This window comes from Streptomyces sp. NPDC024687 (assembly GCF_055559055.1).
The window spans coordinates 1-56,102 of sequence record NZ_JBVHLJ010000011.1 but is presented as its reverse complement, the minus strand read 5'-3'; the positions used below and the strand labels follow the sequence as shown (position 1 = coordinate 56,102).

The window sequence follows — 56,102 nt, the reverse complement described above, 5'->3', positions numbered from 1 at the left end:
GGGCGAGGGCACGGACGAACAGGGCCGTGAGTTCACGCTCCTGGAGATCAGGAGCACCAAGTGACCCGACGGAACAGCCCCCTTCGCCGCCTCGTGCCGGCCGCGGCCCTGTGCGCGGGAGCCGTGGTGCTGGCCGGCGTGCCCGCCGCCGCCGTGACCGGCCCCGAGGTCGCCGCCGCCGACACCACCTACGCGTACACCGCCCAGATCACCGTGGGCGACCACGACCGCGGCTGCTCCGGGGTCCTCGTGGACGCCGAGTGGCTGCTGACCGCGGCCAGTTGCTTCGCTGCCGACCCGGCCACCAGCCTGAGTGTGCCCTCCGGCAAGCCGGCCACCAGGACCACCGCGGTCATCGGCCGCTCCGACCTGACCGGTACGGCCGGTGCCGCCCGCCAGATCGTTCAACTGGTCCCGCGCACCGACCGCGACGTCGTCCTGGCCCGCCTGAACCGCCCAGTCACGAACGTCGCCCCGCTGGCCCTGGCCACCGCCGCGCCCACCGCCGGCGAGACCCTCACCCTCGCCGGCTACGGCCGCACCGCGAGCGAATGGGCACCGCTGAAGCTCCACACCGGTGCCTTCTCGGTGAACTCGTCCGCCGCCACCACCGTCACCGTCACGGGCAAGGACGGCGTGGCAGCCTGCATGGGTGACACCGGCGGACCCGTCGTCCGCGTCAGCGGCGGCACCGCCCAACTGGCCGCGCTCGCCAGCCAGTCGTACCAGGGCGGCTGTTACGGCATCGACTCGACCGTGACCAGCACCGGCGGGATCGCCGCCCGCGTGGACGACCTCGCTTCCTGGGTGAGCTCCACCACCGGCGCCGTCCGCGCCACCGACTTCAACTGCGACGGCGTCGAGGACATCGCGATATCCGACCCCCAGGTCACTGTCGGCGGCGCCGCCAAGGCCGGCCTGGTGCGGATCGTCTACGGCGGCGGCAAGGGCACCGCCGAGATCAGCCAGGACCTCGACTGGGTCTCCGGCTCCGCCGAGTCCGGTGACGGATTCGGCCAGGCCATCGCCACCGTCGACTACGACGAGGACGGTTGCACCGACCTGGTCGTGGGCACCCCGGCCGAGGACATCGGCACCGTGGCCGACGCCGGCATGGTCGACATCCTGCACGGCGCGACCGGCGGCCTCGGCACCGGCGCCGCCAAGGACACCCACCTCGAACAGGGCGCGGGCACCGGCTCGTTGGCGGGCTCCGTCAGTGAGACCGGCGACCGCCTGGGCCATGCCCTGGCCGCCGGCACCACCGCGTCCGGAGAACCGTTCGTCCTGATGGGCGTGCCCGGCGAGGCCCTCGGCTCCATCGCCAAGGCCGGCAGCGCGATCTACCTGCACGGCACCACCAACATCGCGATCAACCAGGAGGCCACCGGGGTCTCCGGCGCGGCGGAGGCGAACGACGGCTTCGGTACGAGCGTCGCCGCCGACGCCAACTACATCGCGATCGGCGCACCCGGTGATGCCATCGGCTCGGACGCGAACGCCGGAAACCTGGCCGTCTTCTCCCACACCCTGAACTCCGAGAGCCGCCCCACCCCGAGGTTCGGCCTGGACCAGGACCTCGACACGGTCTCCGGTGGCGCCGAGGCCGGTGATCTCTTCGGGCAGTCCCTGGCCCTGGTCCCGTACCGCTCCTCGAGTGCCGCACCCGCCACGGAGTCGATCCTCGCGGTCGGCGCCCCCGGCGAGGGGCTCGACGTCGACGGCGTGGACAAGGCGGAGGCCGGCCTGGTGCTGACCTTCCGGATCACCGCGGCCGGCACCTACACCCAGCTCCAGGGCTACGACTCGGGCACCGGCGACGACGACGTCTCCGGCACCGCGGAGGCCGGCGACCACTTCGGCCAGACTCTCGCCGCGATCAACACGTCGCCGCGCGCGGTGAGCACCACGGCGACGATGAAGCTCGCCGTCGGCATCCCGGACGAGGCCATCGGCACCACCGCGAGCGCGGGCGCCGTGGAGACCTTCTCGCTGCTGGGCGCTCCCGGCGCCAACGACCGCTGGCTGGAGGCGGGCGACGGGGACGGCATCCCCACCGCCCCGGGCGCGAACCAGAAGCTCGGCAGCAGCCTCCACTACACCGGCACCCGCCTGTACGTCGGTCTGCCCTACGGGCCGTCCACGTACGGCACCCTGTACGCCCTGCCGCTGTCCAACGTGACCGCCGGCGGCGCCGTCGCCGCGGTGACCACGTACCAGCCCGGCGCCGGCGGCCTTCCCGCCGTCGGAACGGACTTCGGCTACGCCGCACGGTGACCCACGGCCCCCTGGTCCGGCGAAGGCCGTGCCCAGGGGGCTCACCCGGCGCTGAGCGCCGACGAACCCACCGCGGCTTCGCTGCCGACGGTGTCGTACGGCATCCGGGCAGGCAGGAGGAACCGCCCCTGCCCGGACTTCGGTGCCCGCAGCGGGCGGACCACCGACGACTTGGACGCCCCGTAGGCATCAATCGGCGCGGCCCGTCGGCGACTTGGACCGGCCCGAAAGCGGACGCCGCCCGGGCGCCCCGCCGTCCAAGCGGCTCGGGCACCCAGGTGCCGGCAGGGCGTTCGAGGCGCACCGGTGCGGTGCGGAGCGGAGCCGGTCCAGGCACCTCACATACCGATCCGCGCCGCGATGACCGGTGCCAACCGGTCTGCGATGACGCGGTGCCCCTGGTCGTTGGGGTGGACCGAGTCCGTCAGGTCGCCCGAACCCAGCCAGCCGGTGGTGTCGACGAAGGAGACCCGGGAGTCGCTGCCGTCGACGGCCGCCCTGATCGCCGCCTCGGTCTGCGGGACGTACCGGCCGCGGAAGGTCTCCAATGCGAAGATCCACGCCTGTGGGTATGCGGCGCGGACCTTGCGCAGCAGGCTGGTGTACGCCGTCTGGAACTGCGCGGAACTGACTGCGTGGCCCACGTCGTTGGTGCCGAGATTGATGACGACCGCGTTCGCCTGGTAGCGGGAGAAGTCCCAGTCGGGCGTGGCCGCGTTCGGGTTGAGCTTGGTGAACTGCCGCTCCAGACCGACGCATCCGTCCGCCGCGGCGACCAGACAGGCGCCGCCCTGGGCGATCTGGGTGTGCTCGGTGCCGAGCCGTTCCCCGATCAGCCAGCCGTACGCGGTGCGGGCGTTCTGCGACGACGTCGTCCCCACCGTGATCGAGTCGCCGACGAACTCGATCAGCTTGCCGGGCGCCGGCGGGGCGAACGTCGTGGCGCCGCCGTCGAGGACCAGCCCCTGGAAGACCGCGTCACCCCGGTAGGAACCAGCGACCACCTGGTAGTTGACCTGGAGGGTGTGGTTGCCGGCGGACAGCGGGGATGGCGTCAGGTTCACCGTCCCCTTGACGTCGTCGTAGAACTTCACGGGGCCGTTGTCGATCCTCGCCCAGAAGTCGATCGTCCCGCGCTGCTTGAGCTGGACGGTCCGGCCGGTGAAGCCGACCCGGTAGTAGGCGCCGGCCCAGTACGGGGTGTAGGCGGTGGAGGTCCTGGTGTCCCAGCGGCCCACGAACTTGATGTTCGGGTCGCCGGGTTGGCCGGGAGCGGCCGCCAGCGTGGACGCGGGGGCGCCGAGCCGGGCGGCGATGACGGGCGCGAGGCGGTTCGCGAACTTGGTGTGGCCCGCCTCGTTGGGGTGCCCGTTGCCGTCCTCGTAGTCGGTGCCGTCGGTCAGCCAGCCGGTGGTGTCGACGTAGTGCACCCTGCTGTCACCGGCGTCGGTGCGAGTGGTGACGGCCGCCCTGGTCTCGGTGACGTAGCGCTTCTTGAGCGTCTGCACGGCGAAGAGCTGCGCGTTCGGATAGGTGGCCCGTAGGTCGGCGAGGAACGTGGTGTACGCCGACCGGAAGGCGGCGCCGGTCACGCCGTGGCCGATGTCGTTGGTGCCCAGGTTGATGACGACGGCGTCCGCCCGGTAGCGGGAGAAGTCCCAGTTCTGGCCGCCCGTGCTCGCCGATTTGAAGAACTGCGTGCTCAGGCCCGTGCATCCGGACTGGGCGACGAGGCAGTAGCCGGACCGGGCGATCTGGGTGTGGCGCGCTCCCAGTCGCTCGCCGGTCTTCCAGGCGTACGAGTCCAGTGCGAGCCGGTCCGTGAGCGCGCCGGCGGTGATGGAGTCGCCGACGAACTCGACGAGCCGGGACGGGGCGTTCGGCGCGACCGTGCGCGCGCCGGGGTCCAGCATCAGGCCCAGGAAGACGGTGTCGCCGGAGCGGTACGAAATGCGCAGGGTGTGGGTGCCCGCGAGCAACGGTCGGGGAGTGAGGTTCACCGTGCCGCGCACGCCCGGGTGGAAGACGTCGGGGCCGCCGTCGATGCTGGCGTACAGGTTGACCGCGTCTCTCGCCTTGACCTTCACCGTGGTGCCGGTGAAGGCCGTCTGCAGGTAGGCGCCGGTCCAGGAGAGCACCGCCGCAGTGCCGGCGCTGGTGTCCCAGCGCCCGACGTAGACGATGTTGGGGTCGGAGACCGAGCCGTCACCCGGCGCGGCCTGGGCGGGGGAGCTCCCCGTCCAGGACAGCAGGCAGGCGACGAGAGCGGCCGTGACGAGCGCGGCGAGGGTTCGGGCGTGGTGGCGTAAGGAGGGGGTGTGGGGGGTGGTCTGCACAGGGGTCCCTTTCGGCTGGGGTGGGAGCGCTCCCAGAAGCAGCCTTTCGAGAGAAGCAATGAAACGGTTCAGCGTCAAGGGTTCGCGTGAGGTAGGCAATTCACCTACAGACAGCGGAAGTTGACCGCGCCGCTCTCGACAGCTCGGCGAGTACGGCCCGTACCCCGGACGGTTGTGGGAGCAGTTCGTGGGAGTGATCCGGCGGTTCCGTACCAGTAGTCAACGGGGGGAGACGCCGGGCGAGTTCGCTCTGGTCTACGGTCGTCGGCCGCTTCCGGGCCTGGCGGGACGGCGGCGACTGCACCGCAATACTGGAAGGCGTGATCGCGCAGGCCGCCCGCCAGAGGATCTCGCGAGCTTTGAGGTGAGCGGCACAGGGTGCAGAGGGTCGCATCCCGCACCCGGACGCTGGCCGAGGCGCCGGGCGTCAGGAAATCAGGCCAGTAACTTGCCGAAGCCGGGGCCAGAACGGAAAGCATCCTGGCCGGTGCCGCCAGCCCCTTCGCGGCCAGTCCGGCCCGCGCGGTGCGCCGCCACTGGGCGAAGACGGGCAGACCGCGCCTCGATGCGCTCAGCTGGTGCAGGCTCAGCAAGGTCTCCCACACCGGGTCGGGCTCACGAGCCAGATGAACGCGTGCCAGGTCCGCGGCTGTGAAGGGAATGCGCAGCATCGTTTCTCCCCCGATTGCCATTGCCACCCGAGACCGCGCCGGTGGTCATTCCGGACGGTGCGGCGGTTCTCCAGGGTGGCACGGAGAAGATCCGTCCAACGGTACGCGGACGATGAGACTATGGGCCCGATCGATGCAGGGGTCGCTATGGCCGCAGGCTTAGGACGTGCGCGGTGCCTGATCCGGAGGGAACGGCGGAGCCGAGCCTGCATCAGCTGCGGCTCTTCCTGGCGCTGACCGAGGAGTTGCACTTCGGCATGGCCGCCGCGCGGTTGCACATAGCCCAACCGACGCTCAGCCGACAGATCCGAGAGCTGGAGAAGCGGCTGGGTGTGTCGCTGTTCCTACGCGACAGCCGCAGTGTCACGCTCACCGACGCGGGCCGTTCCCTGGCCGAAGAGGCGCGGGCGACGGTGGCGGCCATGGGCCGCCTACGGGCCCGTGCCGGCCAGTGGGCCCGCACGCTCTCCGCGCATGTGGTGGTGGGGACGGTCGGGGCCGAGGCCGCCATGCCCTACACCCACGCGGTCCTCGACCACCTGCGCAGACTGCATCCGGCGCTCACGGTGGAGATCCGAACACTCAGCTTCGCCGAGCACCTGGTCAGGTTGCTCTCCGGCGACATCGACGTCGCCTTCCTCCGGCCCCCTGTGCCCGCCGGCGTCGAACTGTTGGAACTGGCCACCGAGCCGCGCATCGCCTGCCTGCCCGCCGGCGATCCCCTGACACGACTGTCCGAGCTCTCCCTCGGCGACCTCGGCGAGCGGGTCTTCGTGGACGTCCCTCCTGAAGTGCCGCGTGTGTGGTGGGACTTCTGGGCGGTGGACCCGCGCCCGGACGGCAGACGGGTGCGCTACGGCCCCGTCGTCTCCGACATGGAGGGACTGCTCCACACAGTCGCCACGGGACAAGGGATGTGTTTTCTGCCCGCGGCGGCCCGCGAACTCTTCCCCCGCCCGGGTGTGCGCTACGTCGATGTTGTCGATCTGTCCCCGACGGTGTCGGCCCTCGGCTGGTCGGCCGAGTATCGCGACCGACCGGCCGTACGGGCCGTACGAGAAGCCGCGACCGCCGCTTTGGCCGCGGCCCCCTGGGAGCACGCTCCCTGCCCGTGAGCCGCCTTCGCACAGGCCGCGCCAGTCGTGAACCACCACTTCCGCACCGGGGCACCGGCGATGCCCCGACTTCGACGCCGCACGGCTACCGTGGGGTGCCGACGGAATGCCAGATACTCTGCCCCCACCAGCCCGGCACCCCCAGCACCGAGAGCCCGTCGGCCTTGCCCTGGCGTGGCCAAGGCGACGACGACGGACAGCGGCGCGGCACCGTGCCGGTACCGCGCCGGGTCTTCAGCCCTGGGCTACGGATACAGCTGGATCACATCGGCTCGGTTGTCGGCTTCGCCCAACTGGTCCGCGTAATACGGACCCTGCCCGCCGAAGATCCACGCCAGTTGGCTGCTGCCGCCCGAGCTGACCCAGTCCTTGCCGACCATCCAGGCGCCTCCGGTCTGGTTGTTGAAGAAGGAGCTGACTCTGTCCCGCCAGTTGGAGCCGTCGGACACGGTGTAATTGCCGAGGTCGTAGGTTCCGTAGTAGTAGAAGTCCAGGCGGTAGCCGGTGTAGTTGCTGTACTGCCACACACAGGCGTAACCGCCCTGGCAGTCGCTCCTACCGGCGGCCGCGCGGGTGGACGGCAGGACGGTCATCTCCACGCCCGGCTCCAGCCGCACCCGGTCCTTGCCCACTCGCTCGGCGCCCTCGTTGTGCCGGAGCAGGCCCGCGATCTCCCGCTCCATCCTGGCGTCCGCCGTCTGCGCGGACGGGGTTGTCTGTGCGGGCGCGGCTGTCGACGGCGAGGCCAGCGCCGTCGTGAACACGGACGCGGCCACCAGTCCGAGTGCGAGCGAGGCACAGCGCATGCTCAACGACTTCCGCGAGTGCAGTGGCTTCATGGCGTTCTCTCCCTTGGGCACGACCGGAATCGTCGTTCCTGATGAGCCCTCATGGTCCGTGGCATCCCTCGACCGGCACCAGGCGTTTCGGGCACGGTCGAATGCCACTGGTCACTTGGTGCGTCGCCGTCGGAGCCTTGCCCGGCGGAGCGTTGAGGATCCCCGGCGGTGGCGCTGAGTCCCCGGCCAGTCCTGGGAACTCGCTTCGCGTGTGGGAGCAGCGGGCAGCGCGGCTGCGTAGGCCTCCTTGCGCCGCTCTTCGCCGCGGCTGTCGATGTGGGGGTGTCTCCTTGTGCTGGGCGCCCGTCGTTTACCAGGGCGGTGTCGCCACCACCACCGAGCGGCCTGTCCCCGGATGTCTCCGCTCCGGCGGACCGGCTGACAGATATCCGATCTACCTCCAGGAGGACAGTCTGTCCTCCAGCCCCATTCCCGGCATCGACGGCAGCAGCGGTGCGGCCCCGCCGCGATCGTCCAGGCCAACGCCCGGCACGGCCTGCCAGGTCAACGGTCGGGTCGGCTTCCTCAACAACTCCGTGTGCGCCACCGGCTACACGGCGGCGGTGCAGCCGCAGTTTGAGGCGTTCCCGTTGAGCATCAGTTGCCTTCACCGGGTGCGGTGACGCCGTCCAGGGGGCTGTGGCCTGGCTGGTCACCGCGAGCGAGCCGGACCCCGACCACCGACCGGAACTTCGTGTCGTAGGAGCCGATGACGGTCACGGTGAGGGTGGTGCCGTCGTCGGTCCACAGGCTTGAGACCGAGGCCGACGGGCGGTGTGCAGGGCCAGGCTGGCGCTTGCGCGGGTTTCTGTCCGCTTCATGACGTGTGGTGCAGCCAGCGCTGCAGGGTGGTGTTGATGCTGGCGGGCAGGGCGCTGAGCTGGTCGATGGCGTCGCGGTCCTCGGGCCGGGGCGGGATGCCGGCGACGGTCAGTGCGGCGTGCAGGGCCAGGCGGCGCTGGTCGCGGGGATCGATGAGGGTGCTCAGGCGCTCGGCGGGGTTGGGCGGCGGCAGCAGGCAGTCCCTGTCCTGCCCGGTGGCCGCCGCAGGCCAGACGGTCTGGGCAGGGTCGACGGCGTAGGGGTCGACGAAGGCCTGCGGCGTGCGGGGTTCAAGGGCGATGGTCATGTCGGTCTCCTTCGGTAGCGGGTGGATGTGCAGGGGGAGAGGCCCGCGCGACCTTATGCGGTTGCGGTTGCCGGGCGATGTCACGCCGACGGCGTCATCGGCGGCTCATCGTCTTTTCGACCAACACAGCAGCACGCCGCCCGCGACCAGCCGCTCGTAGGCACCGGCACCGGCGCAGAGTTCGAGGGGCTGTTACGCACTTTCGGGTGACGGCCTCGCAGCTGCTGGGGTGGCGCGTCCTGGCGATGGCGGCGGGGCGGCCAAGGCCCGTACGGGGTCTCTGCACGACAGGGCGTCAACTTCGCGCATACGCCGCATGAATGGACGTTACAAGCGAGAGTTGCGGAAATATGGGCGAATGGTAACGGACCGCTCGTAATCCGTTCACAACCTGCACGGCACGGCCATGGTGTGGATGTGCGGCCGACCGGCCGCCACCCGCACACCGCACCACCCCGTTCCCTCCACGCCGCTACCAGGGGCTGGGAACGAGGCGGGTGCACATACAGCCTGGGGGCCTTGTGTCTTCTTCCACGGTGACCGCCCGTCGTCTCTCCGCCGCCGCATTGGTGGCCGCTGCGGTCGTGGGGGCGGTGGCGCTGCCGGCGTCGGCGGCCGACCACGCCCGGCCCGACCGCACGAAGGTGGAGATCAGCGCGGTCCAGTACGACGCGCCCGGCCGGGACGACCGTTCGCGGCGCTCACTGAACAAGGAGTGGGTGGATGTCACCAACACCTCGCGTCGCACCGTCAATCTCGACGGCTGGACGCTGAAGAACGAGGACGGCGACACCTACACCTTCAACCACTACCGCCTCGAGGGCCGCGCCACGGTCCGCGTCCACACCGGCAGGGGCCACGACACCGACAGCGACCTCTACATGGACCGCCACAACGAGGTGTGGGACAACCGCTCCGACACCGCCACCCTGCGCAACGACCACGACCGCTTCATCGACGACACCTCCTGGGGCCACCACCGCCACGGCGGTGACCACCGCGGCGGTGACCGCCACCACTGACCCGTCTTCCCGCCCCTGCGGCACGAGGTAAAGCAGCGGCGTGACGCGGAATGGCCCCGGCCGGCTCGCCCGGCCGGGGCCCTCCGTCGTTCTGCCCCTGCCCGGGTGTGGGCTTGAGCCTGTGGAGGGGCTGTTTTCAGGTGGCTTGGTAGGCCGGCTCAGCCAGGTGGAGGGCGTTGGCCAGGCTTGTCTCGTCGGTGAGGTCGACGCTGCCGGCCCGCCGCTCACTCCCCCCGGGCACCCAGGGCAAGCGGATGTCAGGCGGGGGAGACGACGCCGCTTTCCTCTACGAGGATCGTCTTGGCTGTGGCGCCGGTGCGGCTGCCGAGTGCCTCGATCACCTTGACGACGTCCTCACCTTCAACGACCTCACCGAAGACGACGTGCTTGCCGTCGAGCCACGGGGTACTCACGGTGGTCACGAAGAACTGCGAACCGTTGGAGTTCGGGCCCGCGTTGGCCATGCTCAGCAGGAACGGCCGGTCGTGCTTGAGCTGGAAGTTCTCATCGGCGAACTTCTCACCGTAGATGCTCTTGCCGCCCGTGCCGTTGCCGCGGGTGAAGTCACCGCCCTGCAACATGAACTCGGGGATGACGCGGTGGAAGGGGGAACCCTTGTAGCCGAAGCCGTTCTGGCCGGTGGCCAGCTCGCGAAAGTTCCGGGCGGTCTTCGGCACGACCTCGTCGAACAGCCGGAAGACGATGCGGCCGAGGTTCTCGCCGTTGGCGGAGACCTGGAAATAGACGTTCTCACTCATGCGCCCCATCCTCCACCATGCCGGCTCCGACCGCATCGGGCCCCTCCAGGCCAGACCTTTGTGAAGACCCCGGCAGCGCCGGGGCATGAGCCGTGAATCGGCTGAGCACCTAGTCCGTGACCACGACGAGCAAGGCCGCTGACGTGGCGATCGGTGCCACCGAGCTGGCTCTGACCGACGTGGCTGGAAGGCACGGCCGGATCGTGTACTGGTGCGCCCGGCCCACACCACGATGGACTGCGCGCACTGCGGAGCGGGAGCCAAGCACCCAGCGCGGCGGTTCTCGGGTACCGGACCTGCGGACAGCAGCTGCGAGTCCGCCGGGTCGGGCGCATCGGTGAATGGGGCGGGCATCGGATGGCCTACGAGGCATTCAGCCCGTGAAGATCAGGTACCCGCCGGCGAAAACTGCGCCCAGACCGCCCAGGAGGAAGCTGACCCGGTTGTAGTTCACCCCGTGCAGATAGCGAAGGCCGCTCCATACATCCACCTTGTCGGCATCCCACGTGGCCAGCGGCTTGGCTATGAGCAGCATGCCAACTCCACACAGAGCGACCAGAATTCCCGCGAGAATCTGCATGGTGTCCAAGTTCCCCCAGCAGTGGGCGGCCGAACTCGATCGGATCGAATCTGCAGTAGTCGGCGCCGCGCGCGTTAGCCGTGGCCGGATCGCTGGGCACCCTGTGAACCAGGACCTGCCCAGCACCCTCCGGCCCCGCCCTCAGCGTTCGGGTTCCGCGCCGATGAGGACGAACGCCACCGTGACCGGTTGCGCGCTGCGGTTGCGCCAGGCGTGCCGGGTGCCGTTCTGGATCACGATGTCGCCTGCCGAGAGCGGGGTGCAGTTTCCGTCGTCGAGTTCGAGGACGATCTCGCCCGCGAGCACGATGCCGTAGTCCACGGTCGGCGTCGCGTGCATGCCGTCGGGCTCGATGAGTTCGGCGATACCGGGCGAGTCCGCCCGCTGCTCCCGGTCGTAGGCCACAGGGTCGAACGCCGGGTCGGTGAACGCGGCCTCCGGCGGGAAGGTCAGGATGACGAACCGGGTGCCGCCGGGTGCCGGAAGAAGGGTGGTGACCTTCGGCGTGGGGTCCTCTCCCGCCCTGCTGACCGGTTCGCCGGGGTCGGTGGCCCACGGCAGTCGGGACACCCAGCCCGGCAGGCTGGTGAACTCCCGGCTGCGCGGGACGGGCCCGTCGCTGACGACGACCGACTTGCCGTTCTCGTCGTGGCCGGTGACGACTCTGCGCATGGTCTGTTTCCTTCGGTCTGCCGGATCCACCGGACGCTCGGTCACGCGGGTCGGCCGCTGTCGGTCCGGGGCGGAGCGTCCGAGGCGGTCGCCCAGGCGTCCAGCACACCGACCACCGTGGCTGCGGGGGCTCGCAGCAGGGCCGACGCCACCGTCCGGACGAACAGCCGGTGCCGGTCGTCCGTGAGGTACTCCACCGGGGACTTGCCGTCCACACGGGCGAGCAGCAGTGCCGGCAGCAGGGAGGCGGTCCGCGCCTCCAGGGCGGATCGGGGTTCCCAGTCGACCTGCCGTAGGTATTGCCCGGCCAGCGCATGGGCGGACCGCAGGAGTTCGGCGCGACGGCCGGGCACGACGAGGCTCTTGAGGAGCAGATGGTTGACGCAGAAGGCCAGATCGAAGGCCGGGTCGCCGTACCAGGCGCACTCGGCGTCCAGCAGTACGGGCCCCGACGGGCCGACGAGGATGTTCTTGGGGCTGACGTCGCCGTGCACCAGGGCCAGGCGGGTACCGGCCGTGCGGTCGGCGAGGCCCTGGAGGATGTCGGCCAGGCCGGGGTGCGCCGCCGCGGTGGCCAGAAGGTACGGCTCGATGCGCAGGGCGTGGAAGTTGGCGTCCGTGGCGAACTCGGCGGCGAGGGCCGTGTCACCCGCGCTCGCCGCGTGCAGGGCACCGAGCACCTCTCCGACGGCCGCCGCTGTCGCCGGCTCCACCTCGCCGGCGAGGAGCTGGGACTTCCACATGGGGTAGCGCTCGGCGGGCAGGTACGCCATCGCGAACAGGCCGGCTTCGGGGTCGTGCGCCAGCAGTTCGGGCACGCTGTCCGGCCGGTGCAGGGACGCGAACCGCATCCACGCCCATTCGTAGGCGTTGCGCGACACCGGCGCCTGCCAGTCGGCCGCGACCCGCAGCCGGGCCAGGGCCCGCTTGACGCACAGAGAGCGCCCCGGCAGGTCCACCCGCCACAGGTCGGAGGAGACCCCTCCGGCCAGCGGCGTCCACCGCGCGGCTTCGCCGGGGCGCGCGAGCTCGTGTGCGGTCAGGAAATCGGACAGGGCGGGGTCCGGGGTCTCCGGCGCTGCGGTGGGGCTCATCGCCGTCCACCCGGTCCGGCGGGCAGGCCGCCGGGGTGGTTGCAGGGGTGTGCCGGGGCCTCGCCCGCGAGGATCCGAACGACCTCCTCGGCGGCACGGCGGCGCAGTTCTGTGACCGAGGCGTCGGAGGAGAAGGCGACGTGGGGGGTGAGCAGCGCACCGGGCTGGTCGAGCAACCCGGCGGGGACGTGGGGCTCGCTCTCCAGGACGTCGAAGGCGGCTCCGTCCAGCTGACCGCCGTCCAGCGCCTTGATGACCGCGTCGGTGTCCACCAGGCCGCCGCGGCTGACGTTGACCAGCAGCCCGCCCGGCTTCATCAGCGCCAGCTGATCGGCGCCGATGAGGTGGTGTGTGCCGGGTGTCAGCGGCACGTGGAGGATCACCGCGTCGCTTCGGCGCAGCAGCTCCTGCAGGTCGACCAGTTCGACTCCGGGGGCGTCCTTCGGAAGATGAGGGTCGTGGGCCAGGATCCGGCAGCCGAACGCGCCGAGCTTGCGGGCGGTGGCGCGTCCGATCCGGCCGAAGCCGACGATGCCGCAGGTCAGCGTGGACAACCGGCGCAACCGCGCCCCGGCCGGGTCCCAGCGACCCGTACGGACCTCACGGTCGAAGACGGCCAGGCCGCGCGTCCAGGCGAGCACCATGCCGACGGCGTGGTCGGAGACCTCGTCGACGCAGTAGTCCGGCACGTTGGTGACCCACACGCCCCGCTCGGTGGCGGTGTCCACGGCGATGTTGTCGAGGCCCACGCCGAGCCTGGCCACGATCCGAAGATCGGGGGAGGCCTCGACCGCGAGGGAGGAGACGGGCGCCCAACAGGTGAGGATGCCGGCGGGCCGGTGCTGGGCGACCAGCTCCGCGATGGTCTCGGCGGAGGCGGGTTCCGCGGGGCCGGACACCAGCGTGCGGCCCGCGCTCTCGATGACGGATCGCTCGACGGAGTCGTCGGGCCAGGCGTAGTCGGTGAGCAGCACGGTGTCTGGGCGGCTCGGTGGTGTCATGGCAGATCGTCCTCGCAGAAATCGTACGGCCGCCGTGGACGGCCGGGTTTGACGTCCGGTCGCGTCCGATCAGCAGGTCTGAGCATCACCCGGGACGGCGGCCGTCGGCTTGTCCGATGGTCCACGGCCGCCATGGGCGCGGGGGAAGAGTGTCGCTGGGCTCGGTCAGGTGTCGCCGGCGCTCTCCGACTCGTGGTCGGAAGACGCCGGCACAGGCCCCGGAACTGGGTCACGCGATGCCGGGGCACGTCGAATCACTTTGGCACAGCCACGTGGTGCTAACGATAGCACTGTGGGTCTGCGAATCGTCAAGAACGCGGCGTGCGGCGGCTCACCCGCGCACCGCACCCGAAGTCGGCGGGCCCGCTCGTCACGGAAAAGCTGTGGAATCCCAGGAAATCGGTGCGCACGTCTTGACGCGCCGCACACTTCCCTTCATGGTTTCAGCCAACCCCGGCCGTGCGGCCGACACGTATCCGCACAAGGTCCGGTTGTCGAAGACGCCATAGCCACGGACGTCCCCGACGGGCGCTATACGGCTGAATTCCGCATGCGGTGTCCGACCGCGCGGTGGCCGATCGCCCGCATTCCGTCAGACGGCGCCGATTTCGCCGTCACCGACTCGAGTCCGTGTTCAGCTCACCGCTTCTTTCCTCGCCGCACGCCTCCCGTGCGCCGATGGATCCGCCGCGGCCTGCCGTGGCCCATTCCTCATCAGGAGCCGCAATGCCTCACGCAGCGCAAGTCGACACCAGTGCAGCGCCCGTCAAGGACACACAGGAAAACAGCCGGCCCCCCGTCTCCCGGGCCATGATCGGCGTGGGCTTCCTGTTGGTGGTCCTCTCCTACATGGTCAACGCGATGGACCGTCAGGTCTTCCCGCCGCTGCTGCCCAACATCCGTGCGGAATACGGGTTCTCCCTGGACCAGGGCGGTCTGCTGGCGACGAACTTCACCCTCGGCATGGCCCTGGCCGGCCTGCCCGCGGGGTATCTGCTGGACCGCTTCCGACGCAAGACCGTCCTGCTGGTCAGCATCGTCATCTACTCCCTGGGCACGATGGCCACCCCGCTGGCGACCGGCTTTGCCGACATGACCCTGTACCGGGTGGTGTCGGGCTTCGGCGAGGGCATGCAGTCCGCGGCGATCTTCGCGGCGATGGGTGCCTTCTTCGTCCAGCGGCGCGGCCTCGCGTTCGGTGTCATCGGCATGGGCTACTCCGTCGGCGTGTTCGTCGCCCCGCTCATCGGGGTCGAACTCGCCGGCGCGCACGGCACCTGGCACTCGCCCTTCTACCTGTTCGGCACGGCCGGGCTGCTGATCGCCGCCGCCTCCCTGTTCCTCGTGAAGGCCGGTCTGACCGAGCACTCCGCCGAGAAGGCCGTCTCGACCAGCACCTACGGGTACATGCCGGCCTCCGCCTACAACCGCAACACCATCGCGCTGGCCGTCCACTCGGTCGTCAGCGGTGTGGCCATCTACGGATTCCTGGGCCTCTACCCGACGTACCTCATCACCTCCCTGCACTACTCCTCCGAGCAGGCCGCGCTGGCGATGAGCTTCCTCGGCTTCGGCGGCATGGCAGCCCTGTTCGGCGGCTGGCTCGGCGACCGCGTGAACCAGCGCAACCTGCTGATCCTGAGCCTGCTGGCCGTCTCCGCCATCAGCGTGTGCATCTACGAGACACAGGCGGGGGTCGGCGTGCAGTGTGTGTTCGCCTTCCTCATGGGCGCCTTCGGCCTGGGGTTCATCTATCCCAACAGCAACAGTGCGATGCAGCGGGCCGTCCGTCCGGCGCAGATCGGACGCGCCTCCGGCCTGTTCGTCACCAGCTACTACGGACCGGCGGCGTTCTCGGGTCTGCTCTTCGCCGCCCTGGTGGGCGCCTTCGGCTGGGACCGGGCCGGACTCCTGCAGGTCACGCTCCTGCCGCTGGTCGGCGTCCTCGCCCTGGCCTTCGTCCGTCCCGCGCAGTTCAACAGCGCGGTCCGCTGACACACCAAGGGGGCTGCCCACCGCCGAGCGGTGGGCAGCCCCCTTGTGCGGTCACTCCGCGGGCCTTTGCGGTCAACGGCTCTCGGCCACGACCGGGTTGCGCAGAACGCCGATGCCCTCGATCTCGATCTCGACCTCGTCTCCGGGACGGATCGGCCCGACACCGGCAGGCGTGCCGGTCATGATCGCGTCTCCGGGCAGCAGTGTCAGGTAGCGGCTGAGGTAGCTGACGAGGTCGGCGACGGGGAGCAGCAGGTCGGCCGTGCTGGCTGACTGCATGACACGGCCGTTCACACGGGTCGTCAACGACAGCGCGGACGGGTCGAGTTCCGTGGCGATGACCGGCCCGAGGGGAGCGAAGGTGTCCTGGCCCTTCCCGATCAGCAGCGTTCCGTATTTGCTTTCCTTGCGCTGCACGATGCGGTCGCTGACGTCATTTCCGCAGGTATAGCCGAGGATGTACTCATGAGCCTCGGAGGGCTTGACATGGCGGGCTTCCTTTCCGATGACCACGACCAACTCGCCCTCGAAATGGATGAGTTCGCCATCCGCCGGATAAACGATGGCGTCCCCCGGCCCCACCACCGCCGTGCTCGGCTTCATGAAGCACACGGGAACCTCCGGAATCTCACGGTCGGTTTCGTCGACGTGTGAGGCGTAGTTGTACGCGAACCCGTAGATCCGGGGTTTCTCGACCGGCGCGAGAATGACGACGTCGCTCACTTCGTCGACGTGTCCTGCAAGGGACAGTCCCGTAAAGGGATCGCCCTCGAATCGGGCGATGGTGACGTCACCGTGTTCGAGTTCTCCGTAGTGACGCACACCGCCGACGGCATACCTGACGATCCGCACGGACACCTCCGTACTTTGGGCAGCCATGGACGGCTGCACGGCCCATCCAGCAATGCTAACGTTAGCATAGTAGGGGATGTCCGAGCCCGCCGCTCCGCTCCCCGGCCACGCAGTGCAACACGAGTGCTATCGTTGGCATACGGAACGTGACGACCGCGGGACCAGTCAGCCGGAGGGGACGCTTACGTGATCACGACCAGGGACATCGCCGAGCGTCTCGGGATCTCCGTCTCGACGGTCGGCCGGGCGCTCGCCGACGACGCGCGGATCAGCGAGGAGACCAAGTTCCGGGTCCGCCAGACCGCTTCCGAGATGGGCTACGTCGGCAACCGGGCGGCGCGGATGATGCGCGGAGCGTCCAGCAACGTGGTCGCGCTGGTGATCCCGGACATCCGCAACAGCTTCTACTCGACCATCGCGCACGAGCTCTCCAAGAACATGGCGGCCGAGGGCTTCCAATTGATGCTCTCGGAGACCGACGACGACCGGATGGTGGAGCTGCGTCATCTGCGGGAGCTGTCCGCCAACCGCGTGGCCGGCGTCATCATCGTGCCCACCGCGCGTCCGCACAGCGAGTCCGTCAAACTCCTGCGCGCCGTACCGCACCTGCAGTTGCTGCGCCGCCACCCCTCGCTCGGCTCCCAGTGGTTCGGTGTGGACGACCGCGAGGCGCTGCGCCGGGCCACGGCCCACCTGGTGGCGCTGGGACACACCCGCATCGCTTATCTGGGCGGCCCCGAGGAACTGCCCACGGGTGCGGAGCGTCTGGGCGGCTTCCGCGCCGCCCTGGAGGAGGGTGGCCTCGCGGACGACGCCGGACGCGCCGAGCTGGGGCCGCCGTCGTCCGTGCACCACGGGCGCGAGGCGGTGCGTCGGCTGCTGCAGGGGCCGGCCGCTCCCACCGCACTCGTGCTGGGATCGATCCAGCTCACCCTGGGCGTTCTCGAGGAGCTGTCCGCGCAGGGCGTGAAGGTGCCGGGCGAGCTGTCCGTGGTGGGGTTCGGGGACGAGCCCGGCTTCTCCTGGTGGGGCCCCGGGCTCACCACGATCGGCCTGCCGATCCAGGAGATGGCGACCAGCTGCGCACTGTGGCTTCTGCGTCGCCTCAAGAACGAGCCGGACAACGACGGCCCGTACACGTCGGTCTCCCCCGGAACGCTGATTCTGCGCGGCAGCACGGCACCCCTCGACGGAAAGGTTCCGTCCAAGTCCGCCTGAGCGGGCCGCACGCGCCGCGTCAGTGGGCTCCGCTGCGCAACCGGCGCATGACGGTGGCGGTGCGGGCGAGTTCCTCGAGCACGTGCCCGGCAGCCGCCTCGTGAATCTTGCCGGGGCGGAAGGCGCCGTCGTCGACCTGTTCATTGATGAAGGGGATGCTCACCGTCGGCCCGATCGGCAGCATCCTTAGGTTGGCCACGACCTGCTTGGCCATCTGCACCGCCCGGGTGCCCGCCGAGACGCCGCCGTAGCTGACGAACGCCGCCGGCTTGTGCTGCCACTCCACCACGAGGTAGTCCCACGCGTTCTTCAGGGGAGCCGGAAACCCTCCGTTGTACTCGGGGGTGACGAACACGAACGCGTCCGACGCGTCGACGATCCGGCTCCAGGTGCGGGTGTGGCTCTTCGTGTACTGCCTCAGAGCGGGCGGATGCGGCTCGTCGTAGAACGGCAGGTCGAGTTCGCGCAGGTCGACCAGGTGTGATGCGAACTGTTCGAACTCGGCGGCCTGGGAGGTGAACCAGTCCGCGACGGATCTGCCCACGCGTCCGGGACGTGTGCTGGCCACGACCGTGGTCAGGGTCATGGGCGCCATCGAGGGCTCGGATGTCATGTCGGGCTCGCTTTCCTGTCGGCCGCGATCGGCCCGGCGAGCCCACGCCGCCTGTGCTGTCCGTTCATCAGGAGGAGGTGGGCCCGCCGGAGTTTTCGGCTACTGCCACGGGTTGTGCGAACGATAGCATTGACGCCGGAACGACCCAAGCAAAGGGAAACAAGCAACACGTAGGAGGAATGGAACACTCCTCACCCCTTGACAGGGTGGCCTCACAGTTCGCACGATTGCGCTATCGATAGCACAACGAGAGCCGCAGTGGACGAGCACTCCTCGTCCTCCCGTTCCCCCTCACCTCACCCGGACGCAGCACCGACTCGAGTGCCGTCCCGAGAGGTCGGCCCGCGCCCGTTCGCCGGTCGGCAGGCACGGGCATCACTCAACGCCTCGACCGTCCGACTCCGAAAGGTTGCACCGCAATGACAGACGCGCGGATCGCCAAGCTCTACGGCCGCAGGGTGTGGGACTCCCGCGGGCGGCCGACCGTTGAGGTCGAGGTGCACCTCGCGGACGGAGCTGTGGGACGGGCCATCGCGCCGGCGGGAGCCTCGACGGGTCGGGGCGAGGCGCTCGACCTGCGTGACGGCGGCTCCCGCTTCGGCGGACTCGACGTTCGTCGCGCCGTCGGTTCGGTCAACCAGGAGATCGCGCCCGCCCTCCTGGACCTCGACGCGATCGACCAGGAGGCCGTCGACCGGCTACTGGTGAACCTCGACGGCACCCCCGACCGCAGCCGCCTGGGCGGCAACGCCATCGTCGCCACGTCCATGGCGGTGCTGCACGCCGCCGCCGCGTCGGCGGGCGTACCGCTGTGGCGGCACCTGTCGGGCGGCCGACCGGTGCACATCCCCCTGCCGGAGATCCAGATCTTCGGCGGCGGCGCCCACGCGGACCGTCGCGTGGACGTCCAGGACTTCATGGTCGTCTGCCCCGCGGCACGCAGCTTCTGCGAGGCCCTCGACTGGACCGCGGAGATCTACCGGGCGGCCGGCAGCCTGATGCGCAAGGCCGGCAAGGCGCAGGGCGTGGCGGACGAGGGCGGCTTCTGGCCCGCGTTCGACTCCAACGAGGAGGCGCTGGAGACCCTGACCCTCGCCATCGAGACCGCCGGCTTCACGCCCGCCACCCAGGTCGGCATCTCGCTGGACATCGCGGCCTCACAGTTCGGCACCGGTGGGCGCTACGCGCTGGCCCTGGACGACCGCACCCTGGACACCGCAGCGCTGATCGACATGCTCGGCGGCTGGATCGAGCAGTACCCGATCCTGTCCGTCGAGGACCCGGTGGGCGAGGACGACCACGAGGGCATGGTGGAGTTCACCCGGCGATTCGGCCACCGCTGTCAGGTGATCGGCGACGACTACCTGGTCACCAACGCCAAGCGCGTGGAAGCGGCGGCCACCAACGGGGCGGCCAACGCCGTCCTCGTCAAGCCGAACCAGGCGGGCACGGTCACCGAGGCCCACCAAGCCCTGCGCGCCGGAAAGGACGCCGGCTTCGCCACCATCGTGTCGGCCCGCTCCGGCGAGAGCGAAGACATCACCATCTCGCACCTGAGCGTCGGATGGGACGCGGGCCAGCTGAAGGTGGGCTCCTTCACCCGCTCCGAGCGCATGGCGAAATGGAACGAGGTTCTGCGCATCGAGGAGGCCCTCGACGATTCCGCGGAATTCAGCGGCTGGTCCGCCTTCACATTCGCCGATTCCTCCCGTTCCGCGACCAGGCCGTAAAACAACCCAAAGCATTACAGTCGTCGAAATCAAGAGCCGAATCGGAGCACGGAGTCCAGCATGCTGCCACCCGTCAATCTGCGCCCGAGTTTCAACATCACCCGCTCCAGTCATGTCCGGCTCACGGTCGCGGACCTGGCCGAGAGCCGGAACTTCTACGCGAGCGCCCTCGGGCTCGTCGTCAGCGACGAGGATGAGCGCACCTGCTATCTCCGCGGGGTCGCCGAGGCATGCCACCACAGCCTCGTCCTGGAACTGGACGAAGAGGGCGCCGGCTCCTGTCAGAGGATCGGTTTCCGCGTCTTCCTCGACGAGGACCTCGATATCGCCTACGCATGGTTCCGCGACCGGGGGCTGCCCGCGGAGTGGGTCGACATGCCGTACCAGGGCCGCACCCTGCACGTCAGCGACCCGGTCGGTACACCCCTGGAACTCTGCGCACACATGGAGACCCGCCCGAGGCTGCACATCGACTTCGAGCACTACAAGGGCGCCCACGCGCAACGTCTGGACCACTTCCAGACCTTCGCGCCGAACACCTACGAACTGACCGCGTTCTACGGCGAACTCGGCTTCCGCAACTCGGAGTACCTGGCACACGGCGACACACTGCTGAGCGCGTTCATGTACCGCAAGGGCACGTGCCTGGACCTCGCCGTCGTGGAGAACACCGGGCCCGCCCTGCACCACTTCGCCTACACCGTCTCCGAGAGCCACGACATCTTCACCGCCTGCGACTGGGCGGGCATCCTCGGCTACGGCGAAGGGGTGGAGCGGGGTCCGGGACGGCACGGGCCGGGCGGGATGCTCTTCACCTACCTCCGCGACCCCGACGGTCACCGGGTGGAGGTCTTCAACAGCCACTACCAGACCATCGACACCGAGGTCGAGCCGGTGCGCTGGGACGCGGGATCGCTGAGCACCAACGTGCGCTGGGGGCTTCCCGCGCTGGAGAAGTGGTACTTCGAGGCCTCGCCCTTCGTGGGAGTGAAGCAGATCCCGCCGGCCCAGGTGCCGCAGCCCATGACTCTCGAGCGGTTCCTGCTCGAGCAGTCCGCCCACTGACCCTTCCGTCCCCCGAGGAGACGACATGGCACGCGTTCCCTACCTTCGCCGCGAGGATGCGGACGAGGCGAACAAGCCCCTGTACGACCGGCTCGAAGCCGAACGCAAGGTACCGACGGCGAACATCTTCCTCGCTCTCGCGGGCGCGCCCGAGCAACTGGACGGCTTCCTGACCTACGCCAACTCACTGCGGGCCGCCGACCTCAGCCCCAAGCTGCGTGAGCTGGCCATTCTGACCGTGGGGTACGCGACCCGTTCCGCCTACGAGGTCGCGCACCACCAGTCGCACGGACTCAAGGCCGGACTCACCGGGGAACAGCTCGCGGCGGTGGCCGACTTCGAGTCGTCCGAGTTGTTCGACGCGACGGAAAAGGCGGTCATGCGCCTCGCGAAGGAGTCCACACTCCACGTCGATGTCTCCGAAAAGACATGGCGTGCCGCCGCCGATCAGCTGACGGACCGGCAGATGGTCGAACTGTCGTTGTCCATCGCCTGGTACAACTCCGGCGTCCGCATCATGGGTCTGCTGGACATCGACCTTGAGGACAATTACCCGAACCCGTTCCAGAATTCCTAGCTCTCGGCACCGTACTGCCCATCAATTCCGGAGTATTTCAATGGCGAAGATGCTCGCTGCACGACTGCACAAGCTCGGTGAGCCGATGTCCGTGGACACCGTCGACGTGCCCACCCCCCGGCCGACCGACGTGCTGGTGCGCGTCAAGGCATGCGGAATCGTGCCGAACATGGCCAACGTGATCAACAACTGGCCCACCTGGTACCCGCACCAGCCGCTGCCCAAGCTGCCCGCGATCTTCGGCCTGGACCCGGCGGGCGTGGTCGAGGCCGTGGGCGAGGCGGTGCTCAACACCAAGCCCGGCGACCGGGTCTATGTGAGCCCGCTGCGCTCCTGCGGCAGCTGTCAGGTGTGCCGCGGAGGCGAGCTCAGCCGGTGCCGCTACTTCACCCTGAACGGTTACTTCAGCACCTCCCGCGACGGCCAGCGGATCTTCGACCTCTACCCGTACGGCGGGTTCTGCGAGTACATGACGGCGCCGCAGCACTCGATCGTCAACATCCCCGACAACATGACGTTCGAGCAGGCCGGCAAGCTCGGCTACATCGGCACCTCCTACAGAGCCCTCAAGTACGCCGTGGCCAGCCCCGGCCAGGTCGCTCTGATCGACGGAATCACCGGCACCCTCGGCGTAGCCTCCACCCTGCTCGCGCTGGCCTCGGGTGTCTCCAGGGTCCTCGGAACCGGCCGCAACGAGGAACTCCTCAAGCGCGTCAAGGAACTGGCCCCGGACCGGATCGAGGTCATGCGGCTGGGCGAGGGATCCACCGGCGCGTGGGCGAAGTCCCGCACCGGAGGCGAGGGTGCGGACTTCGTCATCAGCGCTCTGGGCGCCAAGGCCCCGGTGGAGACGATGCTGGACTCCATGCAGGGCGTCCGTCGGGGCGGCAGGGTGGTCAACGTCGGGGGCGTGGCCGACCGGTTGCCCGTGGACGTGAAGTGGCTCATGGACGAGCAGGTCCACCTGATCGGCTCCAACTGGTTCTCCACCGCGCAGGGTCAGGAGGTCGCCGACATGGTGGCCACCGGAGCCCTGGACCTGTCCTACCTGATCACCAAACCCTTCCCGCTGTCCAAGGTCAACGAAGCGATCTCGGGACGTGCCACGGACCTCGACGGCGGATTCAGCAACTACGTCGTGCTTCCCTGACCCCACGGAGCACCCACACTCACCCCGCGGCGATCCTGTTCTGCCCTGACCGCGCCGCGGGGTGCCCGCACCACAGGACGGAGGAGCCGGTGGAACTGCGCTGGCTGGAATCGTTCGTCGTCGTCGCGGAGGAACTGCACTTCGCGCGGGCGGCGGATCGCCTGCACCTCGCACCGTCGGCACTCAGCGCCCAGATCAGGGCGCTGGAGTCGCACCTGGGTGTGCGGCTGATCGACCGGGGGCGACGCACCCGCCCGGCGCTGACCGGTGCCGGGCAGCTGTTCCTCGATGAAGCGCGGCTGACCCTCGCACAGGCCGCCCGAGCCGTGGCCGTGGGCCGGCGGGCAGGGCGCGGGGAGCTGGGGCACGCCCAGATCGCGTACGTCGCCTCGGCCGCGTTCTCCGGAGTGCTCACCGACGTCCTCACCCGTTGCGCGGCCCCCGGCACCGATCTGACGGTGCAGGTGCGCGAGTTGGAGACACCCGCCCAACTGGAGGCACTGGCCTGCGGTGACATCGACGTCGGCTTCCTGCGCTGGCGCCCGGAGTACCCGCCCGAGGTCACGGCCACCTGCCTGCTCAGCGAGGAGGTCGTCCTGGCACTGCCGGCCGGCGCGCCCCTGGCGGCGTACGAGACGATTCCCGCGGCCATGCTGCGCGACGAGAACTTCGTGGCCCCGCACTTCGACGAGGAGTACGGCTGCCGCGACCAGATCCTGGAAGTGGCCGAACGGGGCAGCTTCAGCCCCTTGTGCGCTCCCGCGGTGCGGGACTACGTCGCGGCGCTGACGCTGGTGGGCGGTGGTCTTGCGGTGGCCCTGGTCCCCGACTCACTGCGGCGCGTCCACATCCCCGGGGTGGCCTACCGTCCGCTGGCGGACGTATCGCTCACCACCCGGCTGGTCGGTGCCTACCGCAGGGGTGAGACCTCGCCCGCGGTGCGCGGCGTGATCCGCCGGCTTCGGGAGGCCGCGGTCTCGACGGCCGCCGGCTGAGGCCCTGATCCCGATGCCGTCCTGCCCGTCCCGTCCGTCCCGGGCGGGCCGTTCGTCGTGGTCCGCGCAGCGCCGCGTGAGTCGGCCGGTCAGCGTCGGACAGACGCATGTTTGTGCGCGGATGACGCACTGTTTTCGCAGGTCAGAGCAGGTATGCCGGTCTACGCTCAACACGGAAGCACACACCGTGGCGGCGTCGGTCGACCGCCGCCCGACGGAGGGACAGGCGGAGAAGCACATGACAGCGATCAAGCACGTGGGCGTCGTAGGCGCGGGTCAGATGGGCCGCGGCATCACCGAGGTCTGTGCACGGGCCGGGCTGCACGTCACGTTGTGCGACGTGACCGAGGACAGGGCCCGGGCCGGGCTGGCGGGTGTGGCGGACTCCCTGCTCAAGGCGGAGAAGCGCGGTGCGCTCGCGCCCGAGGCCCGCGCACTGGCCCTGGCCGGGATCTCGGTCACCGACGATCTGTCCCGCCTGTCGAGGGCGGACCTGGTGATCGAGGCCGCCGTGGAGGACGAGCAGGCCAAGACCGAGCTGTTCCGGCAGCTGGACAAGGTGGTCACGAACCCGGCCGCCGTCCTGGCCAGCAACACGTCCTCCATCCCCATCGCCAGGCTCGCGGCGGTGACCGGCCGGCCGGAGGCAGTGGTGGGCCTGCACTTCTTCAACCCGGTTCCCGTCATGCCACTGGTCGAGGTGATCCCCTCGCTGCACACCTCGAAGGCCACGGAACTGCGGGTGCGTGCCTTCGCGGGTGAGATCCTCGGCAAGAAGACGGTCGTGGCGCAGGACCGCGCGGGTTTCGTGGTGAACTCCCTGCTGGTTCCCTACCTGTTGGCGGCGGTGCGGATGGTGAGCTCCGGTACGGCGACGGCGGAGGACATCGACACGGGGATGACCGCCGGCTGCGCGCACCCCATGGGCCCGCTGCGTCTGGCCGATCTGATCGGGCTCGACACCGTCGCGGCGATCGGTGAAGCACTGTACGAGGAGTACCGGGAACCGCTGTACGCCCCGCCCCCGCTGCTGCGCCGCATGGTCGAATCGGGGCTGCTTGGCCGTAAGTCGGGGCAGGGGTTCTTCAGTTACCGGGCGGCCTGAGGGCGACGGCGGGCCACACGTGGGCGTGCGGTTGTACGACGGCGACTGCCACCGGCCAGGCCGGTGGCAGTCGCCGTCGTACAACCGCTCTCCAACTACGTCAGGCGATCCCGCGGCGGGCGGCCACTTCCTGTGTGAGCTGGGGGGCCACCGAGAACAGGTCGCCCACCACGCCGTAGTCGGCCACAGCGAAGACCGGCGCCTCCGGGTCCTTGTTGACCGCCACGATCGTCTTGGACGTCTGCATCCCGGCGAGGTGCTGAATGGCCCCGGAGATACCCAGCGCGATGTACAGCTGCGGGGAGACGGACTTGCCTGTCTGCCCCACCTGGTACTGGTGGGGGTAGTACCCGGCGTCGACCGCGGCACGGGACGCGCCGACCGCACCGCCCAGCACGTCGGCCAGCTCCTCCACCACCTTGAAGCCTTCCGCCCCCGCGACACCGCGTCCCCCGGAGACGACGACGCTCGCCTCGGTGAGCGCGGGACGGTCGCCCGCGAGCGGGGCGCGGCGGGCGGTGACGCGGGCGGATCCCGCCGGGTCGATCGGCGCCGGGACGAGTTCGTGCTCCACCGCCGCCACGGGATGTTCCTCCGGCTCGAAGGCGCCCGGCCGCAGGGCGATCACCGGTATCCCGTGGGTGACCTCGGAGCGCACGGTGTACGACCCGCCGAAGACGATCTGGGTGACCACCCCGGAGGCGTTCAGGTCGACCGCGTCGATCAACAACCCGCTGTCCAGCCGCGCGGCGAGACGCCCGGCCACCTCCTTGCCGTCGGTTGTCGCGGAGACCAGAACGGCAGCGGGGGAGACCTCCCGCGTTGCCGACTCCAGGGCCTCGACGGCGGGCGAGCCGAGAAATCCGTCGGCCTGCGTGGATTCGGCCGCGTAGACGCTGGTGGCCCCGTGACGGGCGAGGGAGTCCTTCAGGCGGGCCGCGGTGCCGGGAGTTCCCACGAGCACGGCGGCCGGGTCGCCCAACCGCCGTGCGGCGGACAGGAGTTCGTACGTGGACTTGTGGACGCGTTCCCCGTCGTGGTCGACGAGAACGAGGACGTCGGGCATGGGCGTGCCTGTTTCTTGGTCGGGGCGGTTCAGACGAGTTTCCGGGCGATCAGGTGGTCGGCGAGCTGCCGGCCGGCCGAGCCGTCGTCCGTGACACGGATGCCGGCGGCCCGCGCCGGACGCGGGACGGCCTCCACCACACGCGTGCGGCTCACCAGGAACCCGGTGTCGTCCGCGCCGGGGAACAGGTCGTCGAGGCCGACCGTCGCCACGGGCTTCTTCTTGGCGGCCATGATGCCCTTGAAGGAGGGATAGCGCGGCTCATTGATCTTCTCGGTGACGCTGACCAGCGCGGGCAGCGGCGCCTCCAGGGTGGCCTCACCGCTCTCGGTCTCGCGCTCGGCGCGCACCCGCCCCTCGTCCAGGTCGAGTTCGCGTACGTGGGTCAGCTGCGGCAGGCCGAGCAGGTCCGCGACGATGGCCGGGACCGCACTGGCCTGTCCGTCGGTCGTCGCGTTGCCCGCGAGGACCAGGTCCACGTCCGCCACCGTCCGCACGGCGGCGGCCAGGACCCTGGCGGTGGTCACCACATCGGCTCCCTGAAGCCGGTCGTCGCAGATGTGGATCCCACGGTCGGCGCCCATCGCCAGGACCTTGCGGATGGCGTCGAGCGCCGAGTCGGGTCCCATGGACACGACGGTGACCTCGGCATCCGTCGCCTCCTTGAGGGTCAGGGCTTCCTCCGCGGCGCGCTCGTTGATCTCGTCCAGGACGAGGTCGGTGTTCTCGCGGTCGAGGGTGTGGTCCCCCTGGGACAGAGCGCGTTCGGCAGCGGTGTCGGGGACCTGTTTGACGAGTACGACGATGTTCACGGTCGTCTTCCTTCGGCCGGGGCGGTCAGCGGAAGGCCGGGTAGCCGGTGATCGCCTGGCCGACGACCAGCGTGTGCATCTCGCTGGTTCCTTCGTAGGTGAGGACGGACTCCAGGTTGTTGGCGTGGCGCAGCGGCGAGTACTCCAGGGAGATGCCGTTGGCGCCGAGGACGGTGCGGCACTCCCGCGCGATCGCGATCGCCTCCCGCACGTTGTTGAGCTTGCCCACGCTGATCTGCTCGGGCCGGATGCGGTGCTGGTCCTTCAGGCGGCCCAGGTGCACGGCGAGCAGCGCGGCATTGCCCAGGGACACGGTCATGTCGGCGAGCTTCTTCTGCGTCAGCTGGAAGGCGCTGATGGGCTTGTCGAACTGGACCCGGGAGTCGGCGTAGTCGATGGCAGCCTGGATCGAGTCGCGGGCGGCGCCGACCGCGCCGAACAGAATGCCGAAGCGGGCCTCGTTCAGACAGGACAGTGGGCCTCGCAGACCCTCGGCGAGTGGCAACCGCGCCGAGTCGGGCAGCCGTACGTTGTCGAAGTACAGCTCCGAGGTGATGGACGCCCGCAGCGACATCTTCTGCTTGATGTCCTGGGTGGTGAAGCCGGGCGTCCCGCGCGGCACGAGGAAGCCGCGAATGCCCTCCTCGGTCTGCGCCCAGACGGTGGCCACGTCGGCGATACCGCCGTTGGTGATCCACATCTTGGAGCCGTTCAGGATCCAGTCGCCGCCCTCGCGGACGGCCTTGGTACGCATCCCGGAGGGGTTGCTGCCGAAGTCGGGCTCGGTCAGGCCGAAGCAGCCGATCGCCTCACCGGCGGCCAGCCGCGGCAGCCACTGAAGCTTCTGCTCCTCCGAACCCCACTTCCAGATGGAGAACATCGACAGCGAGCCCTGCACGGACACGAAGCTGCGGAAGCCGGAGTCCGCCGCTTCCAGCTCCAGACAGGCCAGCCCGTAGCTGACGGCGTTCGTACCGGCGCAGCCGTACCCTTCGAGGTGCATGCCGAGTACGCCCAACTTGCCGAGTTCCGGGGCGAGTTCGCGAGCGAAGTGGGCGTTCTCGAACCATTCGCCGATGTGCGGGCGGACCCGGTCCGCGAGGAACCTGGCGACGGTGGCCTGGATCTCGCGCTCCTCGTCGGTGAGGACGGAGGCGATGTCGAACAGTTCGAGGGGGTCCTTCAGCGGCTTGGCGCTCATGTCGTGCTCCTTGTGTTCAGGCTCGGATGAAGGGGGTGGTCGAATATCTGTGCGGTGTGCTGGCCCAGACGGGGCGGGGCGAGGCGGTATCGCGCCGGGGTGACACTCAGCCCGATGGGATGCGCGACCTGGCGGGAGAAGGCGGCTTCCTCCCCCTCGGCAGTGGCGACGGGGATGTCGACGATGCCGGGAAGGCCGAGCTGGTGGGCGAAGGCGAAAGCCTCGTCGAGGGTGTTGACCGGTCCGGCGGGCACCCCGGCCGCCAGCAGGACGGTGGACCAGTGGTCTGCGCCCGCAGCGCCGAGCCGCTTGGTCAGGACGTCCCGCAGTTCGACGCGATGAGCGACCCGGGAGGCGTTGGTGCGGAAGCGGTCGTCGAGAGTGAGACCGGGATCCCCGAGGACCTCGGCGAGTGCCGCGAACTGCCGGTCGTTGCCCACCGCGAGGGCGATCGGCCGATCCGCGGTCGGCAGGGTCTCGTATGGGGCGATGCTCGGGTGCGCGTTGCCCATGCGGCCGGGAACCACACCGGCCACCGCGAAGGCCGAGGCCTGGTTGACCATGGCCGACAGCAGCGAGCCGAGCAGGTTCACCTCCACGAGCTGCCCTTCGCCGGTGGCGTCCCGGTGCCGTAGGGCGGCGAGGATGCCGAGCGAGGCGTGCAGTCCGGTGATCACGTCGACCAGGGCCACGCCTGCCTTCACCGGTTCGCCGTCCGCGGTCCCGGTCACGCTCATCAGACCGCCGACGGCCTGTACGAGCAGGTCGTAGCCGGGGATCGCGGCGCCCGCGCCGCTGCCGAAACCGCTGATCGAGCAGTAGATCAACTCCGGGCGCCGGGCACGGAGTTCGTGATGACCGAGGCCCAGCCGTTCCATCGTGCCGGGACGGAAGTTCTCCACCACGACGTCGGATTCGGCGATCAGGGAGCGGGCCTGTTCGAGGCCGGCCCGGGTCGTGAGGTCCAGGACGACGGACCGCTTGTTCCGGTTGACGCCCAAGAAGTACGTCGAGGTGCCGTCCTGGTCCGCCGGCGGGTGCCAGGCCCGGGTCTCGTCCCCGATGCCCGGACGCTCCACCTTCACGACGTCGGCGCCGAGGTCGGCGAGGAGCATGGTGGCATAGGGTCCCGCGAGAACCCGGGAGAAGTCGGCGATGCGCAGCCCGTGCAGCGCGGCGCGCCCTGCTGCGTCGACCGCGTCGGCCCGTTCGTCCGGTGCGTCGTACTGGGTGTCCACGCGCCCTCCTCTCTCTTCGTGCCGCCTACGCGAACTGACATGACCGGTGTCGTGTCCTCTCACCACCAGCGCTCCAAGGGCGTTGCCCGGTAGGTGAGTTCGACGAGGGGAAGTCCCTGCTCGCGAGGAGTCACGGCCCGCACGACACGTACTCTCGCCCCCACCCCGGCCACGGCAGGTTCCGTGCCGGCGATCTGACAGACCAGGGTGAAGCCCTCGTCCATCGCGACGAACCAGGTGTTGAGCGGCGATTGGCCGATGCGGCGCACGAGTGTTCCGGCACCCGTGCTGCGCTCTCCCTTGAAGGCGGTGGAGCCACAAGCGCGGCAGAACGAACGGCGGTAGGTCGCGGTGCCGCACCAGAGGCAGCTCTGGAAGAGCAGTTCGCTGCGGACGTCCAGCGCGGACGGGTCGGCGGTCCCGGTCGTGGCCGCGGCAGGCATGTCATGGCTTGCCCGGAACTCGTCGGGTCCACGGCTGTCTGTCTGGATCATCACAGCCTCCTGTATTCACTCCGGTGGCCGGAAACAGGCGACCGGAGTCCGATATGGCTCCCTCACCCTGGCCCGTCCGTGAATCGCTGGTCAACGACGAGCTGACGCATCTTTGTGCGTCGAAAACGTTCCTTCACTACGTCCGAATGCATCGGGCACGCCGAGGGCCTCGTCGACCGGTCCGCTTTCGTCAAGGCAGTCAGCGCCGACAGGGACCGGTGTACGACACACAGACGGCCGAACTCCAGGGAAAGGGAAAACAGGAGACACCTGTGACACTTTCGCCCCACCGTCATCAGGGCTCATCCACCGCCCGGACATCCGCATAACGTGCGCAACAGCGATCCCACCTGGCTTGCGGCAGCGACCGGAGTCATCACATACGCTGCCACGGTCGGCGGCCTGGTCGGCGCCGGAGGACCGGCTGGTGCGGGACATGTTGGACAATATCGCCGGTCATCTGGCCGAGGACATCACCGGGTCGCGTGGGTCGGCGAAACGGAGCAGCAACCGTGATTCGGCTTCCCTTCCTCGAGCGGTGTGCCAATGTTCACGGACGGTTGCGCGACGTCCTTGAGAGGCCCCTGGGGAATCGCCAGCAATTCCGCCACCTCTTCATCATGAGCCCGCAACCCCTCAAGAACTTCTACCAGGGGGCGGCAGGAACCGGAGGTGAACATATCCTCGGGCTGCTCTCCGACGGCCCGATCGACGTCCACCTCACGATCGACGACACGGTGTACAGCCAGCAGCAGCCGTACATGACGGAGTTGGGTACGGGGATCGTCGACTGGGCGGGCTGGGCGGACGCCATGTCCGGTACTCCCGGTGCAGACACGGTCCTGATCGGACTCGACGAGGCCGCCGATCCGGTGGCCGCGCTGAGGGCGGGGACAGCGGTGGCGAAGCGCGTGCTGGCCTTCATCGGCCGGATCGCGTCGTGTCACAGTGCTGGAAGGGACTGATCCAGCCAGACAGGGCTCAGGGGTCCGGTCTCAGGGAACACAACCGGTCTGCGATGTCGTAGACGGTAAGGGCGCAGTGCGCGGATGTCCTCGACCAGGTTGCGCCACGGCTCGTACGCGGCGGTGCCCTCCCCCCGGAAGCCCGGAGGTAGGCGACGGCGACGCCGTAGGCGAAGAACTCGTAGCGGGCCGGCAGCGGCCGCAGCAGCACAATCTGCTTTGGGCCGCCTGCTCGCCGCGGCCGTTCGAGCCATCACCGGGGACCGGTCACGCCGACGCCGTGACCGGTCCCTGGATCAGCTGTCGGGGAAGGCGCCGACCGTCGCTAGTTCCGGTACCGGAACACGATCCGGCCGCGCGTCAGGTCATACGGCGGAAGCTCCACCAGCACCCGGTCCTCGAGCATGATCTTGATGTAGTTTTTGCGGATCTTCCCGCTGATGTGCGCGAGCACGTGGTGGCCGTTCTCGAGCTCCACGGTGAACATGGCGCTGCGCAGGCACTCGACGACCTTGCCCTCGACTTCGATGACGTTCTTGTTCCTCGTCATCGCACCAGCTCCAGGTTGCTGCTCATCGGCCGGGCGCCGATGCCCTGGAACAGCGCCGAGGCCGCTCGGTTGGGCTCCTGGACCTCGGTCCAGGCCGCGGTGAACCCGGAGCGGTGCAGCGTCCCCAGCGCGTGGGCCAACAAGGCCCGCGCGATGCCGCGGCGCTGCTCGCCGGCCCGGACGGCGACCAGCCCCACGCGCGGCCGGATCACCGTCACCACCCGGATCAGCCCCAGGTAGCGGTCGGGTGCCGCGGCCACCGCGTACTTCGACGGGTCGACGATGGTGTCGCCTTCGCGGCGGAAAATCACCTCCGCGGGCATCGACTGCCACCCCACGGTCGCCTCGACTTCGTCGCGGATCGCGCGGTCCACCTCCCGCAGCAGACGCTCGTCTGCCTGACCGGCGGGAACGATCGTCACGCCCGGCGGTGGCAGGACGCTGTCCAGCCCGGTGACCTGAGGGTCGGTCGGAACGACGTACTCCCACTCGCGGCGCCGCACCGTGAAACCGGCCCGCCGCCAGCCGGCCGTCAGCTCGACGTCGGCTTCGTCGACCACCGTGTACAGCGGCGCCGGCAGTTCCGCCAGCATCACTTCGGCGAGCCGGTCGAAGGCGGCTTCGTGCCAGACGTCGATGCTGACGAACAGGCGTCCGTCCGGCCGGTGCTGCGCATGCCCGCGGCCGACCACCAGGTCGTCATCCAGGGCGTGCCATTGCCCGTCCGCGACGCACGTGATCGTCACCGCGTTCTCGCTCGGACCGGATGTGAAACCAGATGTGAAAGGCGTTGTGTTCATCGGAGTCTCCCTCCAGGAGTGCCTCGATCTCAGGCGCTCCTGGCGACACCGAACGTCAGCCGCCGGACCGTGACGGGTTGAGGGAGCACCCACGGGTAACTGTGTTCACGGGGCTCACCTCCATAAGACGACTTCACGGTCCACCGGGAAAGTAGCAGCGGGGCACCGGCTTGCTCAAACTCTTTTACCGGGCACTGTCACGCTGGCTGACTGTTGGGATGATCCTCTGGTTGATCAGGCGGGGAGGGGGCGTCGGTGGGGAGCGTGTCGCCGTCGTACAGGGATCACCGGTACCCGGTCGAGGTGATCTCCCACTGTGTGTGGCTGTACTTCCGCTTCCCGCTGTCGTTCCGCGAGGTCGAAGGGCTCATGCTCGAGCGCGGGATCGTCGTCTTCTACGAGACAGTGCGCCGCTGGTGCCGCAAGTTCGGGCAGACCTACGCCAACGCGCTGCGCCGCCGGAAGCCCCGGCCTGGTGACAAGTGGCACCTGGACGAAGTCTTCATCAAGGTCAACGTCGTGCAGCCTTGACATCCTGGTGCAGAACCGGCGGGACAAGGCCGCGGCCAGGCGTTTCTTCCGCAGGCTGATGCAGAGGACGAGTGCGGTGCTGCGAGTGGTCGTCACCGACAGGATCCGCTCCTACGGCGCGGCCGACCGCGAGGTCATGTTCCGCGTCGAGCACCGGCAGTCGAAGTACCTGGACAACCGGGCCGAGAACAGCCACCAGCCAGACGGCGGCTCCTGTCCGCGTTCAGCGGTATATCGCCTCACTTCCGGCCCCGCCGCCATCTGATGACCGCTGGCGCCCACTGAGCCGAGATGACCGTCCGCTTCGTCATCCGGGAGCAGATCACCGGCGTCGTCGACCTCGCTTCCGCGCCCTGAGCACGGCCCGGAACCGGACCCCACCACGCCTTGACGCACCATCAGACGCATACCGAGGTGACCAGAAAACGATCACGACCACCCACGAGTCCGCTATCACCCGCCGCCGAAAGCTAGACGTATTGCCCCAGCCTTCTGTGGGACAGAGCCCGTATCCATCCACGAAGCCGGGCGTGAACCCGCTCGCCGCGGATCGGCAAGTACAGGGTGTGAACACCCGCCATCCTGACACCCACCGACCCCACCGACGGACGGACAGTCCATGACCGACTCGGCCGGCGGCGACGCCGAGCTCATCGCGGCCTCACTCGCCGAACCCGAGCGTTTCGCGGCGCTCTTCGAGCGTCACGCCCCAGCGATCCACCAGTACGTCGCCCGACGACTGGGCCGGGACGCAGCCGACGACGTCACCGCCGAAACGTTTTTGACGGCCTTTCGGATACGGGCCCGGTTCGACCCGGCCCGCGCCGGCGTGCGGCCCTGGCTGTACGGCATTGCCGCCAAACAGATCGGCCGGCAGCGCCGGGAGGAGGTCAGGGCGCTGAAGCTGCTCGCCCGCACCGGCCACGACCCGGTCGCCGACAGCTGGACCGATTCCGCCGACGACCGCCTGGCTGCCGAGGCCGCCGCCCGCCCACTGGCCGGGGCGCTGGCCCATCTCTCCGCGGGCGACCGGCACGTCCTGCTGCTCTTCGCCTGGGCCGACTTCAGCTACCAGGAGATCGCCGAAGCCCTCGGCATTCCCGTCGGCACCGTCCGCTCCCGCCTCAACCGCGCCCGCCGCAAGCTGCGCACCGCAACCGGTGCGGCCGGCGACCCCCTCACCGAAGCTCGCATACACGAAGGCGACCCCGCATGAACGAGCTCTCCGAAACCCGCGGCCTGCGCGCCGACGCCCCCCTTCCCGACAGCGACCAGCTCGCCGCGCCGCGGGCCCGGCTCACCGCGGCGCTCCGGCAGGAGACCCACCGCGGGCGCGCAGCCCTTCCCAGGCGCCGGATGATCCTGGTCGGCGCCGCCACCGCAGGAGCCCTCGCCGTGACCGCCGGGATCGTCGCGACCCTTCCCGAGGACAGCTCCCGCGCCCCCGCCGGGAACCCTCAGGTGCTGTCGGCAGGCGCCTCCGCCGACGCCCTCGAACTGGCCGCCGCGACCGTTGAGAAGCACGACGGCACCGAACCCGGCCCGAAGCAGTGGGTGTACGAGAAGAGCACCGTCTTCGTCCAGGGCAAGCCGGAAAGCAGCGAGGAGTGGACCCGCTGGGACGGCACCGGACAGGCCAGTCTGCCCGGCATTCCCCCCGCCGGTGACATCTCGGACTTCGACCCCGACAAGCTCCAGGTCTGGTACGGCCCCAACCAGGAGGAGAAGTGGAAGCGGGAGGGGTACGACGACCGCTCCCAGCGGCAGTTCTACCGCTTCCTCGCCACCCTGCCGAGCGACCCCGACCGCATGATGAAGCGCATCCGCGAGGAGCACGCCATCGGCTCCATCGACGGGGAGACGCGCGCACAGCGCGACTGGCGGGAGATCGACGTCCTGTACCGGTCGGTGCTGATCCCGCCGAAAGTCCAGGCAGGCCTGTTCCGGGCTCTCGCGAAGATTCCCGGCGCCCGGGTGACGACCGGCGTCAAGGACCCGCTCGGCCGCGCGGCGATCGGCGTGAGCGTGAACTACGCCGAGAAGGCGCCCTCGGGCTGGCAGGGGAAACAGGAGATCTTCTTCGATCCCGAGAGCTACGCCTACCTCGGGGAGACCCTCAACGACGGAGAGATGGTCAGCGCCCGCGCGGCCTGGGGCGTCGTCAACAAGCCCGGCGCCCACCCCTGAGCACCGCGAGAGGCGCACGGTGCGACACCGGGTGCCTCTCGTCGGCCGTGAGGCTGTGAACGCGGCGGCTCGGAGTAGTCGTGGGCAGGGTTGTCGCGGTTGTTGCCGAGTTCGGGGACTGCTGGGCGGCCCCGTTCGGACGACCGGGTGGTAGTGAACGGGATCGCGGGGCTGTCATCACCTACAGCGGGTGGTGCCCGCGCAGCCTCCTACGCGCATGCTCCGGAATCCGTTCCTGTTGGAGCGGCTCAGTCTTGCGCTGGGGGCGGCTCACGGTCGTCCTCCGTCAGTGCGGCAGGCTTGAGGAATTCGCAGGCGGTGTCGCGGAGCCGGAGCCATCGCCGGCCCGAGCGGGGTGTCAGGCCGGTGGACAACAGTCGCAGTTGGTCCATTTGCGCGGTGACGGGGTCCGGCAGGGGCGAGGGCAGGACGGCGAACATCTCCACGTCGTCGTGCCGTCGCAGAAGGCAGGCCGCAGCCAGACACCAGGTCTCGGGTGAGTCGGCGTCCGGTTCAGCGACGGTGGCGAGCAGTGCCGCGAGGACGACGCTCTCGACTTGGGCGAGAAACGGGCCTTGATCGAGGCGCCAGGTGTGCAGGCGCTGGTCGAGGCGGCGGGCGAAGACGGGGTCGGCCGGGCGCGTGCGCAGCACTTCGCCGGCGAGTCGGTCTGCTGCGGCGACCCGGTCAGCCGTCATCGAGGTTCTCTCCCCGTGGCCGGTGCGGGCAGGGTGTCCAGCATTCTGCCTGCACCACCGCTGCTTATGTCAGGGCACTTCACGTTGAGTACTGCGCTGGTCGCGGTGCCGCTGTCGAGCCCTCGTGGAGCGATCGTCGCCAGCGTTACCGTGCGATAGCTGTACGTCCTCGACATCGAGTCGCAGTTCACCGGTGCGGTCGTCGACCGTGCAGGCGGCGGGCAGTTGTGCTGCCGGGCGCTGGAGCCGGCGTCGGGGGTGCTCGGGGCGAGCCGCTGATGCTGCCTGTGCCTGTGATCTTGCCGCCGCTGTAGTTGGGCTTGTTCGCGAACAGTGCGCGGGTGATGACGTGTTCGGGCGCGTTGGCGTCATCCACCGTCAAGGTCGCCGGGGGTTGACTCCGCCGATGGTGGCGGGCAGTTGCTGCTCGGGTGCCTGGTGCCCTTGGTGCCCTTGGTGCTTTTGGGCTGAGAGGGCTCGGGGCGTACTGGAGGTCTGCCATGCCCCGAACCATTTGGAGCGGCGCCATCTCGTTTGGCCTGGTCACTTCTCTGAACTTCGGGGCCGTTCCGTCCCAAAGCCTCTGACTGCAGCCCTCTGAAACCGAATCGGTGATGCCGGGGGACTCACAGCGAGATGCTTCGTGAGGGAAGCGCCGCTCCGCCTGCCGTCTCAGCGCCTCAGTACTGTGGCGTCGCATGACCGACACCGAGATCGAGATCACCGCAGACCTGGTGCGCGACCTGCTGCAGGAGCAACATCCAGATCTTGCGGAGCTGGCCATCCGAGAGGTGGCCGGCGGCTGGGGCAACCAAATGTGGCGCCTCGGGGACGAGTTGGCCGTACGCATGCAGCGCATGGACCCCACCCCGGAGCTCCAGCTCAAGGAGCGGCAGTGGCTACCCGTGCTGGCCCCGCGCCTGCCGCTGCCGGTGCCGACCCCGGTGCGGTTCGGTGAACCGTCCGAGCGCTTCCCCAAGCACTGGACCGTGATGACGTGGGTTGACGGCGAGCCGCTGGACCACGGCTCGATCAGCCGCGGCGCCCACGCAGCCGACACACTGGCGGGCTTCCTCAGGGCGCTCCACGTGGAGGCGCCTGCCGAGGCGCCGATCAGCTCGGACTTCGGCGCTCACCCCAAGAAGTGCACGGACGGCTTCGACTACTTCTTTAATGCCGTTGCCCCCGGCGACATTGCAGACGAGGTCCGGGCGGTCTGGGACGATGCCGTCGCGGCCTCCGAGTGGGGTGGCCCGCCGGTGTGGGTGCATGGCGACCTCCATCCCGCGAACGTCGTCGTCTCGGACGGAACGCTCTCGGGCATCGTCGACTTCGGTGCCATGTTCGCCGGCGACCCCGCCTGGGACCTCGCCGCCGCATGGATGCTGCTGCCGACGGGCACGGCCTCACGGTTCTTCGACATGTATGCGCATGCCGACGAGGCGGCGATCCGGCGCGCCCGCGGGCTGGCCGCGATGAAGAGCCTCTTCCTGATGCTCATGGGGCAGAACGGAGATCGGGGCCTTCCCGGCGGCAAGCCGAACTGGGGACCTATAGGCCGGGCGGCACTTGATCGTGTTCTCAAGGGTGTTTGATGGACGCTTCCTTTAAGTGGTTCTCGAACGCCGACCCCGAAGACGAAGATCAGGAGCCGGAGGCCGGACGCCGGGAGGCGATCGACCTGACGGCGCTGCGGGCCTTGAGGAAGTCGCGCACGGACGTGGAAGCCCCCGATCTCACCAACGAGCGGCTGCGCCACCTCCAGGACGCGTTCTCCAAGGCGGCCGACGCCTCCCGCGCCCGCGCGGACCGCTACGCCGAACAGGACGATGCCGATGGACCGCAACCGGTGCGCCGGGACGACCAACGGGCGCACCGCCCGCAGGAGCCCGGACGGCACCGTGGTCGGGAGGCGGCCACCGAGTGCACCCGATGGCGCGCACCTGATGCCGCGGAGTGATGAGCACTTCCGGGTCGACGGATACGAGGTACTTTGCCCGAGGGCTGAGATCGATCTGATGGCTGATCATCTGCTGTGAGCGAATTTGCCTGGCAGGGTGGTGATGCCGGTGCTTGCGTGTCGGTATGGAGATCTTGGTTCTGGGCGGAACGGCGTGGGTGGCTCGGGAGTTGTCGCGGCAGGCGATCGAACGCGGCCATCGGGTGACCTGTCTCGCGCGTGGCGAGAGCGGAGAAGTCGCGGACGGAGCGACACTGGTCGCCGCTGACCGGCGCGATCCGTCGGCTTACGAGCCCCTGCTCGACCGGGTATGGGATGCGGTCGTTGAGGTGTCCTGGCAGCCGGGTTTTGTTCGTGGAGCGCTCGACGTGTTGGGCGGCAAGGCCGGGCACTGGGTGTATGTCTCGTCCGGCAACGCCTACGCCTCCCACGCCACGCTGGGGGCGGACGAGTCCGCGGCCCTGCTCGCTCCGACCGACCGGAGCGAGGTTGACCGCGAACTGTACGGCGAGGCGAAGGTCGCCTGTGAGCAGGCGTCGACGTCTGCTGTGGGCGATCGCCTTCTCATCGCGCGAGCCGGGCTCATCGGCGGCCCGGGCGATCACAGCGGGCGTTCCGGCTATTGGGTCGCCCGCGCCGCACGCGATCCGCGTGGGCCGATGCTGGTCCCCGACACGCCGGCCGCGCCTACCCAGGTGGTCGACGTGCGAGACCTCGCCTCTTGGCTGCTCGACTCCGCGGAGACGGGAGCCACCGGCACGTACAACGCTGTCGGCCCGGTCGTTCCGTTCGAAGAATGGATCGAGCTGTCCCGCGTCGCCGGCGGGCACACCGGTCCTGTGGTCACCGCAGAATCGGTGTGGCTGCTCGCCAACGGCGTGGCCCAGTACATGGGGTCCGAATCGCTGGCGATGTGGCTGGTTGAGCCGGGCTTGGAGGGGTGGTCGGCCCGGGACGGGTCCGCAGCGCTAGCCGCGGGGCTGCGTCACCGGCCCCGGGCGGAGATGCTGGCCGACACGCTGCGCTGGGAACGCGAGCAGGGACTGGACCGGGAAAGGCGCGCAGGCCTCAGCGCGCAGCGCGAGCGGGAGTTGCTCGACGCCCTCGGCTGACGGCGCTGGATTGGTCCCGCACGAAGCGCGACAGCAGCGCGGCCGACAAGGGATACAGCAACGGCCCGTGTCGCGATTATCTGCGTGTCGACGGTCCCCACGATCTGCGTCATCAGCGTCAGGCAATTCGGCTCTGTCGTAGATCTTGTGACAGAGCCCGATACTCCCCGTGGGAAATAGATGAACTTCCCACGGGAAATACCGGGGACGCTTCCGTGTTCTCCTCCTCGCACTGACCAAGCCCTGGGAAATAGGTTCGATCTGGTGCTGGCCAAGCGGCGCCCCGAGCTGACGTGGACCGGGGGGAGCGGTCCGGCTGAACGCGAACCGCCCGGTCGCTCTGATCGTGTACCACGCCCGCCGGGCTCACCCGGGCGCTCGCCCTGGAGCGGCAGGGCCGGGCGTGGAGCATCGTCTGGACCAGCGGCAGCCTCAACGGCCTGGTCGCGGCGGCCCGGGCCGGCCTCGGCGTGATGGCCCACTCCCGGGGGGCTGATCCCGCCGACTCTGGTACGGGTACCGGAGTGGGCCGGACTGCCGGAACTCGGCCGCGTCGACTCAGCTGGTCCACGGTCACGGCCACGGCTACGGCTGCACGGCGACCGCCACCAACGCCGAGTCCAACCGGGAACGCGGCGGCGGCCGTCCTCACCAGGGGCGCCGGTCAGCGTCCGGGCTGCTGGTAGGTGATCTGCTTGACCCGGCGCAGGAAGGGCGTCGCCTCCACGTGCCGGACCCCGGACAGGCGGCCCAGTGGGCCGCTTAGATAGGCGTACAGGCCGGCTGTGTCCTTCGCGACAGCTGTCACCACGATGTTGCAGGGGCCCGCCGTGGCGCTGGCGTAGGCAATCTCGGGGTGGGTGCTTAGGGCCTCGCCGACGGACTCGAGATCACCGGGCGCGGTCGTGATCCACAGGACGGCGGCGCGCGGGTAGCCGAGGGCCTCTGAGTGGTACTCGATGTCGATGTACAGGGCCCCGGACGCGAGCAGGGCGGAGAGGCGGCGCTTGACGGCCGACTCGGAGCGGCCGGTGGCGCGCTGGAGTTCGGGATACGCGGCCCGCCCGTCGCGTTCGAGAGCCTTGACCAGCGGCTCGTCCTCCGGGTCGATGTGTACCGGTCCCGGCCCGGGCTCCGGGTGCGGGCGCAGAGCGGCGATCTGGTCGTCGGTGAGTATCGTGAACTTCGCCAGCCAGCCAGTCGGCCCGCCGAAGTAGCGGTGGAGCAGCTGGTGGGCGCGGATCTCCACGACGCTGGGGGTGCGGGGCAGTTTGCCCAGCAGTAGTTCGTCGTGGTCCCCGGGGCTCCGGGGCCGGGTCATGCACACGATCTCGGTGCCACCGGAGGCGAGTCCGATCCATGCCGTGTCCGGGCGCCTGGCGAGTGCCTCGGAGATGGTCTGCGCGCTGTCGGGAGCGCACCGCACCCGCAGCATCCACTGGTCCTGCCCGAGCCGGTGGGCGTCCCGGACGGCGACGACCCGCAGCCCGGCCTCGGCGCACAGCCGGCGGTACCGGCGCGCGACCGTCTGGTCGGACACCCCGAGCACGGTTCCAAGGCGGCTGAAGGACGCCCGTGCGTTGACCTCCAGGGCCGCCAGCAGCCGGAGATCTAGTTCGTCCATAGTGGAGGATTTCAGCGTCAGCACGCCATCTCCTGTCGAGTTCCGGCGCTTTGGTGCCCGACATCACGGCAATCGACCGGGGTGCGGCCATCGTACGGAGAGACAGGGAGACGTCGCAAAGGAGTGGGGACATGCGTACATGGGGGCCGCTGACGGCGGTGTGCTTGGGCACGTTCATGTTGTTGCTGGACGTGACGATCGCGGTCGTCGCGCTGCCGGACATGGCGCGGGCGCTGGACGCGTCGCTGAGCGATCTGCAGTGGGTGATGGACGGGTACGCGCTGGCGCTGGCGGCGCTGCTGCTCGGAATAGGGGCAGCCGCCGACGTACTGGGTCGGCGGCGGGTGCACGTGGCCGGCGTGGTGCTGTTCGCGGTGGCCTCGCTGCTGTGCGGGCTCGCCTCCGGGCCCGGGATGCTGGTCGCTGCCCGGGCGGTGCAGGGCGTGGGCGCGGCGGCGATGTTCGCCACCACGCTGCCGCTGCTGGGCTCGGTGTACCAGGGCCGACGGCGGTCGGTGGCGCTCGGGGTGTGGGGCGCGGTCAGCGGTGCGGCGGCCGCGGTCGGGCCGGTGCTCGGCGGGGTGCTGACGGACGGGCCGGGCTGGCGGTGGATCTTCTTCGTGAACCTGCCGGTCAGCGTGGCCGCGATCTGGCTGACGCTGCGGGTGGTGCCGGAGTCGCGCGGGGCGAGCGGACGCCGGGTCGACTGGGCGGGCACGGTGACGTTCGCGGCGTTCGCCGGTGCGGTGACGTACGGGGCGGTGCGCGCGGGGGCACACGGCTGGGCCGAGGGGACGACCCTCGCGTGGTTCGGGTGCGGCGTCCTGGCGCTGGCCGGCTTCGTCGCCGTCGAATGGCGCGCGGCTGACCCGCTGATCGATCCGCGGCTGTTCCTGAAGCCCGCGTTCTCCGGTGTGATGGCGGGCGCCCTGGTCTTCAACGCGGCCGCCTTCGGTGGCATGGCGTACACCTCGATCTGGCTCCAGACGATCCTCGGGATGAGCCCGGTGCGCGGCGGTCTGGTGTTCCTGTGGCTGTCGCTGGCGTCGTTCGTGGTCGCGGCGGCCGGGGGCCGGCTGCTGCACGGGGTGCCGCCGCGGATCACCATTGGTGGCGGGCTACTGCTGGTCGCTTCCGGCCAGTTCTGCATGGCGGTCCTGGACGCGGGCTCGTCGGCCGCCGCCTTGGTCCCGGGTCTCGTGCTCGTCGGCATCGGCACAGGGCTGGTGTCGCCGGGCATCGCGGGCGCCGCGCTGGCGGCGGTGCCGGCCGAGCGGGCAGGCATGGCCGGCGGCGCGGTCAACACCTTCCGGCAGCTGGGCTATGCGCTCGGGATCGCGGTCCTGGGGACGGTGCTGACCTCGCGGATACAGGACACGCTGCCGCACGACGCGGCGCACACCCTGGCGGGCGGCGGGGCGGGGGCACTGCGCGACGCGTTCTCCGAGCACACCCTGCGTGCCGCCTTCGCGACAGGGCTCAACCATGCGGCGGTGGCCGCCGGTCTGACGGCCCTGGGCGGCGGAATCCTGGTGCTCGCCCTGGTCCGCACGCCCCGTGCGGCTGGCGGCGCAGGGACGGATCCGGCCGGACGGACCCTGACAGAGGAGCAGGCCAATCGGCAGACCCCAGCGATGCGTGAGCTGTAGCGCCGTGCCTTCCCCGAGCCCAACGTCGTCCCGGACGATGCGCCGAATTCTCCAGTCTGCCTGCTCGGGCAGGTCATGGCCTGCATGGTTGGCCAGCTGCCGGTAATGAGATGACCTGCTAGGTACAGCAGCGCGGCCAGCAGTGGGGTAACTGGGTACCGGTGCCGCCTCCCCGCATGGATCAGCGTGTGGGGAGGCGATGAGCAGGTTGTTGGTGAACCACGGACGAGCACATGTCCGGCAATCTGTTGGCGCTCGGAGCAGGCCCGCCCGTGCCGAGCGCGGGCGGCCTACCTCAGCCTTGCGGTTCTCCAGCGCGGACCAGACCGGTCTCGTAGGCGATGACGAGGAGTTGGGCGCGGTCGCGTGCACCCAGTTTGACCATGGCCCGGTCGGCGTGGGTCTAGACGGTGACAGGGGTGACGAAGAGGCGTTCGGCGATATCGTCGTTGGACTGGCCGGTGGCCACCCCATCACCTCGCGTTCCCGGGGAGTCAGCGTGGCCAGCCTGCGGGGGTCGACGAGGTCGCTGGGGGAAGGCTGGGCGAGGACACGGGCGATGAGGCCCTTGGAGGCTGCGGGGGAGAGCAACGCCTCGTCGGCTGCGACAAGGCGGATGGCATCGAGAAGCTGAGCCGGTTCGACCCCCTTGCCCAGAAAGCCGCTCGCGCCGGCCCGGAGCGCCTCGATGACGAACTCGTCCTCCTCGAAGGTGGTCAGGACGAGGACCTTCACTCCGGCCATGATGACCGTGGTCCTACTGGCCACGGTCCTCGCGTGGAGCACGGTGATGACCGTGCTGGGACAACTGGCGGCCGTGGCCGCGCTGCTGACCTCACTGGGGCTTCTCATCCAGCAGATTGTGTCCGCGCTCAGCGGCACGACCTCCAGGGCCTCTGCCGCGGCAGCCGGTTCGCCGGCCGAGAGGCCGGCCGGTAGCGAGGAGCCGTCACGGTGACACCGTCCCGGATCCCCGAGCAGTCCGCGGGGGAGCCACCATAGCCGCGGCCGACGCCCGGAGCCGATCTGCGAGAGGGCCGGCACCGCCCACCGCACCTGGCTGGAGCCGGTCCGCAGCCGGTTCGGCGCCAGCGGCCTGGCCCTGGACGACCTCGTGGGCCGTTCCGGATGCTTCAAGGCCTGGCTCACGGCGCGAAGTCAAGGAGACGGATCCTAAAAGTCAACTTCGGAACGGCGGTTTCCGCCCTAGCGGTGGTTTGCCGTCCCGCCACCGTTCTGCCCGGTGTGCCCCTAGGACACTGGCGTGGGGCGGCCCGGGCGCCGCCGAGGAGGGCGGGAGAGCGCATGGCTGACAGCAGGATCCTGGTCGCGGTACCGGAACACCCTCGAGGCGAGGGCGCCGGACCCCAGCAGTTACGGATGATCCGGGACGCGATCGAGGCAGGCGGCTTCGAAGTCCGGTGGGCGGTCACGGCGGAGGACGCGGACGCTGTACTGCGCACCGAGGCTGGTCTGGCTGCTGCGCTGGTGGCCTGGGACCTTCCCGGCGTCTGCGGTGACGGGCCCGGCGCCGCGCTAGCCGCACCGGCCCGCTCTCTCGCCCGGCAGGACTGCACCCTCGACGGAACTCCGGGCGGCAGCGCCGTGTTGCGCCGGATCGGCCGCCGTTTCAGGGACCTGCCGGTCTTCTTGGTGATGGCCGGCGAAGGCCTGGGTGACCTGCCGCTGTGGGTGTCCGAGTCTGTCGTGGGCTACGTCTGGCCGCTGGAGGACACCCCGGGCTTCATCGCGGGCCGCATCACCACCGCCGCCCGCGCCTACCGAGAATCCGTACTGCCGCCGTTCTTCCGGGCACTGCGCCGCTTCGACGACGCCCACGAATACTCCTGGCACACCCCGGCCCACTCCGGCGGTGTCGCCTTCCTCAAGTCCCCGGCGGGACGCGCCTTCCACGACTACTTCGGGGAGCGGCTGCTGCGCAGCGACCTGTCGATCTCGGTCGAGGAACTGGGCTCGCTGTTCGAGCACACCGGCCCGATCGGTGAGGCGGAGCGCAATGCGGCCCGTGTGTTCGGCTCCGACCTCACCTACTTCGTGCTGCACGGCGACTCCACGTGCAACCGCCTGGTCGGCCATTTCAGTGTCACCCGCGACGAGATCGCGCTGGTGGACCGCAACTGCCACAAGTCCGTGCTGCAGGGCCTGGTCGTCTCGGGCGCCCGGCCCGTCTACCTCGTCCCCACCCGCAACGGCTACGGCCTGGCGGGACCGCTGCCCCCGGCCGAGATCGCCGCGGACGCGGTGACGGCCCGGATCGCCGCACACCCGCTCACCGAGGGCGCGGTGTCCCCGCACCCGCAGTACGCGGTGTTCACCAACTCCACCTACGACGGCCTCAGTTACGACGCCGTATCCACCGCTCACGCGTTCGCCGCCAGCACGCCCCGGTTGCACTTCGACGAGGCGTGGTTCGCGTACGCCCGTTTCCACCCGCTCTACGCAGGCCGGTACGGCATGTCGGTGGACGAGGAGACCTTGCCCGGCCCGGACCGCCCGACCGTGTTCGCCACCCAGTCCACACACAAACTGCTGGCGGCGCTGTCGCAGAGCGCGATGGTGCACGTGCGGCCCGCACCGCGGGCACCGGTGGAGCATGACCGGTTCAACGAGGCGCTGATGATGCACGGCACCACCTCACCCCTCTACCCCATGATCGCCTCGCTCGACGTGGCGACGGCGATGATGGACGGCCCGCAGGGCGAGTGGCTGATCGACGAGGCGGTGACCGAGGCGATCCGCTTCCGTCAGGAGATGGTGCGCCTGCAACGGCGGATCGAGAGCGCCGGAGACCGGCCGCCGTGGTTCTTCGGGGTGTGGCAGCCGGACACCGTCACCGACCCGGTGACCGGCGAACGGCTGCCGTTCGAGGAAGCTCCGCCGGAACTGCTGCGCACCGAGCAGTCCTGCTGGCTGCTGGAGCCCGGCGCCGACTGGCACGGTTTCCCCGGGCTGACTGAGGGCCACTGCATGTTGGACCCCGTCAAGGTCACCCTGACCTGTCCGGGGATCAACGCCACGGGCGAGATGGCCGAGAAGGGCATCCCCGCCCGGGTGCTCACCGCCTATCTGGCAACCCGGAAGATTGTGGTGGAGAAGACCGACAGTTACACCACACTGATCCTGTTTTCCATGGGCATCACCAAGGGCAAGTGGGGCACCCTGCTGGACGCCCTGACAGATTTCAAGGCCCTCTACGACGCCGACGCCCCACTGGAGCACGTCCTGCCGGAGGCCGTCGCCGCGCATCCCCGCCGATACGCGGGCCTGACCCTGCGCGGGCTCTGCCAGGAGATGCACGAGCAACTGCGCTCGGCGCGCCTGGTGGAGCTTCTCGACACGGCCTTCCAGCAGCTCCCGCAGCCCGTGGCGCCACCTCAGCACTGTTACCAGCGGCTGGTGCGGGGCGACACCGAACGGGTCCGGATCTCGGAGGCGGCCGGCCGGGTGGCGGCCGCCATGGTGACGGTCACCCCGCCCGGCATCCCGGTCCTGATGCCGGGCGAGTCCGTCGGCGCAGCCGACGGCCCGCTGCTGCGCTATCTAACCGCCCTGGAGTCCTTCGACCGCCGCTTCCCCGGCTTCCGCAGTGAGACCCACGGCGTGACCATCGACGAGGGCACGGGCGACTACCTGATCGAGTGCCTCATCCAGGGCGCGGGGCAGCGGCCGGGGCACTCGCCCGGGCGCCTCGATTAGAGGTCGTTTTTCGTCTCTGAAGGCGTGTTGCAGAAGGCTGTGACTTTGCAGGTCAAATCCTGGTCACGGCTGTTCTGATCACGAGGCGAGGGCGAGGCCGTGCGAGAGGCGACTGTTCGATTCCCTGTCGGGTTCGCACCCCGAGTGCGTTTCCGTCGGCCTGAGATGCCGCGTTCGGCTGTCAGCTGGCTGCCAAGACCTCCACGCCGAGCGCCTTGAGCTGCTCGACGACCGTGTCGTGGGGATCGGCATCGGTGATCAGTCCGCTGACCTTCTCCCAGGGCAGGACACGGGACCGCGAAGCCGTGCCGATCTTCTCGGAGGAGGCGAGGATGTAGGTGTCCGCGCCCCGTGCGGACAGGGCACGTTTCATCGCCGCTTCCTCGGCGTCTCCTGTGGTCAGTCCGGCCTTGGGGTGCATGCCGGTGACGCCGAGCAGGCACAGGTCGGCGGAGACGTTCTGTGCGGCCTCGACCGCGGCGGCACCGCAAGTGACCGCCGAGTGCTTGAAGACGTGCCCCCCGAGCAGGAAGAGCTCCGCCTGAGGATGGTCGAGCAGCGCTGCGGCGACCGTCGGGCTGTGTGTGATCACGGTGCAGGCAAGGTCTGCACGGGAGAGCGCGGGCGACGGCGAGAGCGGTGGTGCCACCGTCGAGAATAAGAGCACCGCCCGGCCGACCAGTCCGGCTGCGGCCGAAGCTACCTTCCGCTTGCCGTCCGGGGCCACCGTCTGTCGTCCGCGTGGGGATGGTGCGCGCCTCGCGGCCGGCGGTCCTGCTGCTCTCTGCCTGAGAGCGTCCCTGCGGGGCTTCTGCCCGAGCCCAGGGTGGCGTGTGCGACCTCGTCGTTCCCGGTCAGGTCGGCCACGGCCTGGACACTTCGAAGCCGACGGGCTGGCGCGTCTCGAACTCCTGCACCAGGTGGACAACCTGGCTGGGCCTGGGTCACGCGGGTGGTGGTGCGGAGGCCGGGGTGGCGGGCGAATTCGGTGATGCGGGTCTTCGCGGTGGCGCCGGGCGGGACGAGGACGTACGCGACGAGGACCAGGGTGTGGGCCGACCCGGGCGGAGAGGGGTTTTTGCGGGTGTGGGCGAGGTGGCAGGCGAGAAAACCAGGAACCGTATTCATTGTGCATGCCAGCCGTGTCAAGTTCGAGGAGTGGTCCGGCCTGATGCGGCAGGTCGCCGCCGCTGCACCGCAGAAGCCCAGAGTGCGGGAGATCCAGCTGATCGCGCACCAAAGCCTGCGTGGCGGGCTGGCCTTGACAGCAGGCCGGCTCGCCGCGATGGGCGCGCTCCGCGCGGGTGTCGACGCCGCGCGGGCCACCGACGTGCTCTGGATACACCTCTGCAACGCCACTTACTTCGTCCGCACCGACGACCTCGGCTGGTCACTGGACGAGTCCGAGGCCTGGCTCGACGAGACACTGCCCGCCCTCCTGCATGCTCGCGGGGACACGCCTGGCGAGGCGGCCTAGGCCGTGTATCGAAAGTGGATCTTGAGCTGTGGATGATCACGGTTCATGGATCGGGGAGATCTCACGGACGAGCAGTAGGCGGTGCTGGAACGTTGTTACCGAAGGGTGCGAAGGTGGGGCGGCCGCCCGTCTGGCCTCGACGGCAGTTGATCGACGGCATACGGGTCCGGACCGGTGTTCCGTGGAACCGGGTTTACGACCTGTTCCACCGGTGGCAGCGGAACGGTGCCTGGCAGCGGATCCTCACCCGGCTCCAGTCCCGGGCCGACGCGAAAGGCGGCTGATTGTCAGCGTGCCGGTCCGGTGAATTCCTGGGTGCCGAGGACAGCAAGCAGATCGAGAAGATCGGCGCTGTCGGTGCCGACTGCAGGGGTGAACCAAAGCAGCCGCTGTCGGCCGTCCTCACTGAACAGGTTGAGGCAGTTGACCTCGATCAGGCCAAGTAGAGGATGGATGAGGCGTTTGCGGTCATCACGCCGGAATGCCACGTCATGGTCGGCCCAAAGAGCAGCGAATTCCGGCGAGGCATTGAGTAGTGAGCTGATCAGCGAGCTGGCTTCGGCGTCCCTGGCATCACGTCTCGCGGCGGCTGCTCGAAGATCGGCGACGAAGGCCCGGGACTGGTGGCCATGGTCGGCTTCGGGATACATCGCACGGCCGTCGGGGTCGGCGAACCATCGGTGGACGAAGCTGGCCCGAGCGCCCCGGAAGCCCGAGTGGTCCCCGAGCAGCGCCACCGCCAGCGGATTCTGCACCAAAGTGACATGCAGGTCGGTGATGACCTGCGCGGGTGTCGATGTCAGACGGCTGAGGAGGTCGAGCATGCCAGGGTGGACATGCGAGGCCGGTCCACCGTGTGTGGGCACCGGGCGGTCGGCCAGGTGGTAGAGGTAGTCGCGCTCGTCAGCCGTCAGCCGCAGTGCCCTCGCCAGCGCGGCAATCATCTGCTCCGAGGGCTGGGATCCGGCCCCGCGTTCAAGTTCGTTGTAGTAGTCCACCGATGCTCCGGCGAGCTGGGCGACTTCATCGCGGCGCAGTCCGGGCACCCGGCGGCGGGGCCCGGGGGGAAATCCCACGTCAGCCGGGCGAATACGTGCACGCCGCGAGCGCAGGAACGCGCCCAGCTCGGCATATTTCACAGAACCCATGCCTGCCATCCTGCGTCCGGGCGGCCCGCTGACATAGGGGATGACATCCCCTGGCTCCGCCCACCGATACTGCGCATCGTAGAGGCCATGGATACGAGCCCTCCCAGAACCACTCCCACACCTGCGGTCGAACGGGTCGCAGTCGTTACCGGGGAATCCGCGGCATCGGCCGGGCGGTCGCCCACAGGCTCGCCCAGGACGGCCTGGTGGTCGTAGTGAACTACGCCTACGACGCGGCTGCCGCCGAAGAGACCGTAGCGGCGATCACCGGCCCCGGCGGGCGGGCGATCGCGGCGCAGGCGGACGTGGCGGACGAGCAGGCGATGACGGCGCTGTTCGACCGGACGGAGCAGGAGTTCGGCGGCGTGGACGTCGTGGTGAACTGTGGCGGCCGACTCGCTCTGTCACCCATCGCGGAGCTCGGCTTGGCGGTGCTGGACGCTGTGCATCGCACCGATATCCGCGGTGCCTTCGTCGTCGCCCAGCAGGCCGCCCGGCGACTACGCGCGGGCGGTTCGTTCGTGCGGTTCTCGACCTCCGTGGTCGGCACCAGGTCCCTGCTTCCGGTGCTTACGTAGCGAGCAAGGCAGCCACCGAGTCGTTCACGTTGATCCTCGCCCGCGAGCTGCGCGGGCGAGACATCGCCGTCAACGCCGTCGCCCCGGGGCCCACAGCCACGGACCTGTTCTTCAAGGGCAAGACGCCCGGGCAGATCGACCAGCTCGCCAAGGCTCCGCCCCTTGAGCGGCTGGGCACCCCGGAAGACATCGCCCACGTGGTTGCCTTCCTCACCAGCCCGGCAGGGCACTGGGTGAATGGCCAGACCCTGCGAGCCAACGGCGGCCTGGTGCGATGCCGCAGCCGCACATCGTGAGGGTCGCCGGCCCGCAACGGCAGCGTGGTGGTACCGGTCATCTGCGTCCGGATCCGCGCGGAATCCTTTCACCGCATCAGCGTCGACGAACTGCCATTCCCCACGCCGGCCTCTGACACGCCGACAACAGTCGAGAAGCGGCCCCGTGGCCACGCATCTCGGACACATGCTTCCGCCTTACGGAAGAGATCAACTCAAGGAGAAACGCACATGCCGTTCGCCAATTTCAAGGTCCCCGCAGGCACCATCACCGCCGAGGACAAGAAGAAGATCGTAGAGCGCACCACAGCTCTGTACGCGGAGATCTACGGTGAGGAAGCCCGCCCCAACACCGTCGTGTTGATCGACGAGGTCGCCGACGGCGGCTGGGGCTTCGGTGGCAGTGTGCTGACCGCCGCCATGCTCAACGGGGACGCATAGCCTCCGCCTCTGTGTGGGGCCCGGAGCTGCGGCACCGAGTCCCACACCCGCCGCAGCCCTCACAGCTCGCCCCCGGAAGAGATCCACGACCACAGCGCCTAGTACTGCGGCGAGTTCGGCGAATACCGCTTCCATCTGCTCGGGATCTGCACTGCGGCGCAGTGCAGATCCCGAGCCGTGGTCATCGTGTGCGGTGCCTGTCACCTCCGATACCGCTGCGCCACTGCCCGAGAAGAGGGTCGAGCTGATGAGCCGGCCCGAGCGGCGGGTCGAAGCGATGCGCGAACTCGGCGTGCACATCAACGCATCCTCCGCGACGCGGCGGCCACGGTCCGCCAGCTCAGTAGCCTGCGGCCAGTTGCACAGCAGCGGCGGCGCCGGCCAGGTAACCCGATGCCGTGGCGGCCGCCATGAACGGCGGGACCGAAGTCGCCGCATCCCCGGCCGCATACAGTCCGGAGACACCGGTCCGGGACATAGCGTCCACCTTGATCGCCTCGACGCTGAGCATCTCGTCCGGTTCGGTCAGGCTCGCTCCGAGCGCACTGGCCAGCGACGAGCGCTGGGGGAGAGTCGTCCTGACCAGCAGTGCGCCGATGGAGAGTTCGCCGCCGTCGGCGAACACCGCCGCCCGTAACTCGGATCCCGGCCCGTCGAAACCACTGACCGGCCGCTCGTCCAGACCCACTCCGCCGGCGGCCAACTGCTCGCGCTGCTGATCGGCCAGCGCACCGCCGCTGGTCAACAGCGTGATCCGATCGCTCCAAGCGCGCAGGTTCAGTGCTGTTTCCGCGTCGCCCCCAGGTGCGGCCTCAGGGCGGTCGGCGGGTGAAACCTGCTTCGTCCTCGAAGCAGATGTAGCCCCCGCAGGCCGCCCGGGCCCTTTTACCTCCGCCCAGGTCACCTCTTCCACATCTTCACCGCCTCCTCGTCACGCTCGGCGACCCGCCGCACGGGCACCTGCGGGGAGAACCCGAGCCGGTGCATCAGCCGGGTGGCGCCTGAGACGCTGTAGGAGACGTGGTACTCCCGGCCGATCAGCGTGGCCACCCGCCCAGCGGTCCACACCTGGTCCTCCACCCAGCCGTGCACGGCCGGCCCCTTCCTCCAGATATGCGACGAGCTTCTCCAGGCAGCGCGGCGACAGACGGCACCGTGATCCGCTCGGCCCGCGCGATACCAGGGCCTCGATCCCGCCGTCCCACCACAGCTGGTGCCACTGGTAGGCCGACTTCCGGCTCACTCGGAGGCCGGGCGACCTCCAGCAGCTTGATCTTCTACTCGAACAGCACGGCCGGCTGCCGCCGTACGGCCTCCCGACGCTGCCGTCCCGCATCGGTCAGCCCGCCCCGTCCGCATATCTCACACAGCACGAAATACAGCCCGCACCCTGGCCCAACAGGCACATCGCCCGCCCTCAGCTCGCTGTCGCGTACACGATGAGGTTGTCGACAGGGTGCCCCTGCGCGTCGAAGTCGCCGTCGCACGTGATGAGCCGTAGAGCACGTTCCTGGGTCGGCCCGTAGACCTTCTCCGTCGGGAAGGCGTTCTTGGCGACGCTCTCCGTGGCCGTGACGGTGAAGTGAAGGGCTTTTCCCGTCTTGTCGGTGACAGTGATGTCCGCACCCTCCTTGATCTTCTTCAGGTCGTGGAAGACGGCCTCGCCGAAGCGGGTGTCGTTGTGGCCGATGATGACGGCCGCGCCGATCTCACCGGGCACCGCACCGCCCGTGTACCAGCCCGCGGTCATCCCCTCCTCGGCCGGCGGGACCTCGACCGTCCCGTCCGTGTTGAGGCCCAACTCCATCAGCGAACTGGTGATCCCCACGGAGGGAACGGCCACCTCGGCGGGGGCAGCCGGAGCCGCCGGAGCGTCAGAGGCCGTGGGCTGCCCGGACCTCGGGGTGCCGGGTGCGGAGGCGGAGGGGACGACCCGCACTGTCGGGTCGGGGCCGGCCGAGCAGCCGGTGAGCACGCTGACGAGGGTCAGCAGGGCGAGGGTCGCGAGGCGGGCCCGGGACAGGGCCGGACGGTGTGCAGAGGGCAACGCGGGCTCCAGAACAGGGTGCGGAGGTTCACCGGAACGCGCGGTGGCGCCGCCTGGTGAAGGGCGGCGCCACCGTTTCGTACGAGAGGCAGTGCTGCCAGGTCAGCCTTCGCGGCGGGCGGTGGTGCGACGGCGCAGTACGTAGGTGCCGGCGCCCGCGAGCAGCAGCGCGCCGGTGGCCGAGCCGATGAGCGTGGCGGTGTTGTCGTCCTTGGCGGGGGCCTCGCCCGCGGCGACACCGCCACGCGGGTAGTCCTTGCCTCCGTTCTTCTGGGCTTCGGCCTTCCGGGCCTCGGTCTCTTTGAGCGTCTTGGCGTCCTCGGCCTTCTTCTTCGCCAGGGCCTCCTTGTCGGCAGGGGTCGAGTCGGTCGCGCCCGGCGACGGAGTCGGGTCGGTGGCGAAGGCCGCAGTGGCCGGGACGAGCAGCGCGCCGGCCGCGACGCCGGTCAGGACAGCGATACGCAGCGGGCGCAGGATGAGACCGCGGGACATGTGAGGACTCCAGTTCCAGCCCGGCTTGGTCGTTCCTGGTTGCCGATCCGCACCAGGTTCCGGGCATGGCTTCACCCTGACGACCACTTGTGAAGAAACTGTCAGAGCGCTGTCGTCATCCCATCAGGGTCGACCGGGGCCCTCCGGCTTCCGTGACTCGGCTGTCGGCAGCCGCAGGGTGAAGGTGGCCCCCTCTCCCTCCGTGCTCGCCACCTCCACTGTGCCGCCGTGGGCCTCGGCGAGCTTGAGGACGATCGCCAGGCCGAGGCCGCTGCCGCCGGTGCTGCGATTGCGGGACTTCTCCGCCCGCCAGAAACGGTCGAACACGTACGGGAGGTCGCCCGCCGGAATGCCACTGCCGGTGTCGGACACCTCCACGGCGAGCTCGTCCCCCGGGTCGGTGACGTACCGGCGCAGGGTCACCGTGCCGCCGGCCGGGGTGTGGCGCACCGCGTTGGAGAGCAGGTTGCTGACGGTCTGCCGCAGCCGTACGGGGTCGGCGTCGAGGAGTGGTGGGTGAGGGGTGCCCGGCGGCGGTGTCAGGACCGTGAGGGTGACGCCCGCCGTCTCGGCCAACCCCTGGTGCGCGGCGGCGACCTGGCCGAGCAGCTCGTCGATCCGTACCGGCTTCCGGTGCAGCCGCAGGGCGTCCGCGTCGGCCGCGCCCAGGTCCTGGAGGTCGTTGATGAGGTGCTGGAGCTGCACCGCCTCCTCCAGGAGCGAGGAGACGAACGCGGGGTCCGGCACGGCCAGTCCGTCGTGGGCCGCCTCCAGCCAGCCCCGGATGTTGCTCAGCGGCGTTCGCAGCTCATGAGCGACATCGCTGACCATCACCTTGCGCTGCTCCTCCAGGCGGGCCCGGTGCGCGGCCATGTCGTTGAAGGCCGCCGTCAACCGTCCGATCTCATTGTCGGAGACGACGGGCACGGGCACCGGCGTCGCGTCCAGGCCCTCCCGCATGCGCTGGGCGGCGCCGGTGAGCGCGTGCAACGGGCGTACGAGCCTGGCTCCGGCGAGCACCGAGGCGCCGACGGTGAGGGCGAGGACCAGGGCGGTGACACCGGCGATGCGTGCGGTGTTGGCGCGGGAGAGGTCGAAGCCAGGCACGCCGGCGGCACCGGGACCGTCGATGAACAGGAGTGCGGGCTCGGCGACATAGCCCGTGAGCTGTTCCCGGCGGGCGCTTTCGACACAGTTGGCCACGGCCCGGTCGTACGCGCTGTCGCGGATCTCGGCTGTGGTGTAGTCGAGTGCGCCGCCGGAAGCCGCTTTGCGTTCGGCCGATGCGGCGTCCTCCGCCTTCTTGGCGGCCAGGGCCTTCGCCTCCCGATCGCTGAGGCCGTCCTCGGCGCCGGAGACCGCATCGTCGCGCCCGTATGCGTAACTCCGGTCCCAGGACAGGTCCAGGTTCAGTTTCACGGCGGTGCGACCCTGTCGTTTCAGACAGGCGTCAGCCAGTTGGTTGAGGGCGCTCAGAGCCTTCCGCTCGGTCGCGGTGGGACCGACCGGGTAGGACGCAAAGCACTTGGCCTCCAGGTCACGGTCGGTTCCCCCCTCGGTCTCGTCGCTCACGAACTGGACGCGGGGCCGTCCGCCCGGGCTCTCGACGACGTCGGCGGCGATACCCATCTGGCTGAGGCACTCCACCCTCCCGACGGCGGCCTTCCGCAGTGCGTCGTGTTCCTTCGCGGGCAGCCGGAAGGGCCCCACGGCCCGTGGATCGACGCGGTCGGCGCCGGCCTTGGCCGCGTCGGGCACCAGCACGGTGTCGACGGAGCGTGGATCCACGACCGCCGAGGCCTGCTGGGCGAGCAGATCCTCGGACGAACCGCCGTCCGCTGAGCGTGAGTCGGCCGAGTCCACGATCGGGTGTCGGCCCGGCGTGGTGAGCACGATCCGGCGCCCGGACTCCTGGGCCAGATCTCGCACAGTGGTGTCGACGCCGTCCCAGTCGGGGTGGGTGGCCGCGTAGCCGAGGAGGGTGTCGTAGATCTTCGCGTCGGACTTGAGGTTCTGCCCCTGCTCCTGGCGGATCGCGACGGAGGTCGTCTGCACGGCCAGCCAGGCGGTCGCGGCGACCGAGCATGAGGCCACCAGCGCCGTCACGGTCAGCAGCCGCCCCGCCAGGCTCTTGCGCAGCGGCAGCCGGGCGTCCCCCGCCGCACCTCCCCTGTCAGGACGACGCATGGGGCACGTTCTTCGCGGGGTCCGTGAGTTTGTAGCCGACGCCGAAGACGGTGATGAGGCGGGCCGGCCGTCGTGGGGCGCGCTCGATCTTCTTGCGCAGGTTCATGACGTGCACGTCGACGGTCCGGCCGCTGATGTACTTGTCGAAGCCGTGTAACTCGCCCAGGAGCCGTGCCCTGGTGAAGACCCGGCCGGGCTCGGCCGCCATCGCCGCGAGGATACGGAACTCACCGGGCGTGCACTCGACGGGCGTCCCGGCCACCGACACCTCGTGCCGCGAGGGATCGACCCTGAGCGCGCCGACCGTCAACACCTCGTCGTCCGGGGCCGCTTCGGGCTCCGCCGAGGCGGGAGCGGGTACGGTCGCCGGAGCCGGGTCGGGGCCGCGCCGGTTGCGGCGAAGCAACGTCCTTACCCGGGCGGTGAGTTCACGCGGACTGAACGGCTTGGTCATGTAGTCGTCGGCGCCGAGGTCGAGGCCGAGCAGCAGATCGTCCTCGGTGCTGCGGGCCGTCAGCATCAGCACCGGCACCTCCCGGCGTTCGGCGCGCAGGATCCGTACGACGTCGAGACCGTCGGCCCCGGGCATCATCACGTCGAGGACGACCAGGTCGGGTTCCTGGTGCCGGACCGTCTCGAGAGCCGTCCGGCCGTCCTCGACGACCGTGACGGCGTGACCCTCGTGCTCCAGGTAGCGGCGCACCAGTTCGGCCTGCTTCGCGTCGTCTTCGGCGACCACAATGTTTGCGCACACGCCGCAGATCGTAGCGACCGCCGGCGCCGGGAGGTCGGGAGTGTCCTTACCGTGAGGGCGGTTGGGCGGTGGACAGGCGAGGGTGCAGGGCTGCCATCGAGCGTCCTGTGAGGTCGAGGAGCAGCTCGGCGAAGAGGGCGTCGCCCCAGCCGAACCAGGGGCGGGTGACGGTCGTGGGGTCGGCCAGGGACGAACTCGCGGCCCACCCGCGAGCGGGTGGGCCATCACGAAAGATCGATGATAGGGACCGGTTCACCTAGCGCGTGTCTCTTTGCTGGGTTGGTCAGTTGATCGGATGTGTCTGTCCGATTAGTGATCACTGATGCGATGTGGGACCGGATCGAGCCGCTGATGCCGGCCGATCCGGTCCGTGGGCGGAGATGGGCCGACCATCGCCGCACGCTCGAGGCCATCGCATGGAAGTACCGCACCAGCTCGCCCTGGCGTGACCTGCCTGAGGAGCTCGGCCCTTTCCAGACCGCTCACAAGCGGCTGATCAGATGGGCCATCGACGGCACCTGGGAGACGATCCTCGCCGCTGTCCTGGCAGCGGCGGACGCCGACGACGACATCGACTGGACGGTGTCCGTGGACTCCACGGTCGGCCGGGCCACCAGCACGCTGCGGGAGCACTCAAAAAGGGGCGGCCCACCGCGGCGAGCCCGTCGATCACGCGCTCGGACGCTCGCGCGGCGGGCTGAGCACCAAGGTCCACCTGGCCGCAGACGGCCGGGCACGGCCCCTGGCCTTCACCGTCACCGCAGGCCAGGCAGGTGATGCACCCACCTTCGAAACGGTGATGTCCCGCATCCGCGTGCACCGCTCCGGCCCGGGCAGGCCCCGGACCCGGCCCCTGGCCGTTCTGGCCGACCGCGCGTACTCCTCCCGCGCCATCCGCGCCCACCTGCGGCGCCGGGGCATCCGTGCGGTCATCCCGCAGCCGTCCGACCAAGTCGGCCACCGCCTGCGGCGAGGTCGCTCCGGTGGCCGTCCACCCGCCTTCGACAGCGAGGCATACAAGCAGCGGAACGCCGTCGAGCGGTGCATCAACCGCCTCAAGCAATGGCGCGGCCTGGCCACACGAACCGACAAGCTCGCTATCGCCTACCAGGCCGCACTCCACCTAGCAGGCATCCTCATCTGGACCCGACGCTGACCAAAGAGACAGAACCTAGCTGAGAGGTCGTTGTCACCTGTACTGCCTTGATATAGGCCGATTCTTGCAATGTGGGATTGCGGTGCCGAAGAGGTAGCAGGTGTGCGCGGGGCATGCGGGCTGGGCGGGGTGACGGGTGGGGCGGGAGG

The 56,102-nt window shown here is 69.7% G+C and carries 50 protein-coding genes and 7 pseudogenes (1 of these 57 running past the window's edge); 27 read left to right on the top strand and 30 right to left on the bottom strand.

Annotation, left to right across the window (positions count from 1 at the left end):
- Both ACZ39I_RS34190 and ACZ39I_RS34185 read left to right on the top strand, forming a co-directional pair.
- A protein-coding gene (locus ACZ39I_RS34190; RefSeq protein ID WP_467248804.1) for a hypothetical protein crosses the window boundary here: on the top strand, positions 1-64 show its 3' portion. 419 nt of this gene lie to the left of the window's left edge; only the last 64 of its 483 coding nucleotides appear in the window; its start codon lies off the left edge, out of view; its stop codon occupies positions 62-64.
- The gene (locus ACZ39I_RS34185; protein WP_467248803.1) at positions 61-2,277 is read left to right on the top strand and encodes a trypsin-like serine protease; all 2,217 of its coding nucleotides are present in this window, start codon (positions 61-63) and stop codon (positions 2,275-2,277) included. Before ACZ39I_RS34190 ends, ACZ39I_RS34185 begins: the two co-directional genes overlap by 4 nt.
- 338 nt (positions 2,278-2,615) lie before the next feature.
- Here ACZ39I_RS34185 and ACZ39I_RS34180 read toward each other — a convergent pair whose 3' ends face one another.
- A complete protein-coding gene (locus tag ACZ39I_RS34180; RefSeq protein ID WP_467248802.1) occupies positions 2,616-4,613 on the bottom strand; it encodes a GDSL-type esterase/lipase family protein in 1,998 nt (665 codons plus the stop codon).
- An 844-nt stretch (positions 4,614-5,457) separates the two neighbouring features.
- Here ACZ39I_RS34180 and ACZ39I_RS34175 point away from each other — a divergent pair.
- Positions 5,458-6,399 (top strand): LysR family transcriptional regulator, encoded by a 942-nt coding sequence (locus ACZ39I_RS34175; protein ID WP_467248801.1) that lies wholly within the window; start codon positions 5,458-5,460, stop codon positions 6,397-6,399.
- 245 nt (positions 6,400-6,644) lie between these two features.
- Here ACZ39I_RS34175 and ACZ39I_RS34170 read toward each other — a convergent pair whose 3' ends face one another.
- The 3 genes from ACZ39I_RS34170 to ACZ39I_RS34160 all read right to left on the bottom strand — a co-directional run bounded on the left by ACZ39I_RS34170 (position 6,645) and on the right by ACZ39I_RS34160 (position 8,367).
- The gene (locus ACZ39I_RS34170; RefSeq protein ID WP_467248800.1) at positions 6,645-7,259 is read right to left on the bottom strand and encodes a peptidase inhibitor family I36 protein; all 615 of its coding nucleotides are present in this window, start codon (positions 7,257-7,259) and stop codon (positions 6,645-6,647) included.
- 576 nt (positions 7,260-7,835) lie between these two features.
- Entirely contained in the window at positions 7,836-7,958 is a 123-nt protein-coding gene (locus ACZ39I_RS34165) for a hypothetical protein (RefSeq protein WP_467248799.1), read from the bottom strand.
- A 97-nt stretch (positions 7,959-8,055) separates the two neighbouring features.
- Positions 8,056-8,367, bottom strand: a complete 312-nt coding sequence (locus ACZ39I_RS34160) for a hypothetical protein (RefSeq protein WP_467248798.1) — start codon at positions 8,365-8,367, stop codon at positions 8,056-8,058.
- A 536-nt stretch (positions 8,368-8,903) separates the two neighbouring features.
- On the opposite strand from ACZ39I_RS34160, the gene ACZ39I_RS34155 reads away from it, so the two are divergent.
- Positions 8,904-9,389: a lamin tail domain-containing protein gene (locus ACZ39I_RS34155; RefSeq protein WP_467248797.1), complete on the top strand. Its 486-nt coding sequence runs from the start codon at positions 8,904-8,906 to the stop codon at positions 9,387-9,389.
- 257 nt (positions 9,390-9,646) lie between these two features.
- On the opposite strand, the gene ACZ39I_RS34150 is transcribed toward ACZ39I_RS34155, so the two are convergent.
- From ACZ39I_RS34150 to ACZ39I_RS34130, 5 genes are all read right to left on the bottom strand, one after another.
- A complete protein-coding gene (locus tag ACZ39I_RS34150; protein ID WP_467248796.1) occupies positions 9,647-10,147 on the bottom strand; it encodes a peptidylprolyl isomerase in 501 nt (166 codons plus the stop codon).
- Positions 10,148-10,520: 373 nt separating this feature from the next.
- Complete coding sequence (locus ACZ39I_RS34145) at positions 10,521-10,727, bottom strand: hypothetical protein (RefSeq protein ID WP_467248795.1); 207 nt, start codon at positions 10,725-10,727, stop codon at positions 10,521-10,523.
- Between the two features lie 141 nt (positions 10,728-10,868).
- Entirely contained in the window at positions 10,869-11,399 is a 531-nt protein-coding gene (locus ACZ39I_RS34140) for a cupin domain-containing protein (protein WP_467248794.1), read from the bottom strand.
- A 41-nt stretch (positions 11,400-11,440) separates the two neighbouring features.
- Positions 11,441-12,493, bottom strand: a complete 1,053-nt coding sequence (locus ACZ39I_RS34135; RefSeq protein ID WP_467248793.1) for a phosphotransferase family protein — start codon at positions 12,491-12,493, stop codon at positions 11,441-11,443.
- Positions 12,490-13,494 carry a C-terminal binding protein gene (locus tag ACZ39I_RS34130; RefSeq protein ID WP_467248792.1) on the bottom strand — a complete coding sequence of 335 codons (1,005 nt, stop codon included), beginning with the start codon at positions 13,492-13,494 and terminating at the stop codon, positions 12,490-12,492. The genes ACZ39I_RS34135 and ACZ39I_RS34130 overlap by 4 nt, the downstream gene beginning before the upstream one ends.
- Positions 13,495-14,220: 726 nt before the next feature.
- Between ACZ39I_RS34130 and ACZ39I_RS34125 the strand changes: the two genes are divergently transcribed.
- Positions 14,221-15,489 carry an MFS transporter gene (locus tag ACZ39I_RS34125; protein ID WP_467248791.1) on the top strand — a complete coding sequence of 423 codons (1,269 nt, stop codon included), beginning with the start codon at positions 14,221-14,223 and terminating at the stop codon, positions 15,487-15,489.
- A gap of 72 nt (positions 15,490-15,561) precedes the next feature.
- Here the strand turns inward: ACZ39I_RS34125 and ACZ39I_RS34120 are convergent, their stop codons facing one another.
- On the bottom strand, positions 15,562-16,347 hold the full coding sequence (locus ACZ39I_RS34120; protein ID WP_467248790.1) for a fumarylacetoacetate hydrolase family protein: 786 nt from the start codon (positions 16,345-16,347) through the stop codon (positions 15,562-15,564).
- 180 nt (positions 16,348-16,527) lie between these two features.
- Here ACZ39I_RS34120 and ACZ39I_RS34115 point away from each other — a divergent pair, with 180 nt between their 5' ends.
- Entirely contained in the window at positions 16,528-17,559 is a 1,032-nt protein-coding gene (locus ACZ39I_RS34115) for a LacI family DNA-binding transcriptional regulator (protein WP_467248789.1), read from the top strand.
- Positions 17,560-17,578: 19 nt separating this feature from the next.
- Here the strand turns inward: ACZ39I_RS34115 and ACZ39I_RS34110 are convergent, their stop codons facing one another.
- Positions 17,579-18,172, bottom strand: a complete 594-nt coding sequence (locus ACZ39I_RS34110; protein WP_467248788.1) for an NADPH-dependent FMN reductase — start codon at positions 18,170-18,172, stop codon at positions 17,579-17,581.
- A 419-nt stretch (positions 18,173-18,591) separates the two neighbouring features.
- On the opposite strand from ACZ39I_RS34110, the gene eno reads away from it, so the two are divergent.
- The 6 genes from eno to ACZ39I_RS34080 all read left to right on the top strand — a co-directional run bounded on the left by eno (position 18,592) and on the right by ACZ39I_RS34080 (position 24,794).
- On the top strand, positions 18,592-19,902 hold the full coding sequence (eno, locus tag ACZ39I_RS34105; protein WP_467248787.1) for a phosphopyruvate hydratase: 1,311 nt from the start codon (positions 18,592-18,594) through the stop codon (positions 19,900-19,902).
- Between the two features lie 60 nt (positions 19,903-19,962).
- Positions 19,963-20,967 carry a VOC family protein gene (locus ACZ39I_RS34100; RefSeq protein ID WP_467248786.1) on the top strand — a complete coding sequence of 335 codons (1,005 nt, stop codon included), beginning with the start codon at positions 19,963-19,965 and terminating at the stop codon, positions 20,965-20,967.
- Between the two features lie 25 nt (positions 20,968-20,992).
- The gene (locus ACZ39I_RS34095; protein ID WP_467248785.1) at positions 20,993-21,544 is read left to right on the top strand and encodes a carboxymuconolactone decarboxylase family protein; all 552 of its coding nucleotides are present in this window, start codon (positions 20,993-20,995) and stop codon (positions 21,542-21,544) included.
- Positions 21,545-21,593: 49 nt separating this feature from the next.
- Complete coding sequence (locus ACZ39I_RS34090) at positions 21,594-22,694, top strand: alcohol dehydrogenase catalytic domain-containing protein (RefSeq protein WP_467248784.1); 1,101 nt, start codon at positions 21,594-21,596, stop codon at positions 22,692-22,694.
- Positions 22,695-22,783: 89 nt separating this feature from the next.
- Positions 22,784-23,689, top strand: coding sequence for a LysR substrate-binding domain-containing protein (locus ACZ39I_RS34085; protein ID WP_467248783.1), 906 nt, complete (start codon positions 22,784-22,786; stop codon positions 23,687-23,689).
- Positions 23,690-23,927: 238 nt separating this feature from the next.
- A complete protein-coding gene (locus tag ACZ39I_RS34080; protein ID WP_467248782.1) occupies positions 23,928-24,794 on the top strand; it encodes a 3-hydroxybutyryl-CoA dehydrogenase in 867 nt (288 codons plus the stop codon).
- A 100-nt stretch (positions 24,795-24,894) separates the two neighbouring features.
- On the opposite strand, the gene ACZ39I_RS34075 is transcribed toward ACZ39I_RS34080, so the two are convergent.
- The 6 genes and pseudogenes from ACZ39I_RS34075 to ACZ39I_RS34050 form a co-directional block, all read right to left on the bottom strand.
- Positions 24,895-25,860, bottom strand: a complete 966-nt coding sequence (locus ACZ39I_RS34075; protein WP_467248781.1) for an electron transfer flavoprotein subunit alpha/FixB family protein — start codon at positions 25,858-25,860, stop codon at positions 24,895-24,897.
- Between the two features lie 29 nt (positions 25,861-25,889).
- Complete coding sequence (locus ACZ39I_RS34070; RefSeq protein WP_467248780.1) at positions 25,890-26,672, bottom strand: electron transfer flavoprotein subunit beta/FixA family protein; 783 nt, start codon at positions 26,670-26,672, stop codon at positions 25,890-25,892.
- 25 nt (positions 26,673-26,697) lie between these two features.
- Entirely contained in the window at positions 26,698-27,873 is a 1,176-nt protein-coding gene (locus tag ACZ39I_RS34065; RefSeq protein ID WP_467248779.1) for an acyl-CoA dehydrogenase family protein, read from the bottom strand.
- Positions 27,870-29,111: a CaiB/BaiF CoA transferase family protein gene (locus ACZ39I_RS34060; RefSeq protein WP_467248778.1), complete on the bottom strand. Its 1,242-nt coding sequence runs from the start codon at positions 29,109-29,111 to the stop codon at positions 27,870-27,872. Before ACZ39I_RS34060 ends, ACZ39I_RS34065 begins: the two co-directional genes overlap by 4 nt.
- Before the next feature lie 59 nt (positions 29,112-29,170).
- Positions 29,171-29,605, bottom strand: coding sequence for a Zn-ribbon domain-containing OB-fold protein (locus ACZ39I_RS34055; protein ID WP_467248777.1), 435 nt, complete (start codon positions 29,603-29,605; stop codon positions 29,171-29,173).
- 471 nt (positions 29,606-30,076) lie between these two features.
- A pseudogene (locus ACZ39I_RS34050) lies at positions 30,077-30,303 on the bottom strand (hypothetical protein); the annotation flags it as partial.
- Between ACZ39I_RS34050 and ACZ39I_RS34045 the strand changes: the two are divergent.
- Positions 30,226-30,570, top strand: coding sequence for a hypothetical protein (locus ACZ39I_RS34045; RefSeq protein ID WP_467248986.1), 345 nt, complete (start codon positions 30,226-30,228; stop codon positions 30,568-30,570). The pseudogene ACZ39I_RS34050 and the gene ACZ39I_RS34045 sit on opposite strands and share 78 nt — an antisense overlap.
- A gap of 325 nt (positions 30,571-30,895) precedes the next feature.
- On the opposite strand, the gene infA is transcribed toward ACZ39I_RS34045, so the two are convergent.
- Together infA and ACZ39I_RS34035 are read right to left on the bottom strand one after the other, a co-directional pair.
- Positions 30,896-31,120 carry a translation initiation factor IF-1 gene (gene infA / locus ACZ39I_RS34040; RefSeq protein ID WP_352391515.1) on the bottom strand — a complete coding sequence of 75 codons (225 nt, stop codon included), beginning with the start codon at positions 31,118-31,120 and terminating at the stop codon, positions 30,896-30,898.
- The gene (locus tag ACZ39I_RS34035) at positions 31,117-31,920 is read right to left on the bottom strand and encodes a GNAT family N-acetyltransferase (protein ID WP_467248776.1); all 804 of its coding nucleotides are present in this window, start codon (positions 31,918-31,920) and stop codon (positions 31,117-31,119) included. The genes infA and ACZ39I_RS34035 overlap by 4 nt, the downstream gene beginning before the upstream one ends.
- A 255-nt stretch (positions 31,921-32,175) precedes the next feature.
- Between ACZ39I_RS34035 and ACZ39I_RS34030 the strand changes: the two are divergent.
- From ACZ39I_RS34030 to ACZ39I_RS34020, 3 genes and pseudogenes are all read left to right on the top strand, one after another.
- Positions 32,176-32,808: pseudogene (locus ACZ39I_RS34030) on the top strand (IS6 family transposase).
- A gap of 262 nt (positions 32,809-33,070) precedes the next feature.
- Positions 33,071-33,667: an RNA polymerase sigma factor gene (locus tag ACZ39I_RS34025; protein ID WP_352391517.1), complete on the top strand. Its 597-nt coding sequence runs from the start codon at positions 33,071-33,073 to the stop codon at positions 33,665-33,667.
- Positions 33,664-34,638 (top strand): CU044_5270 family protein, encoded by a 975-nt coding sequence (locus ACZ39I_RS34020; RefSeq protein ID WP_467248775.1) that lies wholly within the window; start codon positions 33,664-33,666, stop codon positions 34,636-34,638. The genes ACZ39I_RS34025 and ACZ39I_RS34020 overlap by 4 nt, the downstream gene beginning before the upstream one ends.
- Before the next feature lie 248 nt (positions 34,639-34,886).
- Here ACZ39I_RS34020 and ACZ39I_RS34015 read toward each other — a convergent pair whose 3' ends face one another.
- On the bottom strand, positions 34,887-35,336 hold the full coding sequence (locus ACZ39I_RS34015) for a hypothetical protein (protein WP_467248774.1): 450 nt from the start codon (positions 35,334-35,336) through the stop codon (positions 34,887-34,889).
- 698 nt (positions 35,337-36,034) lie between these two features.
- Here ACZ39I_RS34015 and ACZ39I_RS34010 point away from each other — a divergent pair.
- The 4 genes and pseudogenes from ACZ39I_RS34010 to ACZ39I_RS33995 all read left to right on the top strand — a co-directional run.
- Entirely contained in the window at positions 36,035-36,931 is an 897-nt protein-coding gene (locus ACZ39I_RS34010; RefSeq protein ID WP_467248773.1) for an aminoglycoside phosphotransferase family protein, read from the top strand.
- Positions 36,931-37,296, top strand: coding sequence for a hypothetical protein (locus tag ACZ39I_RS34005; protein ID WP_467248772.1), 366 nt, complete (start codon positions 36,931-36,933; stop codon positions 37,294-37,296). Before ACZ39I_RS34010 ends, ACZ39I_RS34005 begins: the two co-directional genes overlap by 1 nt.
- 125 nt (positions 37,297-37,421) lie before the next feature.
- The gene (locus ACZ39I_RS34000) at positions 37,422-38,408 is read left to right on the top strand and encodes an NAD-dependent epimerase/dehydratase family protein (protein WP_467248771.1); all 987 of its coding nucleotides are present in this window, start codon (positions 37,422-37,424) and stop codon (positions 38,406-38,408) included.
- A 195-nt stretch (positions 38,409-38,603) separates the two neighbouring features.
- A pseudogene (locus tag ACZ39I_RS33995) lies at positions 38,604-39,098 on the top strand (type 2 periplasmic-binding domain-containing protein); the annotation flags it as partial.
- Here ACZ39I_RS33995 and ACZ39I_RS33990 read toward each other — a convergent pair.
- Positions 39,073-40,032, bottom strand: a complete 960-nt coding sequence (locus ACZ39I_RS33990; protein WP_467248979.1) for an Lrp/AsnC family transcriptional regulator — start codon at positions 40,030-40,032, stop codon at positions 39,073-39,075. The pseudogene ACZ39I_RS33995 and the gene ACZ39I_RS33990 sit on opposite strands and share 26 nt — an antisense overlap.
- A 131-nt stretch (positions 40,033-40,163) precedes the next feature.
- Here ACZ39I_RS33990 and ACZ39I_RS33985 point away from each other — a divergent pair, with 131 nt between their 5' ends.
- Positions 40,164-41,681, top strand: a complete 1,518-nt coding sequence (locus ACZ39I_RS33985; protein ID WP_467248770.1) for an MFS transporter — start codon at positions 40,164-40,166, stop codon at positions 41,679-41,681.
- 295 nt (positions 41,682-41,976) lie between these two features.
- Here ACZ39I_RS33985 and ACZ39I_RS33980 read toward each other — a convergent pair.
- A pseudogene (locus ACZ39I_RS33980) lies at positions 41,977-42,425 on the bottom strand (LuxR C-terminal-related transcriptional regulator); the annotation flags it as partial.
- Here ACZ39I_RS33980 and ACZ39I_RS33975 point away from each other — a divergent pair.
- Entirely contained in the window at positions 42,370-42,639 is a 270-nt protein-coding gene (locus tag ACZ39I_RS33975) for a hypothetical protein (RefSeq protein WP_467248769.1), read from the top strand. The pseudogene ACZ39I_RS33980 and the gene ACZ39I_RS33975 overlap by 56 nt on opposite strands.
- A gap of 347 nt (positions 42,640-42,986) precedes the next feature.
- Positions 42,987-45,398, top strand: coding sequence for an Orn/Lys/Arg family decarboxylase (locus ACZ39I_RS33970; RefSeq protein ID WP_467248768.1), 2,412 nt, complete (start codon positions 42,987-42,989; stop codon positions 45,396-45,398).
- Positions 45,399-45,579: 181 nt separating this feature from the next.
- On the opposite strand, the gene ACZ39I_RS33965 is transcribed toward ACZ39I_RS33970, so the two are convergent.
- Complete coding sequence (locus ACZ39I_RS33965; RefSeq protein ID WP_467248767.1) at positions 45,580-46,533, bottom strand: DeoR/GlpR family DNA-binding transcription regulator; 954 nt, start codon at positions 46,531-46,533, stop codon at positions 45,580-45,582.
- Between ACZ39I_RS33965 and ACZ39I_RS33960 the strand changes: the two genes are divergently transcribed.
- On the top strand, positions 46,528-46,875 hold the full coding sequence (locus ACZ39I_RS33960; protein WP_467248766.1) for a hypothetical protein: 348 nt from the start codon (positions 46,528-46,530) through the stop codon (positions 46,873-46,875). The genes ACZ39I_RS33965 and ACZ39I_RS33960 overlap by 6 nt on opposite strands.
- A gap of 287 nt (positions 46,876-47,162) precedes the next feature.
- Here the strand turns inward: ACZ39I_RS33960 and ACZ39I_RS33955 are convergent, their stop codons facing one another.
- Positions 47,163-48,032 (bottom strand): helix-turn-helix transcriptional regulator, encoded by an 870-nt coding sequence (locus ACZ39I_RS33955; protein WP_467248765.1) that lies wholly within the window; start codon positions 48,030-48,032, stop codon positions 47,163-47,165.
- A gap of 78 nt (positions 48,033-48,110) precedes the next feature.
- Between ACZ39I_RS33955 and ACZ39I_RS33950 the strand changes: the two are divergent.
- Both ACZ39I_RS33950 and ACZ39I_RS33945 read left to right on the top strand, forming a co-directional pair.
- Positions 48,111-48,897, top strand: a pseudogene (locus tag ACZ39I_RS33950) (SDR family oxidoreductase).
- A 210-nt stretch (positions 48,898-49,107) separates the two neighbouring features.
- Positions 49,108-49,317, top strand: a complete 210-nt coding sequence (locus ACZ39I_RS33945) for a 4-oxalocrotonate tautomerase family protein (RefSeq protein ID WP_352391525.1) — start codon at positions 49,108-49,110, stop codon at positions 49,315-49,317.
- 340 nt (positions 49,318-49,657) lie between these two features.
- Here ACZ39I_RS33945 and ACZ39I_RS33940 read toward each other — a convergent pair whose 3' ends face one another.
- The 6 genes and pseudogenes from ACZ39I_RS33940 to ACZ39I_RS33915 form a co-directional block, all read right to left on the bottom strand.
- Positions 49,658-50,062, bottom strand: coding sequence for a hypothetical protein (locus tag ACZ39I_RS33940; protein ID WP_467248764.1), 405 nt, complete (start codon positions 50,060-50,062; stop codon positions 49,658-49,660).
- A gap of 70 nt (positions 50,063-50,132) precedes the next feature.
- Positions 50,133-50,683 (bottom strand): annotated as a pseudogene (locus ACZ39I_RS33935) (winged helix-turn-helix domain-containing protein); the annotation flags it as partial.
- Between the two features lie 51 nt (positions 50,684-50,734).
- Positions 50,735-51,364, bottom strand: coding sequence for a class F sortase (locus tag ACZ39I_RS33930; RefSeq protein WP_467248763.1), 630 nt, complete (start codon positions 51,362-51,364; stop codon positions 50,735-50,737).
- A 102-nt stretch (positions 51,365-51,466) separates the two neighbouring features.
- A complete protein-coding gene (locus tag ACZ39I_RS33925; RefSeq protein ID WP_352391527.1) occupies positions 51,467-51,856 on the bottom strand; it encodes a sortase-dependent protein in 390 nt (129 codons plus the stop codon).
- A gap of 123 nt (positions 51,857-51,979) precedes the next feature.
- Complete coding sequence (locus ACZ39I_RS33920) at positions 51,980-54,043, bottom strand: sensor histidine kinase (protein ID WP_467248762.1); 2,064 nt, start codon at positions 54,041-54,043, stop codon at positions 51,980-51,982.
- Entirely contained in the window at positions 54,030-54,797 is a 768-nt protein-coding gene (locus ACZ39I_RS33915; RefSeq protein WP_467248761.1) for a response regulator transcription factor, read from the bottom strand. Before ACZ39I_RS33915 ends, ACZ39I_RS33920 begins: the two co-directional genes overlap by 14 nt.
- A gap of 327 nt (positions 54,798-55,124) precedes the next feature.
- Here ACZ39I_RS33915 and ACZ39I_RS33910 point away from each other — a divergent pair.
- Positions 55,125-55,953: pseudogene (locus tag ACZ39I_RS33910) on the top strand (IS5 family transposase).
- The last annotated feature ends 149 nt before the right edge of the window (positions 55,954-56,102 follow it).

Excerpts from the sequence above, each read along its gene's own strand:
- ACZ39I_RS34075 (WP_467248781.1), bottom strand. The coding sequence starts at position 25,860 with ATGCCCGACGTCCTCGTTCTCGTCGACCACGACGGGGAACGCGTCCAC.
- ACZ39I_RS34005 (WP_467248772.1), top strand. The coding sequence starts at position 36,931 with ATGGACGCTTCCTTTAAGTGGTTCTCGAACGCCGACCCCGAAGACGAA.
- ACZ39I_RS34010 (WP_467248773.1), top strand. The coding sequence starts at position 36,035 with ATGACCGACACCGAGATCGAGATCACCGCAGACCTGGTGCGCGACCTG.
- ACZ39I_RS33970 (WP_467248768.1), top strand. The coding sequence starts at position 42,987 with ATGGCTGACAGCAGGATCCTGGTCGCGGTACCGGAACACCCTCGAGGC.
- ACZ39I_RS34140 (WP_467248794.1), bottom strand. The coding sequence starts at position 11,399 with ATGCGCAGAGTCGTCACCGGCCACGACGAGAACGGCAAGTCGGTCGTC.
- ACZ39I_RS34110 (WP_467248788.1), bottom strand. The coding sequence starts at position 18,172 with ATGACATCCGAGCCCTCGATGGCGCCCATGACCCTGACCACGGTCGTG.
- ACZ39I_RS34025 (WP_352391517.1), top strand. The coding sequence starts at position 33,071 with ATGACCGACTCGGCCGGCGGCGACGCCGAGCTCATCGCGGCCTCACTC.
- eno (WP_467248787.1), top strand. The coding sequence starts at position 18,592 with ATGACAGACGCGCGGATCGCCAAGCTCTACGGCCGCAGGGTGTGGGAC.
- ACZ39I_RS34080 (WP_467248782.1), top strand. The coding sequence starts at position 23,928 with ATGACAGCGATCAAGCACGTGGGCGTCGTAGGCGCGGGTCAGATGGGC.
- ACZ39I_RS33990 (WP_467248979.1), bottom strand. The coding sequence starts at position 40,032 with ATGGACGAACTAGATCTCCGGCTGCTGGCGGCCCTGGAGGTCAACGCA.
- ACZ39I_RS33985 (WP_467248770.1), top strand. The coding sequence starts at position 40,164 with ATGCGTACATGGGGGCCGCTGACGGCGGTGTGCTTGGGCACGTTCATG.
- ACZ39I_RS33920 (WP_467248762.1), bottom strand. The coding sequence starts at position 54,043 with ATGCGTCGTCCTGACAGGGGAGGTGCGGCGGGGGACGCCCGGCTGCCG.
- ACZ39I_RS34145 (WP_467248795.1), bottom strand. The coding sequence starts at position 10,727 with ATGCAGATTCTCGCGGGAATTCTGGTCGCTCTGTGTGGAGTTGGCATG.
- ACZ39I_RS34160 (WP_467248798.1), bottom strand. The coding sequence starts at position 8,367 with ATGACCATCGCCCTTGAACCCCGCACGCCGCAGGCCTTCGTCGACCCC.
- infA (WP_352391515.1), bottom strand. The coding sequence starts at position 31,120 with ATGACGAGGAACAAGAACGTCATCGAAGTCGAGGGCAAGGTCGTCGAG.
- ACZ39I_RS34015 (WP_467248774.1), bottom strand. The coding sequence starts at position 35,336 with ATGACGGCTGACCGGGTCGCCGCAGCAGACCGACTCGCCGGCGAAGTG.
- ACZ39I_RS34135 (WP_467248793.1), bottom strand. The coding sequence starts at position 12,493 with ATGAGCCCCACCGCAGCGCCGGAGACCCCGGACCCCGCCCTGTCCGAT.
- ACZ39I_RS34090 (WP_467248784.1), top strand. The coding sequence starts at position 21,594 with ATGCTCGCTGCACGACTGCACAAGCTCGGTGAGCCGATGTCCGTGGAC.
- ACZ39I_RS34000 (WP_467248771.1), top strand. The coding sequence starts at position 37,422 with ATGGAGATCTTGGTTCTGGGCGGAACGGCGTGGGTGGCTCGGGAGTTG.
- ACZ39I_RS34100 (WP_467248786.1), top strand. The coding sequence starts at position 19,963 with ATGCTGCCACCCGTCAATCTGCGCCCGAGTTTCAACATCACCCGCTCC.
- ACZ39I_RS34055 (WP_467248777.1), bottom strand. The coding sequence starts at position 29,605 with ATGATCCAGACAGACAGCCGTGGACCCGACGAGTTCCGGGCAAGCCAT.
- ACZ39I_RS33965 (WP_467248767.1), bottom strand. The coding sequence starts at position 46,533 with ATGCACAATGAATACGGTTCCTGGTTTTCTCGCCTGCCACCTCGCCCA.
- ACZ39I_RS33945 (WP_352391525.1), top strand. The coding sequence starts at position 49,108 with ATGCCGTTCGCCAATTTCAAGGTCCCCGCAGGCACCATCACCGCCGAG.
- ACZ39I_RS34020 (WP_467248775.1), top strand. The coding sequence starts at position 33,664 with ATGAACGAGCTCTCCGAAACCCGCGGCCTGCGCGCCGACGCCCCCCTT.
- ACZ39I_RS33925 (WP_352391527.1), bottom strand. The coding sequence starts at position 51,856 with ATGTCCCGCGGTCTCATCCTGCGCCCGCTGCGTATCGCTGTCCTGACC.
- ACZ39I_RS34035 (WP_467248776.1), bottom strand. The coding sequence starts at position 31,920 with ATGAACACAACGCCTTTCACATCTGGTTTCACATCCGGTCCGAGCGAG.
- ACZ39I_RS34095 (WP_467248785.1), top strand. The coding sequence starts at position 20,993 with ATGGCACGCGTTCCCTACCTTCGCCGCGAGGATGCGGACGAGGCGAAC.
- ACZ39I_RS34130 (WP_467248792.1), bottom strand. The coding sequence starts at position 13,494 with ATGACACCACCGAGCCGCCCAGACACCGTGCTGCTCACCGACTACGCC.
- ACZ39I_RS34150 (WP_467248796.1), bottom strand. The coding sequence starts at position 10,147 with ATGAGTGAGAACGTCTATTTCCAGGTCTCCGCCAACGGCGAGAACCTC.
- ACZ39I_RS33955 (WP_467248765.1), bottom strand. The coding sequence starts at position 48,032 with ATGGCAGGCATGGGTTCTGTGAAATATGCCGAGCTGGGCGCGTTCCTG.
- ACZ39I_RS34065 (WP_467248779.1), bottom strand. The coding sequence starts at position 27,873 with ATGAGCGCCAAGCCGCTGAAGGACCCCCTCGAACTGTTCGACATCGCC.
- ACZ39I_RS33975 (WP_467248769.1), top strand. The coding sequence starts at position 42,370 with ATGACGAACTCGTCCTCCTCGAAGGTGGTCAGGACGAGGACCTTCACT.
- ACZ39I_RS34125 (WP_467248791.1), top strand. The coding sequence starts at position 14,221 with ATGCCTCACGCAGCGCAAGTCGACACCAGTGCAGCGCCCGTCAAGGAC.
- ACZ39I_RS34045 (WP_467248986.1), top strand. The coding sequence starts at position 30,226 with ATGAGCCCGCAACCCCTCAAGAACTTCTACCAGGGGGCGGCAGGAACC.